Annotated in this window: 53 protein-coding genes, 1 tRNA gene and 1 other annotated feature (1 of these 55 only partly in view); of the genes, 25 read left to right on the forward strand and 29 right to left on the reverse strand. The window is 67.2% G+C overall.

The features are described 5' to 3' along the window. The first annotated feature begins 343 nt into the window (after nt 1-343). From J0J01_RS08315 to J0J01_RS08345, 7 genes are all read left to right on the forward strand, one after another. Nucleotides 344-1,159 carry a cytochrome c oxidase subunit II gene (locus J0J01_RS08315; protein ID WP_296379799.1) on the forward strand — a complete coding sequence of 272 codons (816 nt, stop codon included), beginning with the start codon at nt 344-346 and terminating at the stop codon, nt 1,157-1,159. A 64-nt stretch (nt 1,160-1,223) separates the two neighbouring features. Beyond that, nucleotides 1,224-2,984, forward strand: coding sequence for a cbb3-type cytochrome c oxidase subunit I (locus tag J0J01_RS08320; protein ID WP_296379800.1), 1,761 nt, complete (start codon nt 1,224-1,226; stop codon nt 2,982-2,984). A 13-nt stretch (nt 2,985-2,997) separates the two neighbouring features. Next, on the forward strand, nt 2,998-3,717 hold the full coding sequence (locus J0J01_RS08325; protein WP_296379801.1) for a cytochrome c oxidase subunit 3: 720 nt from the start codon (nt 2,998-3,000) through the stop codon (nt 3,715-3,717). Between the two features lie 9 nt (nt 3,718-3,726). After that, nucleotides 3,727-4,449, forward strand: coding sequence for a heme-copper oxidase subunit III family protein (locus J0J01_RS08330; protein WP_296379802.1), 723 nt, complete (start codon nt 3,727-3,729; stop codon nt 4,447-4,449). Nucleotides 4,450-4,458: 9 nt separating this feature from the next. Continuing rightward, nucleotides 4,459-4,794 (forward strand): cytochrome C oxidase subunit IV family protein, encoded by a 336-nt coding sequence (locus J0J01_RS08335; RefSeq protein ID WP_296379803.1) that lies wholly within the window; start codon nt 4,459-4,461, stop codon nt 4,792-4,794. Nucleotides 4,795-4,839: 45 nt separating this feature from the next. Continuing rightward, the gene (locus tag J0J01_RS08340; protein ID WP_296379804.1) at nt 4,840-5,799 is read left to right on the forward strand and encodes a heme o synthase; all 960 of its coding nucleotides are present in this window, start codon (nt 4,840-4,842) and stop codon (nt 5,797-5,799) included. Between the two features lie 1,086 nt (nt 5,800-6,885). Next, nucleotides 6,886-8,117 (forward strand): IS3 family transposase gene (locus J0J01_RS08345; RefSeq protein WP_296379805.1). Its coding sequence is split into 2 segments (ribosomal slippage): nt 6,886-7,174 and nt 7,174-8,117, totalling 1,233 coding nucleotides; the frame shifts between segments, so codons are not numbered across the junction. After that, nucleotides 7,170-7,286, forward strand: a sequence feature (AL1L pseudoknot). Its footprint overlaps the gene before it by 117 nt. Nucleotides 8,118-8,162: 45 nt before the next feature. Here J0J01_RS08345 and J0J01_RS08350 read toward each other — a convergent pair. From J0J01_RS08350 to J0J01_RS08360, 3 genes are all read right to left on the reverse strand, one after another. Then, nucleotides 8,163-8,663, reverse strand: a complete 501-nt coding sequence (locus tag J0J01_RS08350; RefSeq protein ID WP_296379806.1) for a c-type cytochrome — start codon at nt 8,661-8,663, stop codon at nt 8,163-8,165. 94 nt (nt 8,664-8,757) lie between these two features. Then, nucleotides 8,758-10,947, reverse strand: coding sequence for a cation-translocating P-type ATPase (locus J0J01_RS08355; RefSeq protein WP_296379807.1), 2,190 nt, complete (start codon nt 10,945-10,947; stop codon nt 8,758-8,760). After that, on the reverse strand, nt 10,941-11,300 hold the full coding sequence (locus J0J01_RS08360) for a metalloregulator ArsR/SmtB family transcription factor (protein WP_296379938.1): 360 nt from the start codon (nt 11,298-11,300) through the stop codon (nt 10,941-10,943). The genes J0J01_RS08355 and J0J01_RS08360 overlap by 7 nt, the downstream gene beginning before the upstream one ends. A gap of 200 nt (nt 11,301-11,500) precedes the next feature. Between J0J01_RS08360 and J0J01_RS08365 the strand changes: the two genes are divergently transcribed. The 5 genes from J0J01_RS08365 (at nt 11,501) to J0J01_RS08385 (ending at nt 15,628) form a co-directional block, all read left to right on the forward strand. Then, a complete protein-coding gene (locus J0J01_RS08365; RefSeq protein WP_296379808.1) occupies nt 11,501-11,728 on the forward strand; it encodes a heavy-metal-associated domain-containing protein in 228 nt (75 codons plus the stop codon). 1 nt (nt 11,729) lies between these two features. Further along, the gene (locus tag J0J01_RS08370) at nt 11,730-14,183 is read left to right on the forward strand and encodes a cation-translocating P-type ATPase (RefSeq protein WP_296379809.1); all 2,454 of its coding nucleotides are present in this window, start codon (nt 11,730-11,732) and stop codon (nt 14,181-14,183) included. Nucleotides 14,184-14,253: 70 nt separating this feature from the next. Continuing rightward, nucleotides 14,254-14,667 (forward strand): heavy metal-responsive transcriptional regulator, encoded by a 414-nt coding sequence (locus J0J01_RS08375; protein ID WP_296379810.1) that lies wholly within the window; start codon nt 14,254-14,256, stop codon nt 14,665-14,667. 3 nt (nt 14,668-14,670) lie between these two features. Next, the gene (locus tag J0J01_RS08380) at nt 14,671-14,931 is read left to right on the forward strand and encodes a thioredoxin family protein (protein ID WP_296379811.1); all 261 of its coding nucleotides are present in this window, start codon (nt 14,671-14,673) and stop codon (nt 14,929-14,931) included. A 1-nt stretch (nt 14,932) separates the two neighbouring features. After that, complete coding sequence (locus J0J01_RS08385; protein ID WP_296379812.1) at nt 14,933-15,628, forward strand: cytochrome c biogenesis protein CcdA; 696 nt, start codon at nt 14,933-14,935, stop codon at nt 15,626-15,628. Nucleotides 15,629-15,744: 116 nt separating this feature from the next. Here J0J01_RS08385 and J0J01_RS08390 read toward each other — a convergent pair. After that, nucleotides 15,745-15,821, reverse strand: a tRNA-Arg gene (locus J0J01_RS08390). Nucleotides 15,822-15,964: 143 nt separating this feature from the next. Here J0J01_RS08390 and J0J01_RS08395 point away from each other — a divergent pair. Genes J0J01_RS08395 through J0J01_RS08410 form a run of 4 tightly spaced genes read left to right on the forward strand, consistent with a single transcriptional unit; the run spans nt 15,965 to nt 18,821 of the window. Beyond that, nucleotides 15,965-16,393, forward strand: coding sequence for a DUF4864 domain-containing protein (locus tag J0J01_RS08395; protein WP_296379813.1), 429 nt, complete (start codon nt 15,965-15,967; stop codon nt 16,391-16,393). A gap of 8 nt (nt 16,394-16,401) precedes the next feature. Next, complete coding sequence (locus tag J0J01_RS08400) at nt 16,402-17,286, forward strand: DMT family transporter (protein WP_296379814.1); 885 nt, start codon at nt 16,402-16,404, stop codon at nt 17,284-17,286. A 29-nt stretch (nt 17,287-17,315) separates the two neighbouring features. Next, complete coding sequence (locus tag J0J01_RS08405) at nt 17,316-18,509, forward strand: molybdopterin-dependent oxidoreductase (protein ID WP_296379815.1); 1,194 nt, start codon at nt 17,316-17,318, stop codon at nt 18,507-18,509. 12 nt (nt 18,510-18,521) lie between these two features. After that, nucleotides 18,522-18,821: a cytochrome c gene (locus J0J01_RS08410; RefSeq protein WP_296379816.1), complete on the forward strand. Its 300-nt coding sequence runs from the start codon at nt 18,522-18,524 to the stop codon at nt 18,819-18,821. A 222-nt stretch (nt 18,822-19,043) separates the two neighbouring features. On the opposite strand, the gene J0J01_RS08415 is transcribed toward J0J01_RS08410, so the two are convergent. Next, nucleotides 19,044-19,889, reverse strand: a complete 846-nt coding sequence (locus J0J01_RS08415) for a GNAT family N-acetyltransferase (protein WP_296379817.1) — start codon at nt 19,887-19,889, stop codon at nt 19,044-19,046. A 222-nt stretch (nt 19,890-20,111) separates the two neighbouring features. On the opposite strand from J0J01_RS08415, the gene J0J01_RS08420 reads away from it, so the two are divergent. Then, entirely contained in the window at nt 20,112-21,419 is a 1,308-nt protein-coding gene (locus tag J0J01_RS08420; protein ID WP_296379818.1) for a GDSL-type esterase/lipase family protein, read from the forward strand. Nucleotides 21,420-21,556: 137 nt separating this feature from the next. Here the strand turns inward: J0J01_RS08420 and J0J01_RS08425 are convergent, their stop codons facing one another. Continuing rightward, nucleotides 21,557-22,900, reverse strand: a complete 1,344-nt coding sequence (locus J0J01_RS08425) for an LLM class flavin-dependent oxidoreductase (protein WP_296379819.1) — start codon at nt 22,898-22,900, stop codon at nt 21,557-21,559. A 227-nt stretch (nt 22,901-23,127) separates the two neighbouring features. Here J0J01_RS08425 and J0J01_RS08430 point away from each other — a divergent pair, with 227 nt between their 5' ends. Then, nucleotides 23,128-23,358, forward strand: a complete 231-nt coding sequence (locus tag J0J01_RS08430; RefSeq protein WP_296379820.1) for a hypothetical protein — start codon at nt 23,128-23,130, stop codon at nt 23,356-23,358. An 11-nt stretch (nt 23,359-23,369) separates the two neighbouring features. On the opposite strand, the gene J0J01_RS08435 is transcribed toward J0J01_RS08430, so the two are convergent. The 3 genes from J0J01_RS08435 to J0J01_RS08445 all read right to left on the reverse strand — a co-directional run bounded on the left by J0J01_RS08435 (nt 23,370) and on the right by J0J01_RS08445 (nt 25,915). After that, nucleotides 23,370-24,206 (reverse strand): urea carboxylase-associated family protein, encoded by an 837-nt coding sequence (locus J0J01_RS08435; protein WP_296379821.1) that lies wholly within the window; start codon nt 24,204-24,206, stop codon nt 23,370-23,372. A 117-nt stretch (nt 24,207-24,323) separates the two neighbouring features. Then, a complete protein-coding gene (locus J0J01_RS08440; protein WP_296379822.1) occupies nt 24,324-25,736 on the reverse strand; it encodes an amidase in 1,413 nt (470 codons plus the stop codon). After that, nucleotides 25,733-25,915, reverse strand: a complete 183-nt coding sequence (locus J0J01_RS08445) for a hypothetical protein (RefSeq protein ID WP_296379823.1) — start codon at nt 25,913-25,915, stop codon at nt 25,733-25,735. The genes J0J01_RS08440 and J0J01_RS08445 overlap by 4 nt, the downstream gene beginning before the upstream one ends. Before the next feature lie 8 nt (nt 25,916-25,923). Here J0J01_RS08445 and J0J01_RS08450 point away from each other — a divergent pair, with 8 nt between their 5' ends. Beyond that, nucleotides 25,924-26,193 (forward strand): hypothetical protein, encoded by a 270-nt coding sequence (locus tag J0J01_RS08450; protein ID WP_296379824.1) that lies wholly within the window; start codon nt 25,924-25,926, stop codon nt 26,191-26,193. 289 nt (nt 26,194-26,482) lie between these two features. Here J0J01_RS08450 and J0J01_RS08455 read toward each other — a convergent pair whose 3' ends face one another. Next, nucleotides 26,483-27,349 (reverse strand): sulfite exporter TauE/SafE family protein, encoded by an 867-nt coding sequence (locus tag J0J01_RS08455; protein WP_296379825.1) that lies wholly within the window; start codon nt 27,347-27,349, stop codon nt 26,483-26,485. A gap of 110 nt (nt 27,350-27,459) precedes the next feature. Here J0J01_RS08455 and J0J01_RS08460 point away from each other — a divergent pair, with 110 nt between their 5' ends. From J0J01_RS08460 to J0J01_RS08470, 3 genes are all read left to right on the forward strand, one after another. Continuing rightward, complete coding sequence (locus tag J0J01_RS08460) at nt 27,460-29,613, forward strand: cation:proton antiporter (RefSeq protein WP_296379826.1); 2,154 nt, start codon at nt 27,460-27,462, stop codon at nt 29,611-29,613. Between the two features lie 143 nt (nt 29,614-29,756). Then, nucleotides 29,757-30,644 carry a DUF5996 family protein gene (locus J0J01_RS08465; RefSeq protein WP_296379827.1) on the forward strand — a complete coding sequence of 296 codons (888 nt, stop codon included), beginning with the start codon at nt 29,757-29,759 and terminating at the stop codon, nt 30,642-30,644. Nucleotides 30,645-30,685: 41 nt separating this feature from the next. Continuing rightward, the gene (locus J0J01_RS08470) at nt 30,686-31,531 is read left to right on the forward strand and encodes a TauD/TfdA family dioxygenase (RefSeq protein ID WP_296379828.1); all 846 of its coding nucleotides are present in this window, start codon (nt 30,686-30,688) and stop codon (nt 31,529-31,531) included. On the opposite strand, the gene J0J01_RS08475 is transcribed toward J0J01_RS08470, so the two are convergent. Together J0J01_RS08475 and J0J01_RS08480 are read right to left on the reverse strand one after the other, a co-directional pair. Next, the gene (locus J0J01_RS08475; RefSeq protein ID WP_296379829.1) at nt 31,532-32,371 is read right to left on the reverse strand and encodes a 6-bladed beta-propeller; all 840 of its coding nucleotides are present in this window, start codon (nt 32,369-32,371) and stop codon (nt 31,532-31,534) included. After that, a complete protein-coding gene (locus J0J01_RS08480; protein ID WP_296379830.1) occupies nt 32,368-33,267 on the reverse strand; it encodes a LysR family transcriptional regulator in 900 nt (299 codons plus the stop codon). Before J0J01_RS08480 ends, J0J01_RS08475 begins: the two co-directional genes overlap by 4 nt. Before the next feature lie 97 nt (nt 33,268-33,364). Here J0J01_RS08480 and J0J01_RS08485 point away from each other — a divergent pair, with 97 nt between their 5' ends. Together J0J01_RS08485 and J0J01_RS08490 are read left to right on the forward strand one after the other, a co-directional pair. Continuing rightward, a complete protein-coding gene (locus J0J01_RS08485) occupies nt 33,365-34,246 on the forward strand; it encodes an aldo/keto reductase family oxidoreductase (protein ID WP_296379831.1) in 882 nt (293 codons plus the stop codon). Nucleotides 34,247-34,256: 10 nt separating this feature from the next. Then, on the forward strand, nt 34,257-34,907 hold the full coding sequence (locus J0J01_RS08490; RefSeq protein WP_296379832.1) for a glutathione S-transferase family protein: 651 nt from the start codon (nt 34,257-34,259) through the stop codon (nt 34,905-34,907). Here J0J01_RS08490 and J0J01_RS08495 read toward each other — a convergent pair. The 14 genes from J0J01_RS08495 to J0J01_RS08560 form a co-directional block, all read right to left on the reverse strand. Next, nucleotides 34,888-35,451, reverse strand: a complete 564-nt coding sequence (locus J0J01_RS08495) for a disulfide bond formation protein B (RefSeq protein WP_296379833.1) — start codon at nt 35,449-35,451, stop codon at nt 34,888-34,890. The genes J0J01_RS08490 and J0J01_RS08495 overlap by 20 nt on opposite strands. Nucleotides 35,452-35,453: 2 nt before the next feature. Beyond that, nucleotides 35,454-35,609 (reverse strand): DUF5993 family protein, encoded by a 156-nt coding sequence (locus tag J0J01_RS08500; protein WP_296379834.1) that lies wholly within the window; start codon nt 35,607-35,609, stop codon nt 35,454-35,456. 24 nt (nt 35,610-35,633) lie between these two features. After that, nucleotides 35,634-39,824, reverse strand: coding sequence for a translocation/assembly module TamB domain-containing protein (locus J0J01_RS08505; protein WP_296379835.1), 4,191 nt, complete (start codon nt 39,822-39,824; stop codon nt 35,634-35,636). Nucleotides 39,825-39,844: 20 nt separating this feature from the next. After that, on the reverse strand, nt 39,845-41,707 hold the full coding sequence (locus J0J01_RS08510) for an autotransporter assembly complex family protein (protein WP_296379836.1): 1,863 nt from the start codon (nt 41,705-41,707) through the stop codon (nt 39,845-39,847). 44 nt (nt 41,708-41,751) lie between these two features. Further along, a complete protein-coding gene (locus tag J0J01_RS08515) occupies nt 41,752-42,594 on the reverse strand; it encodes an ABC transporter permease (RefSeq protein WP_296379837.1) in 843 nt (280 codons plus the stop codon). A 10-nt stretch (nt 42,595-42,604) separates the two neighbouring features. Continuing rightward, complete coding sequence (locus tag J0J01_RS08520) at nt 42,605-43,552, reverse strand: ABC transporter permease (RefSeq protein ID WP_296379838.1); 948 nt, start codon at nt 43,550-43,552, stop codon at nt 42,605-42,607. Nucleotides 43,553-43,642: 90 nt separating this feature from the next. Further along, nucleotides 43,643-45,133 carry an ABC transporter substrate-binding protein gene (locus J0J01_RS08525; protein ID WP_296379839.1) on the reverse strand — a complete coding sequence of 497 codons (1,491 nt, stop codon included), beginning with the start codon at nt 45,131-45,133 and terminating at the stop codon, nt 43,643-43,645. Between the two features lie 30 nt (nt 45,134-45,163). Beyond that, nucleotides 45,164-46,189 (reverse strand): P1 family peptidase, encoded by a 1,026-nt coding sequence (locus J0J01_RS08530; RefSeq protein WP_296379840.1) that lies wholly within the window; start codon nt 46,187-46,189, stop codon nt 45,164-45,166. A 20-nt stretch (nt 46,190-46,209) separates the two neighbouring features. Then, nucleotides 46,210-47,400, reverse strand: coding sequence for a class I SAM-dependent rRNA methyltransferase (locus tag J0J01_RS08535; RefSeq protein ID WP_296379841.1), 1,191 nt, complete (start codon nt 47,398-47,400; stop codon nt 46,210-46,212). Between the two features lie 517 nt (nt 47,401-47,917). Further along, nucleotides 47,918-49,522: a gamma-glutamyltransferase gene (gene ggt / locus J0J01_RS08540; protein WP_296379842.1), complete on the reverse strand. Its 1,605-nt coding sequence runs from the start codon at nt 49,520-49,522 to the stop codon at nt 47,918-47,920. Further along, nucleotides 49,519-50,319, reverse strand: coding sequence for a methyltransferase domain-containing protein (locus J0J01_RS08545; protein ID WP_296379843.1), 801 nt, complete (start codon nt 50,317-50,319; stop codon nt 49,519-49,521). The genes ggt and J0J01_RS08545 overlap by 4 nt, the downstream gene beginning before the upstream one ends. A 2-nt stretch (nt 50,320-50,321) precedes the next feature. Continuing rightward, nucleotides 50,322-50,720 carry a carboxymuconolactone decarboxylase family protein gene (locus J0J01_RS08550; RefSeq protein WP_296379844.1) on the reverse strand — a complete coding sequence of 133 codons (399 nt, stop codon included), beginning with the start codon at nt 50,718-50,720 and terminating at the stop codon, nt 50,322-50,324. A 74-nt stretch (nt 50,721-50,794) separates the two neighbouring features. Then, nucleotides 50,795-51,520: an acetoacetyl-CoA reductase gene (gene phbB, locus J0J01_RS08555; protein ID WP_296379845.1), complete on the reverse strand. Its 726-nt coding sequence runs from the start codon at nt 51,518-51,520 to the stop codon at nt 50,795-50,797. Nucleotides 51,521-51,603: 83 nt separating this feature from the next. Further along, nucleotides 51,604-52,830 carry an MFS transporter gene (locus J0J01_RS08560; RefSeq protein ID WP_296379846.1) on the reverse strand — a complete coding sequence of 409 codons (1,227 nt, stop codon included), beginning with the start codon at nt 52,828-52,830 and terminating at the stop codon, nt 51,604-51,606. 89 nt (nt 52,831-52,919) lie between these two features. Between J0J01_RS08560 and J0J01_RS08565 the strand changes: the two genes are divergently transcribed. Further along, nucleotides 52,920-53,393 carry a nuclear transport factor 2 family protein gene (locus J0J01_RS08565; protein WP_296379847.1) on the forward strand — a complete coding sequence of 158 codons (474 nt, stop codon included), beginning with the start codon at nt 52,920-52,922 and terminating at the stop codon, nt 53,391-53,393. Between the two features lie 111 nt (nt 53,394-53,504). Here J0J01_RS08565 and J0J01_RS08570 read toward each other — a convergent pair whose 3' ends face one another. The 3 genes in view from J0J01_RS08570 to J0J01_RS08580 are tightly spaced (at most 43 nt apart) and all read right to left on the reverse strand, a layout consistent with a single transcriptional unit that may run on beyond the window. Continuing rightward, nucleotides 53,505-54,686 (reverse strand): acetyl-CoA C-acetyltransferase, encoded by a 1,182-nt coding sequence (locus tag J0J01_RS08570; RefSeq protein WP_296379848.1) that lies wholly within the window; start codon nt 54,684-54,686, stop codon nt 53,505-53,507. Nucleotides 54,687-54,722: 36 nt separating this feature from the next. Further along, complete coding sequence (locus J0J01_RS08575; RefSeq protein ID WP_296379849.1) at nt 54,723-55,874, reverse strand: acyltransferase family protein; 1,152 nt, start codon at nt 55,872-55,874, stop codon at nt 54,723-54,725. 43 nt (nt 55,875-55,917) lie between these two features. Beyond that, nucleotides 55,918-56,641: the 3' portion of a LytTR family DNA-binding domain-containing protein gene (locus J0J01_RS08580; protein WP_296379850.1), read on the reverse strand. 131 nt of this gene lie beyond the right edge of the window; 724 of the gene's 855 nt are visible here — the last part of the coding sequence; its start codon lies off the right edge, out of view; it ends in the stop codon at nt 55,918-55,920.

Here is a 56,641-nt window from a genome sequence, read left to right on the forward strand (position 1 = left end):
CTTTAAATTGACAACCACAGTAGGGGTACCGACAATATCCGGTAAGTGCAGGCTGAAGGCTTTGGTTGCCTTGAGGCTACGGTGGGAGTTGTGTCGCCGCTAACGCGCGATCGTCCCAGCGAACCAATGGTTCGACTATGGCGAAGTGGAAGCAACGGTTGAAGCCTTGGGGCGCGCTCCGGCGAGCAGGCGCCTTGCAGGGGGTGTTTGCCGACTCTGCTTTCATCGGCGCCGACCGCTTCAGGCCGCGGACCGGCCGGCCTGTCGAACTGTGGTGTGACTTTTATTTCAAGAAGAAACGCGTTTCCTGACACCGCAAGGTGCCGCCTGTGGCGAGGTTGGGATGCGTACTGCGGTCGCACTGGCTCTGATCGTGCTCGGCTCGGTGGTGTTCCACCTCCTGAGTCCGTGGTGGTGGACGCCGATCGCCTCCAACTGGGCCTATATCGACGACACCATTCTCATCACTTTCTGGATCACCGGCGTCGTCTTCGCTGCCGTCGTGTTGTTCATGGCTTATTGCGTTTTCCGGTTCCGGCATCGCGAGGGCAGCCGCGCCGCCTATCAGCCCGAGAGCACGAGGCTCGAATGGTGGCTCTCGATCGGCACGGGCATCGGCGTCGCGGCGATGCTTGCCCCCGGCCTCGTCGTTTGGCACCAGTTCGTCACGGTGCCGGACGACGCCGTCACGGTCGAGGTTGTCGGCCAGCAATGGCAGTGGAGCTACCGCTTGCCGGGCGCGGATGGCCGGCTCGGCGCATCCCACGTTGCCTATGTCAGCCCGGACAACCCGCTAGGCATCGATCCGAAGGATCCGCACGGGCAAGACGACGTCATCGTCCAGGGCGAGCCGCTTCACCTGGAGCTCGGCAAGCCGGTCAAGATCCTGCTGCGCTCCCTCGACGTCGTGCACGACTTCTACGTGCCCGAGTTCCGCGCCAAGATGGACATGATTCCCGGCACCGTCACCTACTACTGGTTCACACCAACGCGGGTTGGCACTTTCGAGGTGCTCTGCGCGGAGCTCTGCGGCACCGGCCACTCCCATATGCGCGGCAGTGTCGTGGTCGAACTGGAGAGCGAACACCGGACGTGGCTGCTGCAGCAAAAAAGCTTCGCTCAACTCCGAGCGCCGGTCAGGGCGGATGCGGGGAACTAACGATGGATACGAAATGAACCCCAGAACAGGAACCTTCAACTGACAGGAAATGGGAGACGTTCCCATGACCGATGACACGAGCAACGTTATCCAATCATTGTCGGTCGCCGAAGTCGCCGACGTCGAGCTCTATCACCCGAAGAGCTGGATCACGAAGTATGTCTTCTCCCAGGACGCGAAGATCATCGCCATTCAGTACTCCATAACGGCGCTGTCGATCGGCCTGGTGGCCCTCGTCATGTCCTGGCTGATGCGGCTGCAGCTCGGTTTTCCGGGACTGCTCTCCTTCATCGACGCGGATAGCTACTATCAGTTCATGACCATGCACGGGATGATCATGGTCATCTATCTTCTGACGGCCTTGTTCCTCGGGGGCTTCGGCAACTATCTCATCCCGCTGATGCTCGGCGCGCGGGATATGGTCTTCCCCTACGTGAACATGCTGAGCTACTGGGTCTACCTGCTCGCCGTGCTGGTTCTCGTCGCCAGCTTCTTCGTGCCGGGCGGACCGACGGGAGCGGGTTGGACCCTCTACCCGCCGCAGGCGATCCTCGCCACCACACCGGGCAAGCAATGGGGCATCATCGTGATGCTCGTGTCGTTGATGCTCTTCATCGTCGGCTTCACCATGGGTGGGCTGAACTATGTCGTAACCGTGCTGCAAGGGCGCACGAGGGGTATGACGCTCCTGCGCATGCCGCTCACGGTCTGGGGCATCTTCACGGCCACCGTCCTGGCGCTGCTCGCCTTCCCGGCACTCTTTGTCGGCAGCGTGATGATGCTGCTCGACCGGGTCATCGGCACGAGCTTCTTCATGCCGGCCATCGTGTCGATGGGCGAGCAACTGCCCTATGGGGGAGGGAGCCCGATCCTGTTCCAGCACCTGTTCTGGTTCTTCGGCCATCCCGAGGTCTATATCGTCGCGCTTCCTGCCTTCGGCATCATCTCCGACTTGATCAGCACCCACGCGCGGAAGAACATCTTCGGCTACCGCATGATGGTATGGGCGCTCGTGGCGATCGGCGCGCTGAGCTTCCTCGTCTGGGCGCACCACATGTATGTGAGCGGCATGCACCCCGCCTTCGGATATTTTTTCGCCACCACGACCCTGATCATCGCCATCCCCACCGCCATCAAGGTCTACAACTGGGTTCTCACGCTCTGGCGCGGCGACATCCACCTCACGGTGCCGATGCTGTACGCGCTCGCCTTCATCGTCACCTTCGTGAATGGCGGGCTCACCGGCCTGTTCCTCGGCAATGTCGTCGTCGATGTGCCTCTGTCCGACACGATGTTCGTCGTCGCTCATTTCCATATGGTGATGGGCATCGCGCCGATTTTCGCCATCTTCGGCGGGATCTACCATTGGTACCCGAAGGTCACGGGTCGGCTTCTCAGCGATACGCTCGGAAAGCTCCATTTCTGGGTCACATTCCTTGGGGCCTACGCGATCTTCTTCCCATTGCACTACGTAGGGCTGATGGGCGTGCCGCGCCGGTACTACGAAATGGGCGAGATGGCTTTTGTTCCGCCTTCTACCGCAACGCTGAATGCCTTCATCACGGTCGTCGCCTTGATCGTTGGCGCCGCCCAACTCGTCTTCGTGTTCAATCTCGTCAGGAGCCTCAGGAGAGGCCGCCCGGCCGGTGGCAACCCCTGGGGTGCGACCACGCTCGAATGGCAGACGCCGCAAACGCCGCCCGGGCATGGCAACTGGGGCAAGACCCTTCCGGTAGCGTATCGCTGGGCCTACGACTATAGCGTCCCTGGCGCCGCGCAGGATTTCCTGCCGCAGAACCAGCCGCCGGTGCCGCGGACCGCATGAGGAGACGTGCGCCATGGTCGTGACCGTCATCTTCATCGCCCTGATCGCGATTCTTGCCGGCTGGTGGCTGTCACGTCAGGGGCTGACCGCCAAGCCCTGGCTGGAGGTCGGGGTGAGCGGCGACGCGCGTGGCGCAGAACCATCGGTCCGCCCGACGGGGATCGGCCTTGGAGCCTTCCTCGTCGTCGCCGGCTCGTTGTTCTCGCTCCTCGTCAGCGCCTACTCCATGCGTAAGGGCATGGCGGATTGGCAGTCGCTGCCCATGCCGACCGTGCTGTGGTTCAGCACGGGCCTGCTGATCATGAGCAGCGTCTCCTTGCAGACGGCCGTGATCGCCGCCCGTCGGGGCGAGCATGACGCGATCAGATTCGGCCTGTTCGCCGCCGGTGCCGCCTCATTCGGCTTCCTTGCGGGGCAGTTGCTGGCATGGCGCGAACTCGCCGCCTCGGGCCGTTTCACGGCCGCCGACCCATCAATCGCCTTCTTCTATCTGCTCACCGCGCTCCATGGCCTGCACGTGTTGGGTGGGCTTGTTGCGCTATGCCGGACGACCATCAAGGCGGTTGTCCTCTCCGCGGCATGCACGCCGCGGGCGTTGGGCGCCCTCGCCCGCAGCGTGAAGCTCTGCGCCGTCTACTGGCACTTCCTGCTCCTGGTCTGGCTCGTCCTCTTCAGTTTCCTCATGCGCTGGACGGACGATCTCGTCGCGTTCTGTCGCGGATTGCTGACCTAAGAGGGATCGATGGTCGACCTGCCGCGAACCGACCCGGGAGCCGGCATCAGCCGCCCTGCCGGCTGGGAAGGGATCGTGGCGGACTGGTCATCCGACCAGCGGGCCTTCAAGAACGTCTCCTGGGGGAAGGCCATGATGTGGATCTTCCTCCTCAGCGACACATTCATCTTCTCCTGCTTCCTGCTGTCCTACATGACGGTCAGGATGTCGACCGTCGAACCCTGGCCCAATCCGAGCGAGGTCTTCGCGCTCAACATCGGCGGCCGCCACATCCCGCTGATCCTGATCGCCATCATGACCTTCATACTGATCAGTAGCAGCGGCACGATGGCGATGGCCGTCAACTTCGGCTATCGCCGTGACCGCCTGAGGACAGCGATCCTGATGCTGGCGACTGCGCTGCTCGGCGCGACTTTTGTCGGCATGCAGGCGTTCGAATGGTCGAAGCTGATCGCGGAAGGCGTTCGGCCGTGGGGGAATCCCTGGGGCGCCGCCCAGTTCGGCTCGAGCTTCTTCATGATCACGGGTTTCCATGGCACGCACGTCTCGATCGGTGTGATCTTTCTGATCATCATGGCCCGCAAGGCCTGGCGGGGCGACTTCGACCGGGAGCGCCGCGGCTTTTTTACGAGCCGGAAGGGAAACTACGAGGTCGTCGAGATCACGGGGCTCTACTGGCACTTCGTCGATCTCGTCTGGGTGTTCATTTTTGCGCTGTTCTATCTCTGGTGAGACGCCGACATGTCACAGGTGGCCCGCATCGAGGCGCAACAACATCATCCGATCAAGCTGTATCTGGTGGTGTGGGGATGGCTGTTCGTCCTGAGCACCTGCTCCTACCTGGTCGATTATTTCGGCCTTGTCGGCTATCTGCGCTGGGGGCTGATCCTGCTCTTTATGGTCCTGAAGGCCAGCCTGATCGTCGCGGTCTTCATGCACATGGCTTGGGAGCGCCTGGCGCTGCTCTACGCGATCATCGTCCCGCCGACGCTGGTCTTGGTCTTCGTCGGGATCATGGTCTTCGAATCGAACTATACGCTGTTCAGCCGGCTGGCCTTCTTCGTCGTCGGGCGATGACGGCCAAGGCGTATGTCTCGTTGCGATGCCAATCAGGAACAGGCGATGGAAAGCACCTCCTTTTTTGCCTCGAAGCAACGCCGCCGCCTGGCTGACTTCGTCACGTTGACGAAGCCCAGAGTGATGATGCTCGCCGTCTTCACCGCCATCGTCGGTTTGACCATTGCTCCCGGTGATCTCGCCCCGCTGAGCGCGTGCATTGCAGTCCTTGCCATTGCCGCGGGAGCCGGCGCCGCCGGCGTGCTCAACATGTGGTACGACGCCGACATCGACGCCCTCATGACACGCACCGCGAGTCGGCCTCTTCCCAGTGGCAGGGTTGGGCCGGGCGAAGCGCTTGCGTTCGGGCTTGTCCTTGCCGGTAGCAGCGTCGTCGTGCTTGCGCTCGCCACGAATCTGGTGGCGGCCGGGTTGCTCGCCTTCACGATCCTCTTCTACGTCGTGGTCTACACGGTGTGGCTGAAGCGGCGCACGCCGCACAACATCGTCATCGGCGGGGCCGCCGGCGCACTGCCGCCGGTGATCGGCTGGACCACAGCCACCGGCGATATCGCGCTCGAGTCGCTAGTGCTGTTCCTGATCGTGTTTCTGTGGACGCCGCCCCATTTCTGGGCACTGGCACTCAATCGCAGCGACGAATATGCGCGCGCGGGCGTACCCATGCTTCCGGTCGTCGCCGGCCGCAGGGCGACCAAGCGGCAGATCCTGCTCTACAGCCTTCTCTTGTTCCCGGCTTCGCTGCTGCCGTGCGGGCTGGGGCTTGCTGGTGCGCTCTATGGCGCGATCGCAGCCATCTGCGGCGCGCTCTTCGTTGGCATCGCGTTGCGGCTCAACAGAAGTCGCGAAGGCGACGCGCAGGTGGCCCAGCGCCTGTTCGTGTTCTCCATCGCCTATCTCTTCCTGCTGTTTGCCGCGCTCCTGTCCGACCACGGCGGAGGCCAGGCGCTGGCCGGCCTGTCATGTCCGGGCGCCTGCATCGGCTTCGCCACGGCAGGGGAGTGCTGACATGCCGCGGTGGCGCTTGGTCTGTCGCTCGGCTGTCATGCCCACTCAATGCACCTGCTGGGCCGCCCCGGTTGCCCCTGAGGGTCTCCCTAGGACCACGTTGAGCGAGCCTCGGGAGCACGTTGGGGGTTCATGGACGTTTTTGAGTCCGCATGTGAGCGACCGATCGCAGCACGGGCTCGCTGTCTTTCCCCCGGGTAGGGTGGCCGGTCGGCCCAATAGGCACGCGAGCGCCGCCGGGCCCATGCCTCCTCCACCCGCCAGCGATCGCAACCGGGCGCAGCGTAGGGCACAGCCGGAGGGAGAGGGAGCGAGCGTAAGGCGCGGCGCGAGCCGCTTCGACTTTGCCCAGGCCTAGGCGCACCCGCAGCGTACCTGGTCCGATCGCGCACAAGAGAGAAAGGCTGCACGGCGACAATCAAGGTGAGAACTGAGCGACAATCAGGATGAGAAAGCGCCGGTGAGGGTGGGTCGAAAGGAGGGCGTAGCCCGACCGGAGGCCCGCCCCCACCGGCGTCGCGTATGGCGGCCGGCCGAGGGTTGGACGAGGTATCGATCTGTCCTGAGTACGAGAGATCGACATCTCGCTGCGGCCCGATCGGATTCCGATCGGCGAGGTGCGTGGCGCGTTCATCTCAACGGTTGTGCGGAGGTCGCTGCCGCCAGGGCAACGGCGTGTCGTCTCGCCAGGAAGCACTCAAGCTCCGAGACGCGCTACTACGTCGGCCTCAATCCCGAGGATGCTCTGAGGCTGCCGACGAAGAACCTAACGATGCGCACGACGCGACACACTTGCATCACGCTGAACCATTCGCTGGCGTCCCGCGTGAGCCGATCCGTGCCATCACGGGCCACGAGCCCGACACGATCGACCAAGTCCTGAATTGCTACGCCGCTGTAACGTCCGACCAAGCTGCTGCGGCTCTCAATATCCGACTGGCCTACGAGGCCGAGGGGCGGAGCGCATGAGTCGCCCGTCTGAGCGCGTGCGACGGACTTCCCCTGTTCGTTCTCACTGCGGATCACAGCAGAAAGCTGAACCGGCCCGGGTTTGTCGGAGGCTCCAACTCCTGAGAAGGTGGAGCCATGACGAGCAAGACAACGAACAAGTTTTCGCCTGAGGTCCGCGACCGTGCGGTGCGGATGGTGCTGGATCACGAGCCTGAGCATGCGTCGCGGTGGGCGGCGATCGTCTCGATAGCGGGCAAGATAGGCTGCACGTCGCAGACGCTGAACGAGTGGGTGAAGAAGGCCGCGCGCGACGGCGGGCACAAGCCTGGCCTGACCGGCGACACGGCAGCCAGGCTCAAGGCGCTCGAGCGGGAGAACCGGGAGCTTCGCCAGGCCAATGAGATTTTGCGCAAGGCGAGCGCGTGTTTTGCCCAGGCGGAGCTCGACCGCCGACACAAGCCATGATCGCCTTCATCGACGATCACCGCGGGGCCTATGGGGTCGAGCCGATCTGCAGGGTGCTGCCGATCGCCCCCTCGACCTACTATGCGCATGCCGCCAAGCGCGCTGATCCGTCCAGATTGTCGCCGCGGGCGAGGCGGGATGACGCCTTGATTCCAGGGATTCGGCGGGTGTTCGAGGAGAACTTCGGGGTCTATGGCGTGCGCAAGGTCTGGCGGCAGCTGAAGCGTGAGGGCCACGACGTTGCCCGCTGCACGGTGGCACGGCTGATGCAAACCATTGGTTTGCAGGGCGTGATCCGCGGCAAGCCGGTCAGAACCACGATCAGTGACAAGGCGACGCCGTGTCCGTTGGACCACGTCAATCGGCAGTTCAAGGCGGAGCGCCCGAATGCGCTGTGGCTCTCCGACTTCACCTATGTGGCGAGTTGGGCGGGCTTCGTCTACGTCGCCTTCGTCATCGATGCATACGCGCGGCGGATCGTTGGCTGGCGTGCGTCACGAACGGCGCACGCGGGCTTCGTGCTCGACGCCCTGGAGCAGGCTCTGCATGACCGGCGGCCCCTCCATCGCGGCGGGCTCGTGCATCACAGCGACCGAGGCCGCCAATACGTCTCGATCAAATACACCGAACGCCTGGCCGAAGCCGGCATCGAGCCGTCGGTGGGCAGCGTCGGCGACAGCTACGACAATGCTCTGGCCGAGACCATCAACGGTCTCTACAAGGCCGAGGTCAGCCATCGGCGCGGGCCGTGGCGGTCGTTCGAAGCCGTCGAGTTCGCGACCTTGGAATGGGTCGATTGGTTCAACAATCGCCGGCTGCTGGAGCCCATCGGCAACATCCCGCCGGCCGAGGCCGAAGAGTACTACTACGCCATGCTGGACCAACCAGCCATGGCGGCGTGACTCAAAGCAAACAGCCTCCGGCAAACCCGGGGCGGTTCACACCCGTCACTGCAAATGTTGCGGACGAGCATCCATGCGGGCTCTCTTGGCCCGAATTTCGCGGGGCCAAGTGCTCGCGATAAACGCCAGGCTCGCGGCGATTTCGCTGTCGGTCAGGCGGTTCTCGAATGCCGGCATGTCGGTCTGATATCCAGGGGGATATGCTCGCGGCCCGTACTTCACTGTCCTGAAGAGTGCCTCGTAGGGATGTTCCCAGGTGTGACCAGACGCATCATGAGGGGGCGCTGGCAATCTCCCGCTCGGTAGTCGCTTTCGCCAATTTGGCTGGCCCTCCAGGGAGGCGCCGTGACAGCTCGCGCAAGCCTCCATGTAAATCCGCTTGCCGAGCTCGACTTGAGCGACATTCGTCGGATCAACGCGAAGGCCTTGGTTCCAATCGAACCCCAGGTAGAACGCAGCAACCGCAACGGACAAGAGGAGCGCGCCTGCAATCCATCCGACCGACCGGCTTCCAAGGGTAAAGGAAGAGATGTGCCAAGTTTTCACTGAATGTTAGTTCCTGCTGCGCCGGCGCGTCGCAGGCGATCCTGAGGAACTCATACTCGATCGCCAATTTCCTGCGTCTGACGGGACACGTTCCCTACGACCGGACGCTCGGTGCGCGATGGCGAGGCACGCCGGCAAAGCTCGTCGGCGCCCGCGGCGCAGGTTTCGTTGCCTCAGCGGCGGACGAAACCACCGTCCGGTCTCCCTTCGTGTGGCGCAGCAGGCGTGTCGAGTTTGCCAGGATGCCGAAATCCGGGCCTGACTGGGCTGCGGCCGCAAAGACCGGCGGCAGGAGCCCGAAAGCGGCGAGCGCGAGTCCCGTCAGGTTGTAGACCATAGTGAAACCAAGGTTCAGGCGGACAACGCGCATGGTACGCTTGGCAATACGGAAGACCTCGGGAACAAGTCGCCAGTCCTCGCGCATCAGGGCGATGTGAGCTGCCTCGATCGCGACCGGGCTGCCGGCGGCGCCCATGGCAATGCCGACATCGGCCTGCGCCAGCGCCGGCGCGTCGTTGACACCATCGCCCACCATCACGACGACCCGCCCTTCGGCCTGGTGCGCCTTAACGATCGCGATCTTGTCTTCGGGAAGCAAGTTGGCGCGGTAAGCGATGCCGAGCGTGCCGGCCAGAGCCGCGGCCGTGCGTTCGTTGTCGCCGGTCAACAGTTCGATGCGCACGATGCCGAGCGTCGTAAGTTCGGCCAGCGCGGCCGGGACTTCCGCGCGCATGACATCCCGCGCGGCCAGCATTCCAATCGCTGATTTATTGCGCGCAACGAATAGTAGCGTCTTGCCCTGAGCCTCGAACTTGGCTGCGATCGGTGGGATCGCATGTTCCGGCAGCATGCGCCGGCTGCCGACCGAAATGACCGCGCCGTCCGCTGCCCGCATGCACACGCCCTGGCCCGGCATCGCCTGGAACTCCCTTGGATCGCCGAGACGCAACGCTCGCGCCGTGGCGACTTCGCGCACGGCCGCGGCGAGCGGGTGTTCCGAATAGCGCTCCGCAGTCGCGGCGAGCTGTAGCAGGCCGTCACTGTCGAACGCCTCGTCGAGGGCCACCACGTCGGTGATGGCAGGCTTGCCGAGGGTGAGCGTGCCGGTCTTGTCGAGCAGCACGACGTCGGCCTTGGCCAACAGCTCCACATACTTGCTGCCCTTGATCAGCAGGCCGCGGCGCGCCGAGGCGCCGATCGAGGCGATCATCGCCACAGGCGTCGCCATGGCGAAGGAGCAGGAACAGGCAACCATCAGCACCGCAGCCGTCGCGAGCGGGTCGTGGCTCACCGCGAAGGTGAGGATGGCGATGGCGATGACGAATGGCAGGTACCAGGTCGCGAACCTGTCAGCGATCCGCTGCACCGGGGCCCTGTGGCGCTCGGCTTCCTCGACCATCCGGATGACCCGACCAAAGGTCGTGTCCGCGCCGACACCGGCTGCCCGCACCCGCATGCTTCCAAGGCGAGCGAAGCTGGCGGCGAAGACCCGGGACCCCGGCCCAGCCTCGACGGGCATCGACTCGCCGGTGATGGCGGCTTGGTCGACGGTCGCCTGACCGTCGAGCACCTCCCCATCGACCGGGATCTTCTCACCTGGTCGGACCACCACGATGTCGCCGACCTGCACCTGTGCGATCGGCACCTCTATCTCTGATCCGTCCCGCTCGATGCGCGCGGTCTCGGGCGCCATTGCGGTCAGGTCACGCACCGCGCGCCGCGCGCGTGTTGCCGTGTAGTGCTCGATCTGATCGGCGAGGCGCATGAAGAACACGACCAGCACAGCGGCGGCCCACTGCCCTGTGACAACCGCGGCAAGCATGCCGACGGTCATCAAGGTGTGCGACGTGATCCGACGCCGGAGCGCCGCGCGCATCACGTTGTGGAAGATCGGGTAGCCGCCGAGCACCACAACAGTGGTCCAGACTGGCCACGGAACGAAATCCTCCAGACGGTCGAGCAGGCCGAACCACTCGCCGAGGACGGCCAGAAGCACGACAATGCCAAGCACCAGGCCGAAGCCCCAAAGCAGGGTACTCGAGAGCCCGGCAAGGCGGTTGCTCGAGGTGCCCGCGTCGTCAGGAGTTGCATGACAAGCGCAAGCCTCATCGGCGCAAGCGGCAGCCGAAAGGCCGACGGGCAGCGTCTCCTGACAGCCACAGTCCGCGTCGGAGCCCATGGCCGGCTTCGGGCCAGGCGACGTAACGCCTGTGGAATAGCCGCAAGAGTCATTGCAGCACCCTTCGGCCGGCGCGGCGGATGTCGTCTCGGTGCGTTTCAGCATGGCTCCTCCTCGCCGCCGATCTGTGTGCAGGCGATGACACCGCGGGCGCGATCAGCCAGGAGTTCCTCGGAGAGACGAAGCAGCATCTCGACGCGCGGGTCGCTCAGGCTGTAGCGGACGAAGCGGCCCTCCTGCTCGCGCCGGACGAGGCCACAGTCATAGAGACACCCGAGGTGGTTGGAGACATTGGACTGAGCCAGGCCGGTCAACGCCACGATCTCACCGACGGCCAGGGCGCCCGAACGCAGTGCCTCCAAGATCGACAGGCGAGAAGGATCGGAGAGGCCGCGGCACAGCTTCGCCATCGTTTCGGCCTTCCGCCGCAGCGCGGTTGGCCGGGCATGTTCCGCCATCGGGGTGAAGGCGCGGGTGCGGCGGGTTTGTAAGGTCATATAAACATATTATCACTGAATGATATGATGTCCAATACCACTATCTGGGGACATTGCTCGGCACTCCGCAGTCGTGAAACACAACGCTTCTCCATTCCTCATTTGACCTTGGGGTTAACTCCAAGCGCTAACATCCGCTTGGTTCGATTGGGAGCGATCAGATGAAGACGGACACGTTGAAGATCGAGGGCATGCACTGCGGTGGCTGCGCCGAAACCATCAAGTCCTTGGTCGAGAAGCAGCCGGGTGTGCAGGCAGTCTCGGTTTCCTTCGACGAAAGTCGGGCCCGCATTCTCTACGACCCGAACACGACTCGCGAAGACCAGTTGGTTTCAGTGGTTCAGCAGCCGGGATTCCGCGTCGTCGGACGCGATTCCGAGGGAGGCTGACATGAGCATTGCAGAAAGCGTTTCGGCGCCATTCCGACCCTGGAGCGAGGAACCGGCAGGCCGACCGGATCGGCGGAAAATCCGCGCTCGCATCGGCGGCCTTCATTGCTCGCTCTGTACCGGCACCATCGAGAAGGCGCTTGGTCGAATGCCAGGAGTCGACAAGGTCGCGGTCAGCCTCACGCACGAGCAGGCGCTCGTCGAATACGATCCATCCATCGCGCGGCCCGAGCAGCTGCTGCAGACCTTGAAGGACATCGGCTACACGATCTCCGATCCGCGCAAGCTCAGGGCCTACGAGGAAGAGGAACGTGACCTGGTCCACGAGGCGCGGCGGTTTGTTCTTGCCGTCGTCCTTACGGTCGCGACGATTCCGATCATTGCCGATCCGACAGTAGGATGGATCGGCTTCCTGCCGGCGCTGGTCTGCCTCAGCCTCGGGGCCTTTGTGTTTTTCGTCCTCCGGTCGACGGGCTTGTGGGCGGCGGTCGGCGCGGCAGCAGGTCTCGCGGTCATGGCCCTCTCACTGCTCTATCTCAATCTCGCAGGACATCTGACCTCGGTCGCGCCCTGGCTCGCCGGCGCTCTTGCTCTGGTCCTCGTCTTCGGCGTGGGCCAGCACATCCTGCGCATGGCTTTCCAAGCCTTGCGGCGTGGCATCCTCAATCAACACGTCCTGCTCGAGATCGGTGCTTTTGCCGGCATCGCCGGCGGTATCATCGGCCTGCTCCTGGACAGGCCTGACTATCCGACTGCCGCGTTCTTTTCGGTGTCGGTCATGGTCGGCACCTACCACATTTTCTCGGAGTGGCTGTCGCTGATCGTCAAGACCCGCAGCTCGCAGGCCGTGAAACGGCTGCTCGACCTTCGGCCCGCGACCGCCCGCGTCGTCCGCGACGGCCAGGAGCTCGAAGTTCCGATTGAGGAGGTAAAAATTGGCGACCATGTGCGCATCCGCCCCGGCGAGCGCATTCCGACCGACGGCGTTGTCGTAAGCGGTTACTCGGGGGTCGATCAGTCACTGGTGACCGGCGAGTCTCTTCCGGTCGAAAGGCGAGAGGGTGATCCTGTCATCGGCGGCTCGATCAACGGCAGCGGCACGCTGCTGGTGAAGACAACGGCCGTAGGCGAAGGCAGCTTCCTCCAGCATGTCATCCGCCATGTCGAGGACGCGCGGGCGCTGAAACCCGGAATCCTCCATCTGGTGGATCGTGTGTTGCGCATTTACACGCCGACCGTCCTGATCGTTGCAGCCTTGGCTGTCGTCGGCTGGCTGATCGGCTCATGGCTGAGCACCGGCCACGCCGACGTGGAGCGTGCCGTCTTTGCCGGTTTGAGTGTCTTGGTCATGGGCTACCCCTGCGCCGTCGGCATCTCGGCACCGCTGTCCATTGTTCGCGGCGCAGGCCAGGCAGCAGAGCGTGGCGTCCTCATGCGGACGGGCGAGGCCTTCCAGGGCTTTCGCCTCGTCGAGAAGATCGTCCTCGACAAGACGGGAACCCTGACCGAGGGGCGCCCCACGGTGCGAGAAATCGAAGCGCTGGCGGGACAAGAGCACGAGCTTCTCGCTGTAGCCGCCGCGGCGGAAACCCGATCAGAGCATCCGCTCGCCCAGGCACTTGTCAAAGCAGCCTTTGAGCGTTCGATCACGCCGCCGGATGTGGAGGCCTTCGAAGCATTCCCCGGACGAGGTGTCATCGCGCGCATTGGCGACGCGGAGGTGATCGTTGGTAGCCCCCGATTCATGTCGGAGCGGAATGTCGCCCTCGGCACCCTTGAGGAGAAGACTGGGGCCCTCGAAGCAGCCGGCCGCACTGTTATCGCCGTAGCGAAAGAGGGGCGGTTGCTGGGCATCGTCGCCGTGGGCGACACGGTTCGGCCGGACGCCGCTTCGGCGGTCGCGACCCTGTGCAAGGCTGGCCTCTCGACAGTTCTTGTCACGGGCGACAACGAGCGGGCGGCACGACGCATTGGCAGGGAGGTCGGCATAGACGACGTGCATGCCGGCGTTCTGCCACAGGACAAGGCCGCGATCGTGCGCCGGCTGCAGGCCGATGCCCGCGTGGCAATGGTCGGCGACGGCATAAATGATGCCCCTGCCTTGATGCAAGCCGATATCGGCATTGCCATGGGCGGCGGCACCGATATCGCTTTGGAGTCGGCGGACATCATCATCCTATCCAACCGACTGAGTGCTCTCTCCGAAGCGCGGGACATCAGCAGCCGGAGCTATCGCAAGATGGTTCAGAACGTCGTCCTGGCCTTCATGTTCAATGGTGGTGGTATCCCGCTTGCCGCGACCGGCCTTATCCACCCGATCTGGGCCATGGTCGCGATGGCGGTGAGCGTCACCGCCATCTTCATCAACTCGCTCTGGGGCAATCCACGGCTATTTTTCGAGGCGATCGGCAGCGTCGGGCGGCCCATTGCCGCCGCCTTGCCGCAGGGTGCGTGAATCCGGCGACCTCAGTGGGCTTTGACCTTGGGGTATACTCCAAGGTCTAGACTCGCCCAGGAGGTCGGGAATGTTGACGATCGGCAAGCTCGCAGCACTCGCAGAAATCAGCGCCGACACCCTGCGCTACTACGAGGAGGAAGCCCTGATTTCGCCCGCAACCAGGAGTGCAAGCGGCTATCGCCTCTATGACCAGGACTCCGTGAAGCGCATTCGGTTCATCAAGCAAGCGCAGCAGTGCGGCTTCACCTTGGCTGAGATACGGGACCTTCTGACACTCCGTACCAGCGATCGCGCGTGCTGCGACGATGTACGCAACCAAGCGATCGAGAAGAAGCTTCAGCTCGAACACAAGATCAAGGCCATGACATCGATGTCCAAAGCGCTTGACCGGCTGATCGCCGATTGCACCCGCAAGGGGCGTCCAGTGGCTGAATGTACGATCCTGGCGGCCTTGGAGCAGACAATGGAAAATGCGCACTGACGGATGAAGGTCGAGCTGTTCCATGCCCCAGGCTGCAGCAAGTGCGCGGCGGCACGAGAGGACCTGAAGGCCACTGCGATGGCGGCGCGACCGGACGTCGAATGGTGCGAGATCAATGTGCTCGACGAGATGGACCATGCCGTCGAGCGGGGCGTGCTTTCCTTGCCGGCCATGGTGATCGACGGCGAGCTTGTCTTTTCGGCCTTGCCGAGTCCGCAGCAGTTGCGCGCCGCACTTCTACGCCGAACTGTTTCTGGGAGTTGAGATGGAGCCGGAGGCTCTTCAGCAGGCAGTCGCCCAGGCCGGTTTGGCGGCGATCGGGGTGGGATTCCTGGCTGGCCTTCTCTTCAGCTTCAATCCTGTGGCGATGGCCTCTATCCCCGTGTCGCTCGCGTACGTGACGAAAGCCCGCGAGAAGAAGCAGGCCATCCTCTTTGGAACGATGTTTATCGTTGGCATGCTGCTCGTTCACGCCGCTATGGGCTTTGTGGCAGGGCTTGGTGGCGGATGGGTGGCGGCGCTGCTGGGGCGCGAGTGGGGACTCGTGCTTGGGCCATTTCTCATTGTGCTTGGTCTGATGTGGGCGGGCTGGCTGCGCCTGCCACTGCCGGCGTTTGCGCTGAAAGCGAGTCGGCCTTCAGCGGTCTGGAGTGCCTTTGTTCTTGGTGCAATATTTTCCATTGCGATCTGCCCGATTTGCACCCCTGCACTCGTTGTCCTTCTTGGGGCGACCGTGGGATTGGCGTCTCCTTGGCTTGGCGCGCTGCTCTTGCTCGCCTTCGCGGTCGGACGCGCCCTCCCGGTGGCCATAGGCGCGATCAGCATCGGTTGGCTCGAGAATTTGCGCGGCCTGGATAGATATCGGCGTCTATTCGAGACTGCCGGTGGTGTTACCCTCGTCTTGTCGGGCCTCTACATGCTCAATGCGTACTTCTTCTGGCTACCCGCCTTGGCCGGATGAATCGCGCGTGACGGCGCCGCCACCTCAGCATGTATCGAGACTGGTGAGAGAGTAGTGGTAATGCAGGCTCAGGCGTTGCCGGGCCGAGCCTGGCGAGAGCCTAAGCGTTGAAAGAATGGCGCGCCCGAAGAGATTCGAACTCCTAACCTTCTGATCCGTAGTCAGATGCTCTATCCAGTTGAGCTACGGGCGCGCAGGCCGCCGCCCCGCGAGGGGGTCGGCGAAGGCGCGCAACCTAATGAAATTGCCCCGGCGATGCAAGGCCGGGGACGTGCTGGAATTTCGGCCCAATTTCCGTTCTCGCAGGCTGCGAACGGGCGTTAAGCTCCCCGTCCCATGGTGGCCCGCCTGCTCGCCCTGCTGCTCCTGGCCCTGGCCGTCGTTCCGGCGGCGGCCCAGGATGCCGCGCTGTCGGATGCCGACCGGGCGGCGATCCGCGACGTGATCGGCCGCCAGGTCGAGGCCTTCCGCCGCGACGACGGCGACGCCGCCTTCGGCTTCGCCTCGCCCAGCATCCAGCGGATGTTCGGCAGCGCCGACATCTTCATGGACATGGTGCGGCAGGGCTACCAGCCGGTCTATCGGCCCAGGGTCTTCGACTTCCGCGAGATTGTCGACCTGCACGGCCAGCCGGCGCAGAAGGTCCATGTCGTCGGCCCCGACGGCCGGCCGGTCACCGCCTTCTACCCGATGACGCAACTGCCCGACGGCAGCTGGCGCATCGACGGCTGCTTCCTCCAGGCGCCGGACGAGCACCAGGCGTAGCCCCCTTCGTGCGCAAGGTCTCCTTCAAGGTGCTGGCGCTGCTGGCGGCGCTGACGCTCGTCTGGGGCACCAACTGGCCCCTGTTCCACATCGCGCTGCAGGAGCTGCCGGTCGCCACTTTCCGCACCGGCGTGCTCAGCATGGCGCTCGTGGTGCTCGGGCTGGTGATGCGCCTGCGCGGCGAATCGTTCACGGTCCCTGCGGGCCGCTGGCCGCCCCTGATCCTCGCCTCGCTGATGAACCTGATCATCTGGAACATCGCGACCTCGCTCGCCGTGCTCCACATCCCGTCGGGTCACGCCTCGGTGCTGGCCTACACCATGCCGCTGTGGGTCGCGCTGCTGGGCTTCGTGGTCTATCGCCAGCCGCTCAACGGCCGGCTGCTGGCGGCGATCGCGATCGGCGCGGTCGCCGTGATCGCGCTGATGATCCCGAACTTCAGGAGCTATGCGAGCGCGCCGCAGGGCCTGTTCTGGGGCCTGTTCGCGGGCTTCTGCTGGGCGATCGGCACCTTCGTGGTCAAGCGCACGACCTGGCCGGGCATGGGCCTGTCGCTGACCTTCTGGCAGGTCGCGATCGGCTGGCCGCCGATGGCGCTGGGCATGGTCGTGCTCGACGGCTGGCCGCAGCACATGCCCTCGACCGCGGCCCTCGCCGCGACGCTCTACACCGGTGCGGTGCCGATGGCGCTCGGCACCGCGACCTGGTTCGCCCTGGTCAAGATCCTACCGACCCAGGTCGCGGCGCTGTCGTCGATCGCCATCCCGATCGTCGCCGTCATCAGCGGCGTGCTGGTTCTTCACGAACCTTTGTCCGCCCTGCAGGCCGTCGCGATCGGCTCGACGGTGATCTCTCTGTGGCTGGCACTGGTCCCGCGCCGAAGCGTTGGCTAGAATCGGCATAACGGTTCGGGAGGAACGATGTGATCCACAGACGCACGCTCATGACGGCGTCGAGCGCGCTGGCGCTTGGCGCGAGCCCGCTCAGGGCGCTGGCCGACACCATCAAGCTGCCGTTCGAGAACGGCGAGCGGCCGATCGTGAAGTATCCGCAGAAGCGGCCGATGATCGGCCTGACCCAGCGGCCGCCGCAGCTCGAGACGCCGTTCTCGGTGTTCAACGAAGGCGTCCTCACGCCGAATGACGCGTTCTTCGTGCGCTATCACCTGGCGAACATCCCGTTCGACGACATCGATCCCGACACCTGGACGATCGAGATCAAGGGCGCGGTCGACAAGCCGCTGAAGCTCAAGCTCGCGGACCTCAAGCGCCTGCCCGCGATCGACCTGGTCGCGGTCAACCAGTGCTCGGGCAACAGCCGCGGCTTCTCCGAGCCGCGCGTCGCCGGCGGCCAGCTCGCCAACGGCGCGATGGGCAATGCGCGCTGGCACGGCGTGCCGCTCAAGGCGGTGCTCGACCAGGCCGGCGTCAAGGCCGGCGCCAAGCAGGTTGCCTATGAGGGCTTCGACGGGCCGGTGATCGACAAGACGCCGAAGTTCGTCAAGGCGCTCGACATCGACCACGCGCGCGACGGCGAAGTGATGATCGCCTGGCAGATGAACGGCGCCGACCTGCCGGTGCTGAACGGCTTCCCGGTGCGCATGATCGTGCCGGGCTGGTACGGCACCTACTGGATGAAGCACCTCAACGAGGTCACCGTCCTCGACAAAGAATACGACGGCTTCTGGATGAAGGGCGCCTATCGCATCCCCGACACCGAGAACGCCATGATCGAGCCCGGCACGGCGCCCAAGGCGACGGTGCCGATCAACCGCTTCAACGTCCGCTCCTTCATCACCAGCGTCGCCGACGGCACCAGCGTGAAGGCTGGCCAGACGACGCTCAAGGGCATCGCCTTCGACGGCGGCAGCGGCATCAAGGCGGTCGACGTCTCGGCCGATGACGGCAAGAGCTGGGTGGCGGCCAAGCTCGGCCAGGATCTCGGCAAGTACTCGTTCCGCGAATGGACCCTTCCGGTCACGCTGGCGGCCGGCGCGCACGCGCTGAAGGTCCGCGCCACCGCCAACGACGGCAAGGTGCAGCCGGACAAGCCCGGCTGGAACCCGCCCGGCTACATGCGCAACGTGATCGAATCGGTCCGCGTGACGGCGGCGTAAGGGAGCAGCACGATGAAACGTTTCGCCTTCCTTCTGCTGGTCGCCATCGCGCTGCCGGTCTCCGCCAAGCCGATCAACTTCGCGCTGCCGGACGAGACCGCGCAGTTCAAGCCCGGCCCCAACCTCGAGGTCGTGCAGGGCAATTGCGGCGCCTGCCATTCGGCCGACTACGTCCAGACCCAGCCGATCGGCCCGAAGTTCAAGAAGGACTTCTGGCAGGCCGAGGTCATCAAGATGATCAAGGTCTACGGCGCACCGATCGACGAGAAGGACGTGCCGGCGATCGTCGATTACCTGGCGACGACCTACTGATCCACCGGGGGTGCGCCCCTCCGAAGGCGCGTCGTCTCGACTCGCGCGGCCGCGGGACTCCGGACGAAACCGGCTGGCGCCCGGACGCCTCCGATGCCGATTCCATAAGGGTTTTCCGCGAGAATCCGGAATCCGGCCCCACCCCCCGGGCCGGACGCTTGCGGACGCGCCGGACGCGCCGGACAAGAAACTGCAATTAGTTTCCCTCGGAGGCGCGTCAGGTTACCCGAATTCCAGGCTCGTCACGCCGAACAGCCCCGCTCGATCGATCGCCGGATCGGGTCCGGTGTACATGCGCGCCGTCTCGAAGGCGGGCTTCAGCCCGAGCTGCTCGGCGAGCCGGATGCCCGGCGCGTTGAAGTCCGGCATGTCGACGGCGACCGGCCGGCCGGGAATCGCCGCCGCCAGCTCGCCGATCAGCGCCGCCGCCAACTCCGGCGACGCGGCATAGAGCGGCCCGATGCGCGAGGCCGTCACGGCCGCGCGTGTCACGCCGAAGCCCACGATCTCGCCGTCCTTCAGCGCGACCCGCGCCGTGCGCTCCGGCGCGGTGATCCACGGCGCCAGGAAGCTGTCGCGCGGCTCGGGGAAGAAGCGCCGGTCGTAGGCCGCGAGCTTGTCGAACGGCAGGCTGCGCGCATCGACGATACCGATGCCGGCCGGCATCGGCGCCGCGGCAGGCATGCCTTCATGGCGGGCGTTGTTCCAGGCGAGGCGATAGCCCGACTTGCGGTAGTTGGCCTGCTGCGCCGGCACGCCGTCCAATCCGACATTGCGGCCGTCGAGCCGCTTCATGCCGGCGTTCCAGATCTCGATGCCGTAGCCCCTCCCGCGCACCACCGGCCGCGCGATGTAGCAGCCGAGAAAGCCGAAACCCGCGCCGTAGCGCACGACCGAGATGCAGGCCACCGGCTCGCCCTCGAGCCGGCCCATCAGGAAAGCGCCGGGATCGGCGGCGTGGAAGGCGATCCAGTCGGTGTTGGCGGGGTTCCAGCCTTCGTCCTTCGCCCAGCCCATGATGCGCAGGACATCGTCGGCGCTCGCCGTGGCGATCTCGAAGCCGGACATGTCGTTTCCCCCTCCCCGTGGCGGCGCACCTTACCGAGCGGGCCGAGTCCGGAAAACGCTGCAAAAGAGCTTGCTCGGCTTGAGCGCCTGCCCCGGCGGCGAGAAGATTGGAGACCCATCGCGGCTGAAGGCGCGGTCACGGATTTCACCACCCCGCCCTCGATTGCACGGCCTGCGCCGGGCGCTCAGACTCCGATCGACGAGGTCATTTCGGAGAACGTCATGAGGCGCCCGGCTCTCTGCGTTGCGTTCCTGATCGCGTTCGCGGCAGCCCCCGTCCAGGCGCAGCAATGGGTGGCGAGCTGGACCGGCGCGGCGCACGGCCCCTATCCGATCGGCAATCCGACGGCGCAGCCCGAGCTCAAGTTCGCCTTTCCGATTCCCGTGCAGGGCGCGCGGGACCAGACGTTCCGCCTGATCGTGAAGCCCGGCATCTGGGGGCCGCAGACCCGCATCCGGCTGTCCAATGTCTTCGGTCTGAAACCGGTCAATTTCGACGACGTCTTCGTCGGCCTGCAGGAAAGCGGCAGCGCCGTCGTGCCGGGCACCAACGCGCCGGTGCTGTTCAAGGGCAGGAAAAGCATCAGCATCATGCCCGGCGACAGGGTCATGAGCGATCCCGTCCCGCTGCCTTTCGTGAAACTGGGCGATCCGATGCTGAGCGGCCGCAAGCTCAGCGTCAGCTTCCATGTCGTGGGCGACAGCGGGCCAATGACCTGGCACGCCAAGGCGCTGCAGACCTCTTATGTCAGCCCGCCCGGCAGCGGCTCGAAGGGCGCCGGCGAGGGCGAGGCCGCGTTCCCCTTCTCGTCCACCTCCTGGTATTTCCTCGACGCGCTCGAGATGTTCGTTCGCGCCGGCACCAAGGTGATCGTGGCGTTCGGCGATTCGATCACCGACGGCACCGGCACCACGCTCAACGGCGACGACCGCTGGACCGACGTGCTGTCGCGCCGCCTGCATGCCGTCTATGGCGATGCCTTCGTCGTCGTGAACCAGGGCATCGGGGGCAACCGCGTCGCGGGGCCGGCGCCTGCCGACTACGCCGCCAGGCCGATCCCCGGCGGGCCGGCCGCGATCGCGCGGCTCGACCGGGACATCATCAGCCTGCCGGGCGTGGCGTCGGTGATCTGGCTCGAAGGCATCAACGACTTCGGCGCCGCCGACACTTCGGTCGACGCGGTGATCGCCGGCTACAAGCAGGGCGTTGCGCACATCCGCAAGAAGATCCCAGGGGTGAAGATCTTCGCCGCGACGCTCACGACGGCGCTGAACAGCACGCCGACCCACGGCCGGCCGGAGGTCGAGGCCAAGCGCCAGGCGCTGAACGACGTGCTGCGCGAGAGCAAGGACTTCGACGGCGTGATCGATTTCGATGCGGCGACGCTCGACGCCGCGACCGGCGAGCTGAAAGCGCCGTACCAGCCCAGCTCCTCGATCGGCGGGCCGGGCGACAAGCTCCATCCCAACCGCGCCGGCTATGCGGCGATGGGCTACGCCATCGACTTGAAGATGATCACGGGGAGATAACCCTCCCCATTCTGATGGGGAGGTGCCGCGTCAGACGCGGGCGGAGGGGTCATGAGCCACAACATGACTGCGGCCCATGACCCCTCCGTCGGCGCAGACGCCGACACCTCCCCCGATGACGGGAGAGGGTTTGCCTCCTATTCCGCGGCCTTCGCCGTCGCGGAAAAGAATCGATTGTCGGGCCGCGGCAGGCCGAGATTCTCGCGCAGCGTCCTGCCCTCGTACTCGGTGCGGAACAGGCCGCGCCGCTGCAGCTCGGGCACGACCTTGTCGACGAAGTCGTCGAGCCCGCCCGGCAGGTAGGGAAACATCACGTTGAAGCCGTCGGACGCACCGGTTTCGAGCCACTCCTGCATCTGGTCGGCGATCATCGCCGGCGTGCCGAGCATGCCGAGCCCGCCGTAGCCGCCGAGGCGTCCGGCGATCTGCCGAACCGTCAGCCCCTCGCGCCTGGCCAGCGCCATGACCCGCTCGCGCCCGCTCTTGCTCTGGTTGGTCTCGGGCAGCTCGGGCAACGGGCCGTCGGGATCGAACTTGCGCGCATCGACGCCGGCCGCGATCGAGAGGGCGGCGATGCCGCTGTCGTAGCTCACCAGGCTGTCGAGCCGGGCGCGCTTCTCCTTCGCCTCGTCGAGCGACTCGCCGATCACCACGAAGGCGCCGGGCAGGATCTTGATGTGGTCGGGGTTGCGGCCGGCCCGGGCGGCGCGCTCCTTCACGTCCTTGTAGAACTCGCGCGCGCCGGCGATCGGCCCGCCGGCGGCGAACACCATCTCGGCGGTCTCCGCCGCGAGCTGGCGGCCCGCGTCCGACGCGCCGGCCTGCACGATCACCGGCCAGCCCTGGACGGGCCGCGCAATGTTGAGCGGGCCCTTCACCTTCAGGTACTTGCCGTTGTGGTTCAGCACATGGAGCTTGGCGGGATCGAAATAGACGCCGGAGTCGACGTCGCGGACGAAGGCGTCGTCGGCCCACGAATCCCACAGGCCGGTGACGACGTCGTAATACTCGCGCGCCCGCGCATAGCGCTCGTCGTGCGCCATCTGGTCGTCCATGCCGAAGTTCTGCGCGGCGTCGGGATTGGACGTCGTCACGATGTTCCAGCCGGCACGGCCGTTCGAGAGATGGTCGAGCGAGGCGAAGCGGCGGGCGATGGTGTAGGCCGGCTCGAAGGTGGTCGAGGCGGTGGCGATCAGGCCGAGATGCTCGGTGTGCTGCGCCAGCGCCGGCAGCAAGGTCAGCGGATCGAACGAGGTGACGGTGGCCGAGCGCTTCAGCGCCTCCATCGGCATGTTCAGCACCGCCAGGTGATCGGCCATGAAGAAGGCGTCGAACTTGCCGCGCTCCAGCGTCTGGGCGTACTGCACCAGCGCCTTGAAGTTGAAGTTGGCATCCGGCGTGCCGCCGGGATAGCGCCAGGCCGCGGTATGGATGCTGACCGGCCGCATGAAGGCGCCGAGGCGGAGTTGCTTCTTGCTCATGATGCCTATCTTGCCTCTGCCCCGGTGCCCGGCAAGGTGGCTCGGGCGAGAAGAGTTCATTCGTCCGATAAGGCTCCTCGGGTCATCCCGAGTGCAGCGAGCGCTCCTTGTCGCCCGTCAACATCGACCTTGCACACGGCGCAGCGGTTGACCAAGCTTCCCCGCCTTCAACCCCGAGTGTCGCAATGAAGTCTCTTGTGGCTGCTTTCAAGGCTCTGAAGAGCGTAATGACCGGCCAAGTCGTCGGTCAGATGGATTCGCTCGCCAACAACGGCGTGACGGTAATGTCCGTGCGACTTAAGAAGGACAGGAACACCTACTACGTGGTTCTCGCGCAGCTCAGCTCGGGAAATTCGCAATACGTCTCGTTTACCACTGAGGAATTTGGACAGTTCGTGGATTCAGTGAACGTCGTCCGCGAGTCGCTTAATCAGCATATTGCCGAAGCAAGTTCGTAGGGCTCACCGCTCTACCAGTTAGGTTTCTCCAGCCTCATGCCATGCGCGCCCTTGTAGGTCGGCGATTCGGGTGATTTCCAGCCCTCGAGCAGCACCGGATCGAGGGCCCAGACCTCGACGCCGAGCGGCCGGCAGACGTCGATCGGGTCGCGCGCGTCGGGCCCCCACAGCGGCACCGACAGGTCGCCGCCGGGGCAGGTCGACAGCGCGCAGAGAAGATCGATCTCGGCAAAGAACTCGATGTGGTCGCCTTTGCTCGCCGGGCTGGCGCGCATGAAATACTTGTCGGCGCGGTTGAGGCCGGTGCACTGGAAGATGTTCAGCACGTCGTGCACGTCGAATTCGGTCAGGCCGTACGGCGCCACCGCGCGCACCAGGTTGGAATGGCAGTGGAAGTCGAAATCCTCGCCAGTCAGCATGCGATTGACGTAGGGGTCGCAGCGCGTGCCCAGCAGGTCGTGGATGCGGCCGCCAAACTCGTCGATGCCGTAGTCCTTGAGGCTGTCCGAGGTGATGGTCGCGATCGGCCGCAGGAAAGGGAGCGTCGACCACAGCCGGTCGAACACCGAGACGTGCGCCGCCTGGAGCTGGCGGGTGCGCGAGGCCCATAGCCGCTCGCGCGGATTGTGCCGGTTCCAGAGGTTGAGATCGCCGACCTGCGGCCCCTCGGGCGTGACGATGCGGAAGACATGGCCGGCCGGCACCGTCCACGCCCGGCCGCTGCGGATCGGGAGGATGAAGGACTCGACCAGCGTGCGCCCGCCGCTCTCCGCAACGCGCCGGTAGAACGCCTTGTCGACGGTCAGTGCGGGTGTGGTCGATTGATAGGCGGGTGGGTGGTCTTTCATGGGCCTGTCATCCTGCGCGACACGAGCGTCATCCCGAGCGTAGCGAGGGATCTATGCTCACGGCCTATAGATCCCTCGCTGCGCTCGGGATGACACGAACGCGCAGGCGCGCTCGTGTCAAATCGGCGGGTGCTTCTTGTCCATGCCGGACGCCTGCTCCCAGGCGCGGGCGACGCGGTACAGCATCGCCTCGTCGAAGAAGCGGCCGACGAACTGCACCGACAGCGGCATCCCGCCGGACGACAGGCCCGCCATCATCGCGATCGCCGGATGGCCGGTGACGTTGAACGGCGTGCGCGCCTGGCGCGGATAGGTGCGCTCGACCTCGGCCGGCTGGTCGATGCGGCAGGCCGGGTCCATCGAGCTCGCGCACAAGAGCACGTCGACCTCGGCGAGCGCTGCGTTGACCGCGGCGATCATCTCGAGCCGCCGCTTGTTGGCCAATACGTAGTCGCCGGCGCCGAAGAAGGCGCCCGGCATCAGCCGCCGCCGCGCCAGCTTGCCATAGTCGCCCGGCCGCTTCTGCAGCCAGTCGCGATGGATCGACCACGCCTCGCTCTGCAGGATCACGCGATTGACCGCGCCGAACTCGACCAGCGACGGCAGCCGGATGTCGCGCACGTCGGCGCCCAGCATCTGCAGCGTGCGCATGACGTGCTCCAGCCCGGCCGTCACCTCCGGCTCGGCCGGCATGTCGACCTCGTGGAAATGGCGCACGAAGCCGATGCGCAGGCCCCTGGCGCCGCGATCGAGCGCGGCGCGGTAGCGGCCGTGCGGCGCCACCGTGCTGCCGGGATCGAGCGGATCGTGGCCGGCGATCGCCTCCAGCATCAGCGCATTGTCCTCGACCGTGCGGGTCATCGGCCCGACGTGATCGAGGGTAAAGGAGAGCGGGAACACGCCGCGCCGCGAGACCAGGCCGTAGGTCGCCTTCAGGCCGACGATGCCGCAGCAGCTCGCCGGATTGCGCACGCTGCCGCCGGTGTCGGTGCCGAGTGCCATCGGGAACAGGCCGGCCGCGACACCCGAGCCCGAGCCGGACGACGAGCCGCCGGGATGATGGCCGGGGTTCCACGGATTGCGCGCCGGCGGCCACGGCAGGTCGAAGCTCGGCCCGCCGATCGCGAACTCGTGCGTCGACAGCTTGCCGACCACGATCGCGCCGGCCGCACGCAGCTTGCCGACGCAGACCGCGTCCGCCGTCGCCAGGCTGTCCTGCAGGATCTTCGAATGGCAGGTCGTCGGCAGGCCCGCGACATCGATGATGTCCTTGATGCCGACCGGCACGCCGTGCAGCGGTCCGCGCAGGCGGCCGTTCGCGGCCTCGGCCTCCGCGGCGTGCGCGGCCTCGAGCGCGCTCTCGGCATCGAGCCGGATGAAGGCGTTGAGCGTCGGATCGAGTTTTTCGATGCGCGCGAGATGCGCCTTCATCAGCTCGACCGGCGACAGCTGCTTGTGGGCGATGGCGTGCGCGGCCGCCGTCGCCGTCATGTAGTGCAGGCCCCGGTCTGCCTCGGCGCCGACGTTCATAGCCCGTCTCCCGGCTTCATCGCGGGCCATGGCTCGGCGCGCGGGTCCTCCGGCGCCTTGATCCTCGCCACCACCGTCGCCGCCTGGTCGGCGGCCGCGGCGACGTCGTCGGGAAATTCCGCCAGCGCCTTGTCGAGGCCGGCCCGGCGGGCCAATGCGTGCATCAGTTCCTTGTCCATCGCCATCCTTGCACCTTTTCGCCGTTGCCGAAGGTCAGCATGAATCGCGCCACACCGTCCACGGCCTCGAGCCGGATGATTCGAGTTCGACTGAGAGCTGCTCCCTGTTGATGTCTGCTCGCCCGAAAATTTCTTTTTCGGTTGGCGTAAAATTTTCCGTGGCCGAGCCCGCGATTTGCGGGGAAAAACGCGCCCCGCGCATCGACGGCCCCGATTTCGCGCTCGCGGGCGACGTCATTATGGGCAATGGAACAGCCGATTCGCCTGCGTTTGCCTAACGATGCGCGGGTTCCATGCCCATAATAGGTGTTGCAGGCGCCCTGGTGCACAGTGGCGCGCATGATGATGCGCCATGTTACGACCACTCCCGAAGCGGCCGCCCGCTGCCTGCGCGCGGCCTTGCCGGGCCTCTGGATAGAGTGTTTTTCAGGGGGGTGGGGGTGTCGGTGGATTCGTGGACTCCAGGCCGAAAATGCTGATGCCATCGGCATCGAACCGGTCCACACAAGAGTGGACTCTTGTGGACTCTTGGCGTCCGGGCGGGCAGGCCGGCCCGCCGGACGGAGCTCAGCCCGTTACGCGCCGCCGCGCGGCCTGTCTCGCGGTGAAGAAGAGATAGAGCAGCCAGACGTCGATCGCGATGGTCGCCGCCATGAAACCGTAGGCTTCCGGGCTCGGCACCAGGCCGAGCTCGATCAGCACCCGCGACAGGCCGAAGCCGACGACCCAGGCATCGAAGCTCATGCAGATCCGCCGGAAGGTCTCGGCGTCGAGGCGCCGGATGGCGAAGGCGCCGAGCGGGATGCCGATCAGCGTGGCGCCGACCAGCACCGGCAACAGCGCCTGGCTTTCGCCGATGAACAGGCCGAGGTGCCAGTAGACGACCGCCGTCACGCTCGATTCGACGACGCGGACCAGCGCCAGGCCGCCGCGGAACTCGTCCTTCACCAGGCCCTGGTTGTTGAACAGGATGGCGAGCGGCGGGCCCGAGATGGTGGTGAGCGAATACAGCACGCCGAGCGCGCCGCCGAACGGCAGGCCGACCGCCCAGGTCGACCGGATCGGTCGCCGCAAGCCGGCGGCCTGCATCAGGATCAGCGGCAGGATGACGGCGTAGGTCACGAGCTTGACCCATCCGGGTTGCAGCGATGCCAGCAGCAGCGCGCCCAGCCCGATGCCGGGCAGCAAGCCGACCAGGATCGGCAACACCCGCTTCCAGACCGCCGGCACGCCCTTGCGGTTGATCACCAGGACATAGAGGTTGATCAGCACCTCGACCGCGACGACCGCGGGGTTGAGGACGCGATTGGAATAGAAGACCAGCGCCAGCGGCACGGTCAGCGAGGAGAATCCGTAGCCCAGCGCGCCGTTCACGAAGGCCGCGAACAGGGCGATGCCCGCGACGACGACCAGCGCGGTGTCCAGCGGAGGCATATTACGAAACTCCTCGCATCCCTTTCGCCCCTTGGCCGTTATGGAAGGTCAGCACGAATCGCGCCGAACCGTCCATGACGTTCGGCCGATCCAAACCTTGGGGAGTTGACGTGGCTGCCGACCATACGCTGGCGATCTTCGCCGCGCAGTTGATCCTGCTCCTTCTGGTCGGCCGCCTGCTCGGCGAGGGCATGAACCGGATCGGCCAGCCCGCCCTGTTCGGCCAGTTGCTGGCCGGCGTGCTGCTGGGGCCGTCGGTGTTCGGCCTGCTGTTGCCGGAATGGCGTGCCGTGGTCTTCCCCGACGACAAGACGCTCAAGACCATGATCGATGCGGTATCGCAGATCGGCATCCTGCTGCTGCTGCTGCTGACCGGCATGGAGACCAACCTCGCGCTGGTCAATCGCCGGCGGCGGGCGGTGATCTCGTCCTCGCTGTCGGGCATCGCCGTGCCGTTCGCCTGCGGCGTGGCGCTGGCCTATGCGCTGCCCGGCGACGTCGTGCCAATGCACGACAATCCGCTGGTGACGGCGCTGTTCCTCGGCACGGCGCTCGCCATCTCCTCGGTCAAGATCGTGGCGATGACCCTGATGGATATCGGCGTGATCCGCCGCGACATCGGCCAGCTGATCCTCGCCACCGCGATCCTCGACGACACCGTGGCGTGGATCATCATCGCCGTGATCTCGGGCATCGCCATCCACGGCACCGTCGACCTCCAGGGTATCGGCGCGAGCCTGGCCGGCACGTTCCTGTTCCTCGCCTTCTGCCTCACCCTCGGCCGCCGGCTGGTGGCGCGGCTGATCGTCTGGGTGAACGACCACATGACCATCGAGGTGCCGGTGATCACCGCCATCCTGGTGGTGATGCTGACGCTCGCGCTCACCACCGAGCTGATCGGCGTGCACACCGCGCTCGGCGCCTTCGTCGCCGGCATCCTGGTCGGCCAGTCGCCGATCCTGACCGAGCACATCGAGAACGAGCTGCGCGGCTTCATCTTCGCCTTCTTCGCGCCGGTGTTCTTCGCCGTCGCCGGCCTCGGCATGGACCTGCGCACCCTGATGGACCCGACGCTGCTGCTGTTCACGGTCGCGGTGATCCTGGTGGCGAGCCTCGGCAAGTTCGGCGGCGCGCTGATCGGCGGCCGGCTGGGCGGCCTCAGCACGATGGAATCGCTGGCGCTGGCGACCGGCCTCAACGCCCGCGGCTCGACCGAGGTGATCATCGCCAGCATCGGCCTCGCCATGGGCGCCTTGAGCAAGGAACTCTACACCATGATCGTGGCCATGGCGGTGGTCACCACCATGATCATGCCGCCGATGCTGCGCTGGGTGATGGCGCGCGTGCCCTTGGGCGAGGAGGAGGCCAGGCGCCTCGACACGGAGGAGGCCGAGCTGGCGCAGAGCCTGCCCAAGATGGAGCGCGCGCTGGTCTATGTCGACGACAGCCCCAACGGCCGGCTGGCCGCGCGATTGGCCGGCCTGTTCGCCGCCCGCCAGCAGGTGCTGACGACGGTGCTGGACGCCAACGGCAAGGACGGCAAGAAGGGCGCGGACGACAAGGAGAAGGCCGAAGAAGGCGGCGGCAACAGCGAGCATCTCGCCGAAGCCGCGCGCGCCGGCGCCGGCGCCGAGCCGTCGAAGTCCGCCGAGGCCCTCGTGACGACGCGGTCCGGCGCGCACGACGATGCCCTGCAGCGCGAGATCGGCCGTGGCTACGACATCGTGTTCGTCGGGCTCGAGCGGCCGCTCGACCCGGTGTCGCGCGCCTTCGAGCAGCGGCTGCAGGACCTGGTCAACCGGTTCGAGGGGCCGGTGGCGATCGCGCTCAACGGCGCCGGCGCGGCCGGGCCGGCCGACGTGCCGCTCGACATCCTGCTGCCGACCAGCGGCACCGCCGATTCGCGCCTCGCCGCCGAGATCGCGCTGGCGCTGGCCCATGCCAGCACCGGCACCGTGTCGGCGCTGCACGTCTTCGAGCCGCAGGCGGACACCGCGATGCTGCGCGGCCGCGCGCGGCGGCCCGGCATCTCGCTGCTGGTCGACGCGCATCGGCTGGGCAAGCGCAGCGGCGTGCCGGTCAAGGGTCTGACCGCCACCAACCCCAAGCCCGAGATCGAGATCCGCCGGGCGCTGCGCGGCGGCCGCTTCGACCTCGCAGTGTTCGGCACCTCGCTGCGCCAGGGCGAGACCAAGTTCCTCGGGCCGCGCACCGCCGCGCTGCTGAGCGGCATGCGCACGCCGGCGCTGGTGATCGCGCGCTGACGGCGCACCGGTCCGGCGGGCGTGATACGCTTCGCTCCCGGCCACAGGGGAGAGCGTAACGCCATGTCCAGCAGGTTCACGCGGGACGAGCCGCAGCTCGGCGAGGGCTTCCGCATGCTCAACGCCTCGGCCGGCGCCAGCCGATGAGCGACGCCTGGCCCGCCCTGCCCTACGACGCCTGGCGCGCGACCTGCACCACGCTGCATATGTGGACGCAGATCGTCGGCAAGGTGCGGCTCGCGCTGGCGCCGCACGTCAATCACTGGTGGCAGGTACCGCTCTATGTCGGCGCCCGCGGCCTGACGACGACGGCGATCCCGTACGGCGACAGCAGTTTCGAGATGGAGTTCGACTTCATCGACCACGTGCTGGCGATCCGCACCTGCGACGGCGAGAGCAGGATCGTGAAGCTCGAGCCCAAGTCGGTGGCCGCCTTCCATGCCGAGGTCATGGCGGCGCTGGAATCGCTCGGCCTCGCGGTCCGGATCTGGACCGTGCCGCAGGAGGTCGACGATCCGATCCCGTTCGACAAGGACACCGTGCACGCCGCCTACGAGCGCGAGCCGGTCGAGCGCTTCTGGCGCGTGACGCGCTCGGTCGATGCGGTGCTGAAGCAGTTCCGCGGCGGCTTCGTCGGCAAGGTGAGCCCGGTGCATTTCTTCTGGGGCAGCTTCGATCTCTGCGTCACCCGCTTCTCCGGCCGCCGCGCACCGCCGATGCCCAAGGCCGACAAGGTCACGCAGGAAGCCTACTCCCACGAGGTCATCAGCGTCGGCTGGTGGCCGGGCGATCCGACCACGTCCAACCCCGCCTTCTACGCCTACGCCTCGCCCGAGCCCGCCGGCTTCGGCGACGCCAGGGTCCTGCCGGCCGCCGCGTTCTACGACAGGGACGCCGGCCAGTTCCGCCTGAAGTACGAGGATGTGCGCACCGCCGCCTCACCGCGCCAGGCGCTGCTCGACTTCTGCCAGAGCACCTACGAGGCGGCGGCGACCCGCGCCAACTGGACCCGCGCCGAGCTCGAGCGCTAGCATCGGCCCCTAACAAGAATGACGAAAAAGAAGGGGACGTCATGAGGAACAGTCGGATCGAGGTGCGGCCCATCTCCGGCGCCGGCGGCGCGGAGATCTTCGGCGTCGATGTCGCAATCGACCTCGATGACGGCACGGTCGGCGAGATCCGCGACGCGCTGAACGAGCACTGCGTCGTGTTCTTCCGCGACCAGGAGATCGACGTGGCGCAGCACAAGGCCTTCGCGCGCCGCTTCGGCCCGATCTTCGTTCATCCCAACTTCGCCACCATCAACGAGGACCCGGAAGTGGTGATGGTCCGCCGCGAGCCGGGCGACACGTCCTATGTCGGCGAGCTCTGGCACACCGACACCACCATGGTCGCCGAGCCGCCGATGGGCGCGATCCTCTACGGCATCGACGTGCCGGCGTACGGCGGCGACACCATGTTCGCCAACCAGTACCTGGCCTACGACGCGCTGTCGCCGACCATGAAGAAGCTGCTGGACGGCCTGCGTGCGGTGCACAGCGACATCGGCACGGCGGGGCCGCATCTCGGCAAGAACCAGGGGCGCTCGACCAAGTATCGCGACGACGAGGGCTGGCGCGAGACGCGCAACCTCCATCCGATCGTGCGCAGCCATCCCGAGACCGGGCGCAAGTGCCTGTTCGTCAACGCCTCCTACACCGTCGGCATCGAGGGCATGACCGCGGCCGAGGGCAAGGCGCTGCTCGACTTCCTCCTGGAGCACGGCAACCGGCCGGAATTCACCTTCCGCTTCCGCTGGCAGAAGGGCTCGATCGCCTTCTGGGACAATCGCAGCACCAAGCACATCGCGCTGGGCGACACCGGGCCGTTCCGCCGCCTGATGCGCCGGGTCCAGATCGGCGGCGGCGTCCCGGTCTGATCAGCCCAGCCGCTCGAGCCTGGTCACTTCCTGCGGCGGCAGCTCTGACAGATAGAGGTTGCCGTCGGCGTCGCCCGACAGGCCGTGCGCGCCGTTGATCGCACCGCGGCAGCGGCCGATCAGCGTGCCGTCGAGCGTCAACAGGCTGATGCGCGGGATCTGGTCGGTCACGAAGACGAGGTCGCGGTCGTCGATCCAGATCTGCATCGGGTGATAGAAGTCGCCCCATTCGGCGAGGAAGTTGCCCTCGCGGTCGAAGATCTGCACCCGGTTGTTCTCGCGGTCGGCGACGAGCACGCGGTCGAGCTTGTCGACGGCGATGGCGTGCGGCGTGGTGAAGGCGCCCGGCCCACTGCCGCGGCCGCCCCAGGTCCGGATCAGGCTGCCGTCCGAGGCGAAACGGTGGACGCTGGAATTGCCGTAGCCGTCCGCGACGAAGATCTCGCCGTCCGTCGTCTCGGCCGCCGCGGTCGGATGGTTGAACGGTGCATCGAGCGAGGGCCAGTGACGCCGGCCCAGCGCCTTCACGACCTGGCCGTCCCTGTCGAAGCGCAGCACCTGATGGGCGTCGCGGTCGGCCACCAGCATGCCGCCGTCCGGCGTCGCGTTGATGTAGTGCGGCTCGGCCAGAGAGCCCTCCCCCCAGCTGCCGATCTCGCGGCCGTCGCGGTCGAACACCACGACCGGCTGGTCGGTGCCGCGCTGCGCCACGTGCACGCGGCCCTCGCCGTCGACCATCAGGTCCGACAGGAAGCCGAAGCCCTTCTTCGGCCGCGCCCATTTGCGCTGGATGGCGTAGCGGCGGTCGCCGAGGATGACGGTGTAGCGTTCGTCGCTCATGGGTGCGCCTTGACGAAGTCGATGAAGGCCCGCAGCGGCGCCGGTACGAGGCGCCGGCCGGGATAATACAGGAAGGGGCCCGAGAAGCTCTGCCACCACGGATCGAGGATCGGCTCGAGCGCCCCGCTCCGCAGGAGGGGGCGCAGCCAGTCCTCGAACAGATGGACGACGCCGGTGCCGGCAATTGCCGCCTCGACCGCGAGATCGGCCGCGCCGCCGATGCCGACCAGCAGCGGGCCGGTCGGATCGACCCGCACGACCTCGCCGTCGCGCTCGAACTCCCACGGCGGCATCGCGCCGCTGGCGAAGCGGCCGCGCATACAGGCATGCTGGAGCAGCTCGCGCGGACGCTGCGGCCGGCCGCGCCGGTCGAGGTAGGCGGGCGCGGCCGCCGTCGCGAAGCGCTGGGTGCGCGGACCGATCGGCACGGCGATCATGTCCTGCTCCAGCCGCTCGTCGTAACGGATGCCGGCATCGCAGCCGGCGGCCAGCACGTCGACGAAGCTTTCGTCCGCCATCACTTCCAGCCGGATCTCGGGATAGGCAGCGAGAAACCTGGGAACGATCGTCGGCAGGACCAGCCGCGCGGCGCTCATCGGGACGTTGAGCCGGAGCGTGCCGGCCGGCCGGTCGCGATAGCCGTTCACGACGTCGAGCGCCGCCCGCACCTCGCCCATCGCCGGGCCCAGCCGTTCGAGCAGGCGGGCGCCGGCTACTGTCGGCACGACACTGCGCGTGGTGCGATGGAGCAGCCGGACTCCCAACTGGGTCTCCAGCCGCCGGACCGCCTCGCTCAGCCCCGAGGCGCTGATCCCGCTGGCCCGTGCCCCGTCGCGGAAGCCACCGGCCTGCGCCACCGCCAGAAAGCCATTCAGATCGCCAAGGTCGGCCGTCATTGTTCGACTCCCCGCACAACCTGTTCTGATCCTGCCGGATTATCGCACGACGGTCGAAGGCCTAGATGGGAAGCGTTCTCAGGAAAAGGAGAGCGTCATGTCCAGCATCGACAAATCCAGCACCTTCAAACTCGGCAGCCGCACCGTGAAGCGCCTCGGCTACGGCGCCATGCAGCTTGCCGGGCCCGGCGTCTTCGGCCCGCCCAAGGATCCCGACGCCGCCCGCGCGGTGCTGCGCGCCGCCGTCGCGGCCGGCGTCAACCACATCGACACCAGCGACTATTACGGCCCGCACGTCACCAACCGGCTCATCCGCGAGGCGCTGCATCCCTATCCCGACGACCTGGTCATCGTGACCAAGGTCGGTGCCCGTCGCGGCGACGATGGCGCGTGGCTGCCCGCCTTCACGCCCGCGGAGCTGGTCCAGCAGGTCCACGACAACCTGCGCAACCTCGGCCGCGACGCGATCGACGTCGTCAACCTGCGCAGCATGTTCGGCCATATGGAGCCGGGCGAAGGCTCGCTCGAGCCGCAGGTGACTGCGCTTGCCGAGCTGCAGCACCAGGGCCTGGTGCGCCATATCGGCGTCAGCAGTGTCACCCGCACGCAGCTCGCCGAGGCTCGGCGCCTCTGCCCGATCGTCTGCGTGCAGAACCATTACAACGTGGCGCATCGCAACGGCGACGCGCTGATCGACGGGCTGGCGCGCGACGGCATCGCCTATGTGCCGTTCTTCCCGCTCGGCGGCTTCACGCCCTTGCAGTCATCGACCCTGTCCGACGTCGCGCAGCGGCTGGGCGTCACGCCGATGCAGACGGCGCTCGCGTGGCTGCTGCGCCGGTCACCGAACGTGCTGCTGATCCCCGGCACTTCATCCGTTGCGCATCTGCGGGAGAACCTCGCCGTTGCCGACCTTCACCTACCGCAGGACGCAATGGCCGCGCTGGACGGCATCGCGGCACCCGCTGGCGCGCGATAAGCTCGCCGTCATGACCGATCCCGATCGCCTCGTGCTGCACGGCAGCTTTACCTCAAGCTCCAGCTACAAGCCGATGCTGTTCCTGGTGCTGAGCGGGCTGCCCTTCTCCTTCCGCACCGTCAATCTCAAGAACGGCGTGCAGAAGCAGCCGGCGCACCTGGCGATCAACCGCTACGGCCAGGTGCCGGTGCTGCAGCATCGCGGCCTGACCCTGGTGATGTCGAACGTGATCCTCGACCATCTCGCGCGGACGACCGGCAAGTTCGAGGCCGACACTGAGCAGGACCGCATCCATTGCCGCGAATGGCTGAGCTGGGAGAACGACGCCATCACCAACGTCGCGCGAGTCCGCCACTTCGCCCGCTTCCGGCCCGACGTGCCGCAGCAGATCGTCGACTATTTCCGGCCGGGCGCCGAGGCGGCGCTCGACTTCATCGACAAGGCGCTGGAGGGTCGGCAGTGGCTGGTCGGCGACCGGTGCACGATCGCCGATCTCGGTTGCTTCGGCCGCATGGTGTTCATGGCCGAGGGCGGCATGAACCTCGACAAGCGGCCGCACGCGGCGGCGTGGCGCGAGCGCATCATGGCCATGCCGGGCTTCGCCTTGCCCTACGACCTGATCCCGAAGAAGGACACCGAGTTCACGGCGCGAGGCGCGTGAGCAGCCAGTAGCCGGTCGGATTGTCCGGGCACTCGATCGGCCCGCACAGCGCGAAGCTCGCGGCGGCATTGGCGAGCGTCACCAGGATCAGCAGCCACGCCGCGAGCCGCGCCGCGCCGCCCATCGGCAGCGCATGCCGGCCCTCGCGCCGATTCTCCGGCTCGCGGCCGGACAGCAGCAGCAGGATGGCGACGCCGACGATGGTCGCGAGGAAGAACACGAACGTCCAGGTGTAGAGGTGCAGGCCGAGGAACGGCGGCCCGTAGCCCGGGTCATCCGGCACGATGTGCAACAGCACCTGCCGCCCCGCCACCGCCAGGCCGAACAGCGCCGACAGCAGGATGACGCCGTAATGCGCCGGCTGCGAGCCGTAGCGCAGGTTGAGCAGGAAACCGAAGCCGCACAGCACGAAGGCGACGCGCTGCAGCAGGCAGAGCGGGCACGGCAGCTCGTGCTGGGCGAACTGCAGCACGAAGGCGGCCAGCAGCACGCCCGCGATCGCCATCGCGCCCACCCAGTTGCCGAAGCGGACCAGGACCGGCATGGCTAGAACGACAGCTTCAGCGGGTCGGTCATGTGATGCACCAGCCACGCCACCGACAGGATGAAGGAGAGGCCGAACAGCCCGCCGGCAATGCCGCGCCGCCCGCCGAGCGCGGCCATCATGGCGATGGCGACCAGGAGGAAGATCAGGGCAGTCACGGTGTTAGCGTACCGCCATCGCGCTCAATAGTCCCATTCCATCTTCACGCCGACGCGGCCGTTGGAATCGGCGCCGATGTCGCCCTCGATCTTGGTGTTCTTCAAGACCTCCCATTCGACCACGCCACGGCTGGAATCGGCCGAGGCGCCCTGGCGCGCGCCGACATAGACGCCAGGTGCCACGTAACGGCCGCCCTCGACCGAGGTGGTGGTGCCTTGGTTGCTACCGGAACCGCTGCCGCCCGAGTTGACCGAGAGCGTGTCGAGGCCCAGCCCACCGCGCAGCCTGGCCATGAAGCCGCCGCCCACCGGCTGCTTGCCGGTCAGCTCGGCCAGCGCCTGGGCGGCGCTCAGCAGCTCCATCGGGCTGAGGCTGGAGGACGGCTTGCCGAACAGCAGCAACGCCATCGCCTCGTCCTGCGGCAGCTGCGGCGAGGAGGTGATCTCGATCTTGGGCGCGCGCGAGGAGCCGGTGATGTCGACCTCGATGGTCGTACCCTGCACGTTGGTGGTGGCGGCGAAGTCGAGCAAGGGATCGATGGTCGTGGCGGTCATCAGCGAGACGTTGCCGCGCTTGAAGGCCAGGCGATGGCCCAGCAGGTTGAAGTCGCCGCGCCGCAGCGTGAGGCCGCCCTGCACCGCCGGCGCACCGGGATCGCCAGTGACGCTGAACTGGCCGCCGAGCTCGGCATCGAGGCCGCGGCCGCGCACGAACACCGCCTGCGGCGCCTTCACGTCCAGCGCCAGGCGCACGCCGTTGTTGGCCGGCTGCCGGCTGACCGGCGTCGGCGGCGCCTTGGCCGGCGCGTTGGCGGGATCCGGCGCGCCGGTGCGGTTGATCTCCGTCACCGGAATGGTCGGAAAGCTGGCGGCCTGCGAGGCGGCGATCGACAGCTCGGCGCGATCGATGGTGACCGGGCCCGCGACGTCGAAGCCGGTGAGGCTCGAGCCGGTGATCTTGATGTCGCTCGACACCGTGGCGACGAGGTCGGGCCGGCTGACCAGCAGCGCCTGGCGGCTCGCCACGGCCAGTTCGACCGGGAGACCTTGCGCCGGATCGAGCCGCACGTTGCCGGTGACATTGATCTCGCCGCTGCGCGCGGTCTGGAAGCGCAGGCGCTGGATCTGCAGGGTCTCACCCTGCAGCGCGATCAGCCCGTCGCCGCCGGTGAGCTTCATCCCGGCATCCGGCATCGACATGGTCGCGTTGTTGAGCGCGATCGTGCCCGAGCCGGTGATGGTGTTGCCGATAGTGAGGTTGAGGTCGGGGCGCAGGGTGCCGGTGACGTTGCGCACGCTGAGGCCGAGCGCCGGCGAGAACGGCGCGAGATCGATCGCCCCGTTGATCGAGACCTGGAACTGCGGCGGCGCCTTGCCTTGCGGGACCGCGCCGTTGCCCTTGATGGTGACGTTGGTGTTGCCGCCGGCCGACAGCCGGGCATCGAGCGAGGCGCGCTGGTCGGCCATCGCGGCCGTCCCCTGCAACGCCAATGCCGGCAGCAGCGCCGTCTCCGGCCGCTTCACGCGAATGCCGGTCGCCGAATAGCTCGCCTGCAGGCGCGGATTGGCCAGCGCGCCGCTGACCTGCGCCTTGCCCGAGAGCATGCCCTCCACGCCGCTGCCCGGTGCGAAGTTGTCGACCAGGCCGAGCGGCAGGCCGGCGATGTCGACCGTGAGGTTGCTGGCCGCCGGATCGACCACGCCGGCCACGCGCACCGTGCCGCCGCCCAGCCGCAGCGCCGTCGGGTCGATGGTGACGCGCGAGCCCGCGATGACGGCCTTGGTCTGACCGGCGAGGCCGATGGGAATGCCCCGGTAGCGGCCGTCGAAGCGCTGCAGGGCGACCCTGATCTCGTCGGGCGACGGCTCGATGCGGGCGGCGACAGAGGCGTTGGTGGCGGCGCCATTCACCGTCGCGGTGGCGTCGAACGCCTTCCTGTCGCCCTTCACCGTCAGCGTCGCGCGGTTGAGGTCGGCGATGCCGCCCAGGCCGTCGGCCTTGAGCGAGGCATCCGCCACGGCCAAGCCCATCGGATCGGTGACCGTGGCGTCGAGCTGCAGGGTGCGCACGCCGGTCGTGCCGCTGCCCAGCCGGTCGCCGCGCAAGGTGACCGTGACCTTGCCGGCGTCGTTCGGCTCGGTCGCGATGTCGAGATCGATCGCGCCGGCGAGCGGCGTGCCGAGCAGCGGCGCGAGATCCTCGAGCCTGGCGAACTTCAGCTGCCCGCGGCCGGTCGCGCCCTTGGGCGTCACCGCGAGCTCGGTGACGTCGATCACCGCGCTCGCCCAATGGCCCTGGAAGGTCGGCACGGCGATGCCGCCGTCGGCGTTGCGCGCGAAGCGGCCGTCGAGCGTCAGCGGCTGGTTGGCGAGATCGCCCTCGGCCTTGATCCGGCCGCGCACCGCCTCGCCTTCCAGCGCGGTGTCGAGCATCACCCTGAGCTTCTTCGACGCGATGCCGTTGCGGCTCAAGTCTGCGAGATCGACGGTGAATTGCAAGTCGCCGCCGGTCGGCGTCATCATCACCTTGCCCGTTGCATCGGCCGAACCGCCGATATCCTCCTGCAACGCGCCGAGCTTCGGTAGCTTCAGTGTCATGTCGATCGCGCCGGTGCGCTCGCGGCCAGTGCCCGACATCTCGAAGGTGAAGCCGGGGCTCGCCATCGCCACCTTGTCGAGCCGCCATGCCTGGTCCTGGCGCAGCGTCGCGCCCCCGCTCAGCTTCAGCTGCTCCTGCAGCAGGCCCGGCGGCACTCCTTCCAGGGTGAGCCGATCGAGGTTGCCCTGCCACTCGATCCGCTGGCGGGTCTTGTCATGCGCCGCGGTCAGTTCGATATGGCCGCGCCCGCCGATCGACATGTTGGCGAGCTTGGAGAAGGCCCCGAAGTCGTCGATGTCGACCGTGAACTTGCCGTCGGCCGCCTCGGTCGCCGGCAGGAAGCTGCCGCTGCCGTTCACGTTGGCCAGCGCCGTCGCGAGATCGAGACCGTCGATGGTGAGCTTGCCGTCCCGCGCGAGGCCGACCTTTGCCGATATCGTCACCGGCCCCGGGGGCAGCGCCTGCTCGGGCGGCAGCGGCAGGACGACGTCGTCCGCATTGCCCTTGAGCGTCGCGGTGACCTGCGGCTTGCCCGAGAATCCGGAGCCCGTCGCCTGCACGTCGAGCTTGAGGTTGCGCCACCGCGCCCCGGCCGCGAGATCGCTCAACGGGCCCGAATCGCCGCTACTGAGCGTGGCGGTCGCGTCGAGCTTGTCGGCCTTGGTGTCGAAGCGGCCGGTGGCATCGAGCGCGGCTGGCCCGACCTTGAGCGCGCTCTGCTTGACCACCAGCAGGCCTGCATCGTCGAACGACAGATCGGCCGTCAGGGTCGCGGGCGCGCGCAGCAGGCGCGCGATCGGGCTGTCGGGCAGGCCGGGGCCGACGACGCTCAAGTTCGCCGAGATCACGGTGGCATTGCCCTCGCGTTGCCAGCGGATGCCGCCATTGGATGTGACGGCGTCGCCGGCGCCCGAGACCAGATCGGCCGTGCCCTGGTTGCGGTCGCCCTTGGCGATCAGCTTCAGCGACATCTGCTCGAGGTCGGGCCGGCCGATCAGCGCTGCGACCACGCCGCCCTTGGTCGATTCCTCGGCGGTGATCGTGCCATCGACCGAGAAGCGGTCGAGGCTGAAGCCGAGATCGACCGCGAGCTTCGCCGTCGGACCATCGGTGCGGTTCATCTCGAGCTTGAAGTGGCTCGCGCCGCCATCCGCGGTCAGCAGGCCCGAGCCGGCGAGCTTCCAGTGCGAATCGACGCCGCCCAGTGCCGCGCCGACACGCAGGTCGTCGACCGAGAGCGCGCCGAGATCGACGCCGACCGGGATGCCGAACTTGGACGACGAGGCGGATGTCGTCGGCGTTTCCTCACGGGGCAGCGGTGGCCTCACCGCGTCGATCTTCGCCGCCTTCACCTCCTCGACCCGCACCCGGCCGCTCAGCAGCGACCAGAACGACCAACGCACCTGCGTATCGTCGAGCGAGAGCCAGACGCCGTCCTTGTCGCGCAATTCGATGCGTTCGACGCGCACGTCGGTCGGGATGAAGCCGCCGATTCCCTTCACCGAGAGGTCGCTCGACGACACCAGGCTCGCGAGCGTGCGCAGGCCAGGCGGCGTCTGAAGCACGAAGAACGCCGCCACCAGCAGGACGACCAGGCCGCCCAGGGTCCACGCCATGAAACGAAGGAAGCGGCGCATCAGAAGGCCTGCCCAATGCTGACATAGACGCCGAACGGGGCATCGCCGTCGCGCTTGTTCAGCGGGACGCCGACATCGAGCCGCGCCGGGCCGAAGCTGGTGTAGTAACGCACGCCCGCGCCGGCGCCGAGCCGCGGCGCGAACTGCGAGAAGTTGGGCATCGTGTCGGTATAAGAGCTGCCGGCATCGACGAACAGCACGGCGCCCCACGACTCGCCGATGCGCTGGCGGAACTCGATGCTGCCCTCGACCAGGCTGGCGCCGCCCAGCGGGTTGTTGAAGGCGTCGCGCGGGCCCGCGCTCTGGTAGGCGAAGCCCCGCACGGAGCCGCCGCCGCCGGCATAGAACAGCTTGTCGAACGGGATGCTGGCGTTGGTGCCGCCGGGAATCGTGCCGAAGGCGGCGCGGCCGGCGAGCACCGAGCGGCCGTCACCGCTTATATTGACGTAAGCCGTGCCGACCAGCTTCAGGATGCCGAAAATGTCGCCGCTGTGAGTCATGTCGGCATAGGGCGCGGCGTTCAAGGTGAGGCGGAAGCCTTCGGTCGGGTCGACATCGCTGTTGGCCCGGTTGTAGATCACCTGCGCCGGCAGGCCTATCAGGCTGTAGTAACCCCAGATGCCGTAGCGCTGGATCTGCGAGACCTCGCCGCTCAGCCCGGCCCTGAACCGCCATTGCGGATTGAGGATCTGGTCGATGCCGACCAGCAGCGTCACCGCCTTGCGGTGATAGGCGTCGAAGATCTCGTTGACCGCGGCGGCGTTGGCCACCGCGTCCTGCTGCTTCGTCAGCCAGTCGGGCTTGCGGAAGTCGATCTTGATGCCGTAGCCGAGCTCCGCCGGGATGGCGCCCTGGCCGATATGGTTGACCTCGGCCGACAGCTTCAGGCTCTCGGCCTCGCCGAACAGGTTGCGATGCATCCAGTAGCCGTTGACGCCAAAGCCGCGCTGGGTCTCGTAGCTGGCGCCGAAGCCGATGGTGCGCGGCACGCGATCGGTGAGCTCGACGTCGAACGGCAGCTCGCCACGCCCGTCCAGCGCCGCGCCGGGCTTGATGCGCACCGAGTTGAACGTGCCGAGCGAGGTCAGCCGGTCGCGCAGGGCGTTGACCTTGGCCGGCGAATAGGGATCGCCCTGCTCGAACGGCACGCGCTTCTGCAGGTAGGTCGTGTCGACCTTCTCGGTGCCCGAGAAGCGGACGCGGCCCATGCGCGTCGGCGGGCCGGAGTCGAGGGTGAAGGTGACGTGCGCCTCGCGCGTGGCGTGGTCGATCAGCACCTCGCGATGGGTGACGGCGGCGAGCGCGTAGCCACGGCCGCGGATCTGGCCGAGGATCTGGTCCTCGGTGGCGAGGATCAGCGCGGCGTCGGCCGGCTTGCCGGGCCCGATCGAGAGCTTGCTGCGGTCGAGGCCGGGGTAGCCGACGATGTCGGGTGGGCCCTGGAGCGCGAGATCGACCACGCGGTAGACCGGGCCGGTCGCGACGTCGATGGTGAAGGCGACCTTGTCGGACTCGGGCTTCTGCTCGATGGCGTCCAGGGCGGCGGGTTCGTCGACCGGCTGACCGACGACGGTGGCCGTCACCCGGGCGTCGTAATAGCCCTTCGAGCGCAGCGCGGTGGCGACGCGGGCGCGGCGGGTCTGGGCGCCCTGCAGCAGCGCCAGGCTGTCGCCGGTGAGCGGCTGGTCCTTGTCGAGCTCCTTGGTGAGTTTGCGCAGCTCCTCCGCCATGCCCTCGTCCCCGACGATGTTCAGGGTCACCTCTCCGGTGCGCGCGAAGGCGATCGCCGTCGTCAGCATGATCGCCGCCAGGGCGGCCAGCAGATGGCGGAGCCATCGTTGGTGGGGTCTCGGGCTGGCCATGAGCAGCAGTAGCAGATTAACGCCGGAATGCGCGTTAAGATGCGCTAACCGACACGCATCAGGCGCAATCTCGGGTCGAGCAAATCGCGCAACCCGTCGCCCAGCATGTTGAGCCCGAGAACAGCCAGCGCCACGGCAAGACCCGGCCACAAGGCAAGCTCCGGCGCCTGGAAGATGTACGTCTGCGCATCCCGCAACATACGGCCCCAGGACGGCACCGGCGGCTGGGCGCCGAGCCCCAGGTAAGATAGGCCAGCTTCGGCCAGGATCGCCACCGCGAACTGGATGGTCGCCTGGACGATCAGCACGCTCATGATGTTGGGCAGGACGTGCCGCAGCGTGATGCCGATCGGCCCGCGGCCCATCGCCGTCGCAGCCCGCACGAAGTCGCGGCTCCACATCGCCAGCGACGCGCCTCGGGTGACGCGGGCGAACACCGGGATGTTGAAGATGGCAATCGCCAGGATGGCGTTGCGCGCGCTCGCCCCCAGCACCGAGGTGATCAGGATCGCGATCAGCACCGCCGGAAAGGCGAAGATCAGGTCCGAGGTGCGCGACAGGGCCTCGTCGACCCAGCCGCCGCGCGCTGCCGCCCAGGCGCCGAGCGTCACGCCGACGGTCATGCCCAGCACGACGGCGATCAGGCCGACGGTGATCGAGGTCTGGGCGCCGACCATGATGCGCGACAGCACATCGCGGCCGAGATGGTCGGTGCCGAGCCAGTGCTCGGGCGACGACGGCCGGAGCTTGAAGCGCATCGCGAGCTCGTCGACCGGGTACGGCGTCCAGAAGACCGAAACCAGCGCGGTGCCAACGAACAGCAGCAGCAGCACGGCGCCGATCTGGAAGCCGACATGGCGGCGGGCGCGGGCCAGGAAGGCGCTCATGCCGCCACGCTCATGACGCCACCCGGGGCCGCGGGTCGAGCACCACGTAGGCGAGATCGACCAAGAGGTTCACGACCAGCACCAGGATGGTGAACAGGATCACCACGTTCTTGATCACGATCAGGTCGCGGTTGTTGATCGAGTCGTACACGAGCTGCCCCACGCCGGGCAGGCGGAAGACGCTTTCGATGATCACTGCGCCCGCGATCAGGAAGCCCGCGATCAGCCCGGCCACCGTCGTCACCGGGATCAGCGCATTGCGCAGCGCATGCCGGAACAGGACGGTGCTCTCCGGCGCACCCTTGGCGCGCGCGGTGCGGACATAGTCCTCGCGCAACGTGTCGAGCATGGCCGAGCGCGTGACGCGGGTGAGGATCGCGATCTCGCCCAGCGACAGTGACAGCGCCGGCAGGACCAGGGCGTAGATCGAGCCCGCGGGGTCCTGGCGCCAGCCGGGGAAGCCGCCGGCCGGGAAGATCCGCCAGGTCACGGCGAAGGCCAGCACCAGCACGATGCCGAACCAGAAATTGGGAATCGAGATGCCGATCTGAGTGAAGCCCATGACGCCCCAATCGCCGGCGGTGCCGTGCGTCCAGGCGGCGAACACGCCAAGCGGGATGGCGACCAGCAGCGCCCAGGAGAGCGCCAGCGCGCCGAGCGGCAAGGTCACCGCCAGCCTGTCGCCGATCAGCCTGGCGACCGACGTGCCGTAGGCGTGGCTGTTGCCGAGATCGAAGCTCAGCAGCCCGCCGATCCAGTGCAGGTAGCGCACCGTCAGCGGCTGGTCGAAACCGTACTGCGCGCGCACGGCCGCCAGTGTGTCGGGCCGCGCGTCGGTGCCCAGCATCACCAGCGCCGGATCGCCCGGCAGCACCTCGACGACGGCGAAGACGACGACCGTCGCCAGCACCAGCGTGACCAGGGCGGCGGCGAGGCGGCGGGAGAGGAAGTCGAGCATCAGAGTGTCATCCCGAGCGAAGCGAGGGATCTATGCGGATCCGCATAGATCCCTCGCTTCGCTCGGGATGACAGCTTGCCGGGATGGCGGCTACTTCCAATGCACACCCGAGAAATCGGCCGAAGGAGACGGATCGTTCTCCCACATGCCGGCCAGCTCCTTCTTCCAGACGCCGATCTTGGCGAGCTGGTAGAGAAAGCCGTTCACGGCGTCGCGCGCGATGATGCGCTGGCAATCCTTCAGGAGCTCGTCGCGCTTGGTGAAGTCGGTGGCCGCCACCACCTCGCGCCACCTGGCCTTGAACGTCGCCGAATCGTAGTTCCAGTAGTAGCCGTCGCGGGCATAGCGATCGAGGTCGTTAGCCTCGGTATGGGCTACCACCGTGAGATCGTAGTTCTTCTCCTTGAACACCTCGGAGAGCCACTGCGGCCATTGGAGCTGGGTGATCGACACCTTGATGCCGATCTTGCCGAGCTGGCTCACCAGCACCTCGCCGGCGCGCTGCGCGTAGCCGACCGGCGGCAGCTTCAGGGTGGCCTCGAAGCCGTTGGGATAGCCCGCTTCGGCGAGCAGCGCCTTGCCCTTGGCGATGTCGAAGGGATAGGTCTTCGTAAGGTCGATATAGGCTTTGTTGTGCGGCGGGAAATGGCTGCCGATCGGCGTGCCGAAGCCCGATTCGGCGTCGATCAGCTCGGCGCGGTTGAGGGCATGGGCCATCGCCTGGCGCACCTTGAGATTGTCGAACGGCTTCTTGCCGTTGTTGGTCGCCATGATGACCTCGCCCTCGGTCGTGCCGACGACCACGGCGAAGCGGTTGTCCTTCTTCAGGCGGTCGACCAGCTCGGGCGCCTGGAATCCCGGGAAGGTGTCGACGTCGCCGGCCAGCAGCGCGCTCACCTGCGCCGACGGATCCTTCACGACCTTGAACACGATGGTCTTGAGCTTGATGTCGCCGAGGTCGCGGTAGCCGGCGAAGCGCTCGATGGCGATCGAATCGCCTTCCTTGCGCTCCTTGAAGGCGAACGGCCCGGTGCCGACCGGCTTCTTGTCGTTGGTCGCGGCCGACTTGGGATGCATGATGCCGGCGTCGCCCAGCGACAGGTTGTAGAGCAGGTAGGAGTTGGGCGACTTCAGCGTGACCTTGACGGTCGTCGGATCGACCGCCTCGACCTTCTCGATGTCGGTGTAGAGCGACTTCGCCGGCACCGTCGAATCGGCGGCGAACAGCCGGTCGACCGAGAACTTCACGACCGCGGCGTCGAGCGCCTCACCGTCATGGAACTTCACGCCGGAGCGCAGCTTGAAGACGTACTCCTTGCCATCCTCGGAGATCTTCCAGCTTTCGGCCAGGCCCGGCTTGATCTCGCCGTTGCGGTCGATGCGGCCCAGGCTCTCGAAGATCGAGGGACAGGCGATGCTGCGGATCGCCGCCGCCGCGTTCTTGGTTGGATCCAACACCGGCGGCTCGAGCGACATGCCGATCACCAGCCGGTCCTTGGCCTGCGCCCAGGCCTCGGGGCCGAGCGCCGGCAGCAGCGCGAACGCGCCAACGCCCATCAGATGGCGGCGTGAAATGCTCAAGGGACCCTCCTCAGTCGTGGCCGCAGCTTATCAGCGGCCGAACACGTCCCGCCAGCCGCGCGCGGCACCCAGCGAGGCCGCGCGATAGACGCCGCGCGCCACCGCGCGGGCGAGGCAATCCGCAGCCAACGTGCCGAGCTCGCCCAGGGCCAACGGATCCTTGCCGAGATCGTGCATACCGGTGGCGACGGCGAACACTGTGTCGCCGTCCTGCGGCGTGTGCACCGGGCGGATCGAGCGGGCGAGCCCATCCTGCGCCATCATCGCCAGCCGCTGGGCCGCCCCCTTGTCGAGCCGAGCGTTGGTCGCCACCACCGCGATGGTGGTGTTGGCGCGCGGATCGCTGCGCGCCTGGTCGGCCAAATCGTGCGTGACGTCGGCGCGGTTGTGCGAAACATCGAGCGCCACTTTTCGGTTGGGCGGGGGCAGGCCGCCGAACTCATCGCCCTGCTCGAGCGCCCAGGCCCAGAACTGCGGCAGGCCGGCCATGGTCGTGTAGCCGCGCGCATTCACCGCCACCAGCGCGCCGACCTGCAGGCCGGTGCTCGGATCGACCGCCGAGGCCGAGCCCAGCCCGCCCTTGAGATCGCCCGCCTTGGCACCCATGCCCGCACCGGCATTGCCCAGCGCGAAATCGCGCGCGGCAGCGCCGGTCGCCTGGTAAGCGAGCTCGCGATAGGGCGGCCAGTCCCAGCCCTTGTCGCCACCGTTCAGCAGGTCGAACAGGATCGCGGTCGGCACGATCGGCACCACCACGCCGCCAACCGCGACGCCGCGGCCGTGCTCGCGCAGCCAGCGCATGGTGCCGTCGCCGGCGCTGAGCCCGAAGGCCGAGCCGCCGCTCAAGCAGATCGCATCGACGCGATCGACCGTGCAGGCGGGATCGAGCAGGTCGGTCTCGCGGGTGCCGGGCGCGCCGCCGCGGACATCGACCGAGGCGACGAACGGCCGCTCGCCCAGCACGACGCTGACGCCCGAGCGCAGGCGCGCATCGTCGGCATTGCCGACCAGCAGGCCGTCGACATCGGTGATCAGGTTGCGCGGGCCGGGTTTCATGTCAATCGCGTTGCATGTTGTCAGTCGAGCTGGAGCGTCAGCGCCTTGAGGTAGGCCGTCTCCGGCAGGTTGGGATGCACCGGATGATCGAGCGCCGCGCCGGAGCTGCGCAGGATGCGGCCGGTGCGCTCGGCGTCGCGCAGGCCGCGCTTCACCTGGTCGGCGAAGACCGGCGGATCGACCAGATGCGAGCACGACGCCACGAACAAGAAGCCGCCGCGCGCCACCAGCGGAGCCGCCAGCCGCACCAGCTTGCGATAGCCCTGCGCGCCGGTCTTGAGATCCTTGCGGCTCTTCACGAAGGCCGGCGGGTCGCAGATCACGACATCGAACTTGCGCGCATGCGTGCCGCCCAGCTTCTCCAGCGCCTCGAAGGCCTCGGCCTTGTCGAACGACACGACCTTGTCGACGCCGTTCAGCTTGGCCGCCTGCTTGGCCGCATCGAGCGCTGCCGCCGAGCGGTCGATGCAGGTGACCGCCTTCGCCCCTTCCTTCGCCGCAAGAACGCCGAAGCCGCCGCTATAGCTGTAGACGTCGAGCACGGTCGCGTCCCTGGCCAGTCCCGCCATGAAGCGGCGATTGTCGCGCTGGTCGTAGAACCAGCCGGTCTTCTGCCCCTCCGACAGGTCGGCGACGAACTTCGCGCCGTTCTCGATCAGCTCGATCGGCTCGCCATTGCCCTTGGCGACGGTGACCTCGCGTTTCAGCCCCTCGAGCTCGCGCACCGGCGAATCGTTCTTGAGCACGATGGTCTTGGGCGACAGCTCGGCCTCGAGCGCCTCCAGCAGCACCGGCGTCAGAGCATCCATGCCGGCCGAATTGAGCTGCACCACCAGCGCGTCTCCGAAGCGGTCGACGATCACGCCCGGCAGGCCGTCGGCCTCGGCATGGATCAGCCGGTAGTACGGCACGCCGATCAGCCGGTCGCGCAGCGCCGCCGCATTGGCGATGCGCCGGCCGAGGAACAGCGCATCGACGGTCGCCTCGGGATTGGTGGTCAAAAGCCGCGCGGCGATCAGTGAATGCGGGTTGAAGGTGACGAGGCCCAGCGCCTCTCCGCTCGGGGCGCGCAAATAGGCGAGCGAGCCGGGCGGGATCGCCTTGGTCTCGGCGTCCATCAGGATCTCGTTGGAAAATGCCCACGGATGCCCAGCCCGCACCCGGCGGTCCTCGCCGGAGCGCAGCAGGACGCTCGGCAGCTTCTTGGCCACGGCTACTCTACCCTTCGCAGATAAGGCGTCTTTTCATTGTCCCGTCTCACGGAAATTTCTCCAGCTGTTTTGTCTGACTGAGGGGCGATGGCACATATCATCATCGCGCGCCCAACACCTAAGGCTTGTCCATTTCCGACCATTTTCGACCATTTATCTCCATTTTCACCGTTTTCGTGCGGTGCAGGAAATGGCGACATCGATCAGGCGCGATGCCACCGCGGACTCCGGCACACGGATTTCTGAATCGAACATGAAAGCTCCCGTCTGCATGGAGGCAGGCAACATAACCGCACCGACGCGCTGAACCTATTAGGGGCAATGGCCCGGCGAAAAAGCCGCCATTTCCGGGCCTCGAATCGCGTTCCATTGCCCAGAATGAGAGTGCTGGGAGGCGGCATGCCGTGCCGCTCATGCGCGATTATCGCGCAGTGCTCAGGAACCTCATCAACGGCGGCGGCGCATTTTCTTTCGCCACAAAAGAAAAAGAGAGGCACGGAGTGCCGCGCTTCGCGCCCTACTCGCCTTTGGCGACGCCGTCGCGCCGCGGATCGGCGCCGCCTTCCCAGCCATCGCCCCCTGGCCTCGTGACCCGGCGGATGGCGGTCAGACCGCCTTCATGCCGGCGGACTTGTACTTGATGGCCGAGCTTGCGCAAGGCGTCCGCCTGGGCGGGCAGGTCGCCCTTGTCCTCGAGCTCGGTCGGGCCGTTCATGTTGGCGACCCGCGGCAGGTCGAGCGCGGCCTGGGGGCCGAGGTTCCAGTCGAGCATGGCGATCAGCGCCTGGAAGGTGTCGCCGATGATGCGCTGGCCGCCGGCCGAGCCGACCGACAGCACCAGCTTGCGGTCCTGGTCGAGCACGAAGGTCGGCGACATCGACGAGCGCGGCCGCTTGCCGGGCTCCACCCGATTGGCGACCGGCTTCCCATTGCGCTCGGGCACCGGCGAGAAATCGGTCAGCTCGTTGTTGAGGATGAAGCCACCCGCCATCATGTGCGCGCCGAACGGTCCCTCGACGGTGGTGGTGAAGGCGACCGCGTTGCCGGCGCGGTCGACGATGGTCATGTGGCTGGTGCCGTGCTCGACATAGCCCGGATCGACCGGCTCATGGCCGCCCATGCTGCGGTCCTCGGAGATCAGCTTGCGCCGTTCGGCAATGTAGCCGGGCGAGACGAGCTGCTTGGTTGGGACCGCCGTGAAGGCCGGGTCGGCGACGTACCGCGCGCGATCGGCGAAGGCGAGCCGCCCGGCCTCGGCGATGAGGTGCAGGGAACGCAGGTTGTTGGGCCTGTCCTGGCGCAGGTCGAACGGCTCGAGCAGGCCCAGCATCTGCAGCATCGCGATGCCGCCCGACGAGGGCGGCGGCATGCCGCAGACGATCCAGACGCGATACGGCCCGCACAACGCCTCCCGCTTGATCGGCTTGTACGCCGCGAGGTCGCTCACCGCGAGCGTGCCCGGCCGCACATTGCCGCGGACATGCGCTGCCATCTCCTCGGCGATCGGTCCTTCCTGCAACACCTGCGATCCTTCCGACGCGATGCGCTGCATCGTGTCGGCCAGCGCCGGGTTGGCGACCGTATTGTCGGGCCCGATCGAGAACATCGCCCGCATGGCCGGCGATCGCTCGAACGAGAGGGCGAGCCGCGGCGGCATGGGGAAGCCCTTGCGCGCAGTGGCGATCGACGTCGTGAACAGATCGGCCCACGGCAGCTTGCCGTGCTCCTTGTGCGTCATCTCGAGCAACGCGACGGCGCCGGGCACGCCGACCGACAGGCCCGAGGCCTGCGCCTCGGGATAGGGCAGCGGGCGGCCGTCGCGCAGGAACATCGTCGCCGTGGCGCCGGCCGGCGCGGTCTCGCGGCCGTCGTAGACCGTGATGCCGCGCGTCTCGGCGTCGTAGTAGAGCAGGAAGCCGCCGCCGCCGACGCCCGAGGCCTGCGGCTCGACCACGCCCAGCATCATCTGCACCGCCACCGCGGCATCGACCGCCGTGCCGCCGCGGCGCAGCGCGTCGAGACCGACTTCGACCGCCAGCGGGTGAGCCGCGGCGACCATCTGTTGCGGTTCCGCGTGCGCAAGCGCCGGCAAGAGCAGGGCGAGCGCGAGCAGCCGCTTCATGCGCGGCGGACCACGATGAACAGGCGGCGGAACGGGAACAGGGTGATGCCGTCGGCGCGTGTCGGATAGGCTTTGGCGATCAGCGCCGCGTAGGTGTCGTAGAACTGTGTGCGCTCCGGCTCCTGCAGCGCTTCGAGGAACGGGCGCAGGCCGGTGCTCGCGGTGTACTGCGCCACCGGACCCTTGCCGGTCAGCGCCTGCTGGTAGATCGTCTCCCAGACTTCGAGGTCCGACGAGAGCGGCTTCAGCACGTCGAAATAGCGCGACGGCTCCTCGACCCGCGCAATGCCGCCGATGCCCTTGAGCTTGTCGGCCCACGGGCCGGATCGCGCGGCCTCGTGCATCAGCGCGTGGCTCGGCGCCTCATGATTGCGCGGCATCTGGATCGCGAGCTGGCCGCCCGGGGGCAGCAGCTTGATCAGGCCGGGGAACATGTCGATATGGCCGGGCAGCCACTGGTAGGCGGCATTGCTGTAGAGGATCGCGGGCGGCGCATCGGGCTTGAACTGCGCGAGGTCGCCTTTGGCGAACGTCACGCGCGGATCGGCGGTCTGGCTGCGCGCCTTCGCCAGCATCTGCTCGGAGGAATCGATGCCGACCACCGGCGCGCCGGGGAAGCGCTCGCCGAGGATGCGGCTGATGTTGCCGGCGCCGCAGCCGAGATCGTAGATCGCGTGGCCCGCTCGCGCGGCGTTGGCCGGATCGAGCCGGCCCATCAGGTCGAGCGCCGGCCGCATGCGGGCGTCGGCGAACTTGAGGTAGAGGTTGGCATCCCAGACGGTCGAAGCGAGCGCCACGATCAAGCCTCCTCGAACGCCGTGTCGACCGGCACGCGATAGGCCGTGGCGATCTTGTTGCCCTTCAGGGCGGCCAGCACCACTTTCATGAACTCCTCGTGCATCGCGTCGGTCATGCCCTTCCTGCGCGCCATCGTGCCGTGCGAGGCGATGCAATAGTCGCACTGATTGGCGATCGAGACGGCGAGATAAACTAATTCCTTGGTGAGCGGATCGAGGGCGCCCGGTGCGAACGCCTCTTTCATCTCGGCGGCGAACTGCTCCATCACCGGGGGATGGCGCGCCAGCGCCTTCCAGACATTGTTGATGCCAGCGGGATCGATGCCGCGGTTGGCCGCGATCCCCTCGACGACGGCCTTGGCGCGGGGCGCCATGTCCTTGTACTCGATAAGCTTCGACATTGGTGCTCTCCACCCCCTCCCTGCCTCCCTCACGCGGATTCCGCGTGGGGAGGTGGCCCGAAGGGCCGGAGGGGTCAGTACATGTGCTGGCCGCCGTTGATCGACAGCGTCGAGCCGGTGATGAAGCCGGCATCGTCGGCGATCAGGAACAGCACGCCGCGGGCGATCTCGTCGGCCTTGCCGAGCCGGCCGACCGGGATCTTGGCGACGATCTTCTCCAGCACCTGCGCCGGCACTGCCGACACCATGTCGGTGTCGGTGTAGCCCGGCGCGATGGCGTTGACGGTGATGCCCTTGGCCGCGCCTTCCTGCGCCAGCGCCTTGGTGAAGCCGTGGATGCCCGACTTGGCGGCGGCGTAGTTGACCTGGCCGTACTGGCCGCCCTGGCCGTTGATCGAGCCGATATTGACGATGCGGCCGAAGCCGCGGGTGTTCATGCCGTCCCACACCGCCTTGCTGACGTTGAAGCAGGAGCCGAGGTTGGTATCGATCACCGCCTGCCACATCGCGCGGTCGAGCCGGCGCATGGTCGAATCCCGGGTGATGCCGGCGTTGTTCACGACGATGTCGATCGGTCCGAGCTCACCCTCGATCTTGGCGATCGCCGCCTTGACCGCGTCGAAGTCGGAGACGTCGAACCTGTAGACCGGGATGCCGGTCTCCTCTTTGAAGGCCGCGGCGGCCACGTCGTTGCCGGCGTAGTTGGCGGCCACCTGGTAACCGCGCAGCTTCAGCATCTTGGATATGGCGGCGCCGATCCCGCGCGTGCCGCCGGTCACCAATGCAACTCGTCCTGCCATGTGAGCCTCCCTGACTGCTTGGGAGACCAGCTTAGTTACCCCCACCCCTGGGGATCAACACGATGTGGAACGCGGGGACGGCCTCAGTCGCTGGCCATCTCCGGCTGGCGCGCCAGGCTGACAGCTCGTGACAGCAGGATGACGAACATCTGCAGGCCGAAGCCCACGACGGCGGCGTACAGGCAGGCCTCGGCGCCCCACACCCCGCCGATCAGCGCGCCCAGACCGGCGCCGAGCGGGCGCGCGGCATAGGCGAGGATGTTGATGGCGCTGACCCGGCCGAGCAGCCGCGGCGGCGTCACCGACTGGCGCAGCGTGGTCGTGCTGATCACCCACAGGATCGGGCCCGCCCCCAGCAGGAAGAAGCCGAGGCCGGCGAGGATCGGCATCGGGAACACCGAGGTGAGCGCGATCACCGCCGAGGCGACGAATCCCGTCACCGGTCCCAGCCCGATCACCGTGCCGAACGGCAGCCAGCGCATGACGCGGGTGGCGGCGAGCGCGCCGACCAGCATGCCGACGCCGTACATCGCGAGCGTCGTGCCGACGCCGCTGGCCGACAGGCCGAGATGGTGCACGGCATAGGGCACGAACACGGCGAGGATCACGAACCACGCGGTGTTGAAGATGAACTGGGTGAAGAAGACCGGCCGCAGCAGGTCGTGGCGGAAGACGAAGGCCAGGCCTTCGCGGATCTCCTGCAGCGGATGACGGCGACGGCTGGTGTCGCGCGCCGGCTCCTTGAGCCGCGCCAGCAGCACGACCGCGACCACCGACAGTGCCGCGGCGATGCCGAAGGCCGGACCGGCACCGCTCCAGCCGACCAGCAGGCCGCCCAGCGCGGGCCCCGCGACGAAAGCCGCGGTGCGCGCGAGCTCGATGCGCGCGTTGGCGGCGGGCAGCGCCGCGGGCGCGACCAGCGACGGCACCAGGGCCGGCGCCGCGACGCTGTAGACGACGGTGCCGCAGACCGCGACGAAGCCCAGGAAGCCGAGCAGCGGCAGGGTGATCCAGCCAGCGACGATCAGCACGAGGGTCACCAGCAACGCCATCGCGCGCAGCGCCTCGGCGCCGGCCATCAATACGCGGCGCGACAAACGGTCGGCCAGCAGGCCGGCGGGAATCGCGAACAGCACGAACGGCAGGGTCAATGCGGTCTGCAGCAGGCCGGTCTCGGCCTCGCCGGCGCCCAGCAGCAGCACGGCGACGATCGGCGCGGCGGCGAGCGCGATCTGCTCGGCCGACTGCGCGGCCAGATTGGACCAGGCGAGGCGATTGAAGGTCGGGGGCAGCTTTTGGTGTTCGGTCATCGGGGGTTCCTGAACGTTGGGCCGGGAACCTAGGAAGTCCGATCCGGACGTTCTATCCGCGCCCGGCCGCGCATTGCTACGATCGCCCCGTGACCGACACCCCGCGTCCGCCGCTGCCGCCCTTCACCGCGGAGACCGCCGCGCAGAAGGCGCGCGCCGCCGAGGATGCCTGGAACAGCCGCGATCCGGCGAAGGTGGCACTCGCCTACACATCCTACAGCGTGTGGCGCAATCGCGCCGAGTTCTTCCACGGCCGCGAGGCGATCCAGGCGTTCCTGACCCGCAAATGGGCGAAGGAGCTCGACTACCGGCTGATCAAGGAGCTGTGGGCCTTCGCCGGCAACCGCATCGCCGTGCGCTTCGCCTACGAATGGCACGACGATTCGGGCAACTGGTTCCGCGCCTACGGCAACGAGAACTGGGAATTCGCCGACAACGGCCTGATGCGCCGCCGCATCGCCTCGATCAACGACCTGCCGATCGCCGCGGCCGACCGCAAGTTCCGCTGGCCGCTGGGCGCGCGGCCAGAGGAACATCCGGGGCTTAGCGATTTAGGTCTTTAGCCGTTCTTGTCTTTTTCTGCACGGCGTGGGTGGGCGTTTTCGCGCAAAGCGCGAAAAGCGCCGACTCGCACATGTGAATGCGCTGCCGCCCACCGGCGCATCGGAATGCGCCTAATCCCGCTGGACGCACATGGCGATGCCCATGCCACCGCCGATGCACAGCGTCGCCAGGCCCTTCTTGGCGTCGCGCTTCTGCATCTCGAACAGCAAGGTGGTGAGCACGCGCGCGCCCGAGGCGCCGATCGGATGGCCGAGCGCGATCGCGCCGCCATTGACGTTGAGCTTATCGGGATCGAGGCCGAGCTGCTTGCCGACCGCGACCGCCTGCGCCGCGAACGCCTCGTTGGCCTCGACCAGATCGAGGTCCTTGACCGTCCAGCCGGCCTTCTTGAGCGCCGCCTGCGAGGCGGTGACCGGACCGATGCCCATGATCGCCGGATCGACGCCGGTGGTCGCCCACGACACGATCCTGGCGAGCGGCTTGATGCCGCGCTTCTTGGCTTCGTCGGCGGTCATCAGCACCATCGCCGCGGCGCCGTCATTGATGCCCGAGGCGTTGCCGGCGGTGACCGAGCCGCCTTCCTTGGTGAAGGCGGGCCGGAGCTTGGCCAGCGTCTCGACCGTGGTGCCGTGGCGCGGGAACTCGTCGGTGTCGACCACGACGTCGCCCTTGCGAGTCTTGATGGTGACCGGGACGATCTCATCCTTGAAGCGGCCGCTCTTCTGCGCCGCCTCGGCCTTGTTCTGCGACGAGGCGGCGAAGGCGTCCTGCTCGGCGCGGGTGATCTGGTACTTCTGCGCCACATTCTCGGCGGTGTTGCCCATGTGGTAGCCGTGGAAGGCGTCCCACAGCCCGTCCTTGAGCATGGTGTCGAGCATCTTGAACTCGCCCATCTTGGTGCCGTCGCGCATGTGCGCGGCGTGCGGCGCCTGGCTCATGCTCTCCTGGCCGCCGACCACCATGATGTTGGCGTCGCCGTTGCGGATCGCCTGCCAGCCGAAGGCGACGGCGCGCAGGCCCGAGCCGCAGAGCTGGTTGATGCCGAGCGCGGTCTTGTCGACCGGGATGCCGGCATTGACCGCCGCCTGGCGCGCCGGGTTCTGGCCCTGCGCCGCGGTCAGGATCTGGCCCATGATGACTTCGTCGACTTCCTCGGGCTTGACCTTGGCCCGGTCGAGCGCGCCCTGGATCGCGACCTTGCCGAGGTCATGGGCGGGGACGCTGCCCAAGGCGCCGTTGAAGGAGCCGATGGCGGTGCGCGCCGCACTGGCGATGACGATTTCGGTAGTCATGAGATTCTCCTCTAGGCAGCCGCCCTGTGGGCGATTTTATAGGGCCGCCGGCGAGCCGGGCAAGGCTGCGGCGCGCGGCACCAAGGGCTTCATGCCGAACAGCGGCCGCACCCACGGCCAGGGCCGCACGCCCCATGCGTAGATCATCCAGGTAACGCCGAACGTCGCCAGCACGGTCAGCAGATAGCCGGGCAACGCCGGCACGTGGAAGACCAGCAGCCCGTAGACCGCGGCGACCGTGACGGTCTGATGAAGCATGTAGAAGGGATAGAGCGCCTCGGTCGCCTGCACGAGAAACGGCGGCCGCCGCGTCAGGTAGCGACTGCCCAGCCCGATGAAGGCGAACAGCCAGACGATCATGTTGAGCGCCAGCAAGGGTGCATAGACCGGCAGGCCGAACAGGCGCACGTGCTCATTGGGCATCCTGTGGAAGATCACGACGTCGAGCGCCGTGAAGGTCGCGCAGCCCACCGCCACCGCCAGCCAGCACTGGCGCCGCAGCAGCGCCAGTATCGGCGGCGTGTTGAACACGAAGTCGCCGTAGAGCATCAGCAGCGCGGCCAGCGAGAGGCCATACCAGTCGCCGATCAGGTACTGGGCATTGCGCGAGATCGGGCCCAATACCAGCATCGCGACCGCCAGCGGCGCGGCCATCAGCCAGTGCATCTGCGTCCTCGCCATCGTCCGCGCGAGCCAGTCCTGGGCCGCGCGGCCCGCCGGCGTGCGCATTGCCAGGAAGAGCGGCAGCAGCACGAAGCTCAGCACCAGGATGTAGCCGATGAACCACAGATGGACCCAGGCGAGGTTGCCGCGGTCATAGGCATGCGGCAGCCATTGCAGGAAGGAGCCGGCGAACTGGCCGTTGTACCGGCGCTCCAGGTAGATCTGCGGCGGCACGATCACGAGGACGCCGAAGACCAGCGGCAGCGCCAGGCGGCGCAGGCGGTCGATCATGAACCCGACCGCGCCGTGGCTGGCGAGCGACAGCCCGATTGCGCCGCCGGCGATCATGTAGATCATCGGGATGCGCCAGCGGTTGGTGAACCGCATGATCTCGGCGAGCCAGGGCAGCGTGTCGGTGCTGTTGAGATGCCAGCCCCAGCCGCTCCACGCGAAGGCGGCGTGGTAGAGGATCAGCAGGCCAAACGCGGCGACGCGCAGCCAATCCAGATCGGCACGACGATCCATCACCCCGCCCCCCGCGAGGCCCGGCGTCATTTCCTTACACCCCTCAACTCCGAACGGTGACCAAGGCCTCGAAGCGCTGTCGATAGCGCCGACTCAGGTTTACCTCTGCGCCGTCGTGAAGGCGAATGCGCCAATCGCCGCTCACCCACGGTGTCACTTCCGCGACGCGCGCGATGTTCACAAGGTGTGACTTGTGGACCCGCACGAACCGCTTGGGATCGAGCTCGCTCTCCAGGCGGCTGAGCGACGAGCGGATCTCGAAGGTGTCGCCGCCGACATGCAGGATGGCGTAGTTGCCCGAGGCCTCGATCCAGTCGATGTCGGCGACCTCGACCAGGATCTCGCTGCCGCCGCGCTTGCGCACGGCGAAGCGCTCGGGCGTCGCCACAGGCGCAGGCTCGGGCACAGCTACGGTCGCCGGCGTCTTGCGCAGCAGATAGTTCAGCGCGACCACGCCGGTGGTCAGCATGAGATAGGTCACGAGATCCTTGGCGAATTCGTACTGCAGGCGATCCAGCGTGAGCGGGAAGCTGTAGGACACGCCGACGATGGCATTGAACCAAAGCAGCCGGAGCGCCGCCATGCCGCCAGTATGCAGCAGGCTGAACGGCACCACCGCCGCGACATGGATCGCGAGGTTGCGGCGGTCGGCGAGCGGCCAGCGGCGATGCAGCCAGTACAGCGCGAACAACAGCGCCATGACCATGAGATGGCTGGTGATCTCGTCGACCAGCACGCGGCCCCAGGTGACGACGTGGCCGCGGCGC

It is taken from the genome of Reyranella sp. (assembly GCF_017305915.1).
Classification (GTDB): domain Bacteria; phylum Pseudomonadota; class Alphaproteobacteria; order Reyranellales; family Reyranellaceae; genus Reyranella.

Coding starts and splice junctions, on each gene's coding strand:
- J0J01_RS08315 (WP_296379799.1), top strand. CDS start 344: ATGCGTACTGCGGTCGCACTGGCTCTGATCGTGCTCGGCTCGGTGGTG.
- J0J01_RS08320 (WP_296379800.1), top strand. CDS start 1,224: ATGACCGATGACACGAGCAACGTTATCCAATCATTGTCGGTCGCCGAA.
- J0J01_RS08325 (WP_296379801.1), top strand. CDS start 2,998: ATGGTCGTGACCGTCATCTTCATCGCCCTGATCGCGATTCTTGCCGGC.
- J0J01_RS08330 (WP_296379802.1), top strand. CDS start 3,727: ATGGTCGACCTGCCGCGAACCGACCCGGGAGCCGGCATCAGCCGCCCT.
- J0J01_RS08335 (WP_296379803.1), top strand. CDS start 4,459: ATGTCACAGGTGGCCCGCATCGAGGCGCAACAACATCATCCGATCAAG.
- J0J01_RS08340 (WP_296379804.1), top strand. CDS start 4,840: ATGGAAAGCACCTCCTTTTTTGCCTCGAAGCAACGCCGCCGCCTGGCT.
- J0J01_RS08355 (WP_296379807.1), bottom strand. CDS start 10,947: ATGCTGAAACGCACCGAGACGACATCCGCCGCGCCGGCCGAAGGGTGC.
- J0J01_RS08360 (WP_296379938.1), bottom strand. CDS start 11,300: ATGGCGGAACATGCCCGGCCAACCGCGCTGCGGCGGAAGGCCGAAACG.
- J0J01_RS08365 (WP_296379808.1), top strand. CDS start 11,501: ATGAAGACGGACACGTTGAAGATCGAGGGCATGCACTGCGGTGGCTGC.
- J0J01_RS08370 (WP_296379809.1), top strand. CDS start 11,730: ATGAGCATTGCAGAAAGCGTTTCGGCGCCATTCCGACCCTGGAGCGAG.
- J0J01_RS08375 (WP_296379810.1), top strand. CDS start 14,254: ATGTTGACGATCGGCAAGCTCGCAGCACTCGCAGAAATCAGCGCCGAC.
- J0J01_RS08380 (WP_296379811.1), top strand. CDS start 14,671: ATGAAGGTCGAGCTGTTCCATGCCCCAGGCTGCAGCAAGTGCGCGGCG.
- J0J01_RS08385 (WP_296379812.1), top strand. CDS start 14,933: ATGGAGCCGGAGGCTCTTCAGCAGGCAGTCGCCCAGGCCGGTTTGGCG.
- J0J01_RS08395 (WP_296379813.1), top strand. CDS start 15,965: ATGGTGGCCCGCCTGCTCGCCCTGCTGCTCCTGGCCCTGGCCGTCGTT.
- J0J01_RS08410 (WP_296379816.1), top strand. CDS start 18,522: ATGAAACGTTTCGCCTTCCTTCTGCTGGTCGCCATCGCGCTGCCGGTC.
- J0J01_RS08415 (WP_296379817.1), bottom strand. CDS start 19,889: ATGTCCGGCTTCGAGATCGCCACGGCGAGCGCCGACGATGTCCTGCGC.
- J0J01_RS08420 (WP_296379818.1), top strand. CDS start 20,112: ATGAGGCGCCCGGCTCTCTGCGTTGCGTTCCTGATCGCGTTCGCGGCA.
- J0J01_RS08425 (WP_296379819.1), bottom strand. CDS start 22,900: ATGAGCAAGAAGCAACTCCGCCTCGGCGCCTTCATGCGGCCGGTCAGC.
- J0J01_RS08430 (WP_296379820.1), top strand. CDS start 23,128: ATGACCGGCCAAGTCGTCGGTCAGATGGATTCGCTCGCCAACAACGGC.
- J0J01_RS08435 (WP_296379821.1), bottom strand. CDS start 24,206: ATGAAAGACCACCCACCCGCCTATCAATCGACCACACCCGCACTGACC.
- J0J01_RS08440 (WP_296379822.1), bottom strand. CDS start 25,736: ATGAACGTCGGCGCCGAGGCAGACCGGGGCCTGCACTACATGACGGCG.
- J0J01_RS08445 (WP_296379823.1), bottom strand. CDS start 25,915: ATGGACAAGGAACTGATGCACGCATTGGCCCGCCGGGCCGGCCTCGAC.
- J0J01_RS08455 (WP_296379825.1), bottom strand. CDS start 27,349: ATGCCTCCGCTGGACACCGCGCTGGTCGTCGTCGCGGGCATCGCCCTG.
- J0J01_RS08465 (WP_296379827.1), top strand. CDS start 29,757: ATGAGCGACGCCTGGCCCGCCCTGCCCTACGACGCCTGGCGCGCGACC.
- J0J01_RS08470 (WP_296379828.1), top strand. CDS start 30,686: ATGAGGAACAGTCGGATCGAGGTGCGGCCCATCTCCGGCGCCGGCGGC.
- J0J01_RS08475 (WP_296379829.1), bottom strand. CDS start 32,371: ATGAGCGACGAACGCTACACCGTCATCCTCGGCGACCGCCGCTACGCC.
- J0J01_RS08480 (WP_296379830.1), bottom strand. CDS start 33,267: ATGACGGCCGACCTTGGCGATCTGAATGGCTTTCTGGCGGTGGCGCAG.
- J0J01_RS08485 (WP_296379831.1), top strand. CDS start 33,365: ATGTCCAGCATCGACAAATCCAGCACCTTCAAACTCGGCAGCCGCACC.
- J0J01_RS08490 (WP_296379832.1), top strand. CDS start 34,257: ATGACCGATCCCGATCGCCTCGTGCTGCACGGCAGCTTTACCTCAAGC.
- J0J01_RS08495 (WP_296379833.1), bottom strand. CDS start 35,451: ATGCCGGTCCTGGTCCGCTTCGGCAACTGGGTGGGCGCGATGGCGATC.
- J0J01_RS08505 (WP_296379835.1), bottom strand. CDS start 39,824: ATGGCGTGGACCCTGGGCGGCCTGGTCGTCCTGCTGGTGGCGGCGTTC.
- J0J01_RS08510 (WP_296379836.1), bottom strand. CDS start 41,707: ATGGCCAGCCCGAGACCCCACCAACGATGGCTCCGCCATCTGCTGGCC.
- J0J01_RS08515 (WP_296379837.1), bottom strand. CDS start 42,594: ATGAGCGCCTTCCTGGCCCGCGCCCGCCGCCATGTCGGCTTCCAGATC.
- J0J01_RS08520 (WP_296379838.1), bottom strand. CDS start 43,552: ATGCTCGACTTCCTCTCCCGCCGCCTCGCCGCCGCCCTGGTCACGCTG.
- J0J01_RS08530 (WP_296379840.1), bottom strand. CDS start 46,189: ATGAAACCCGGCCCGCGCAACCTGATCACCGATGTCGACGGCCTGCTG.
- ggt (WP_296379842.1), bottom strand. CDS start 49,522: ATGAAGCGGCTGCTCGCGCTCGCCCTGCTCTTGCCGGCGCTTGCGCAC.
- J0J01_RS08550 (WP_296379844.1), bottom strand. CDS start 50,720: ATGTCGAAGCTTATCGAGTACAAGGACATGGCGCCCCGCGCCAAGGCC.
- phbB (WP_296379845.1), bottom strand. CDS start 51,520: ATGGCAGGACGAGTTGCATTGGTGACCGGCGGCACGCGCGGGATCGGC.
- J0J01_RS08560 (WP_296379846.1), bottom strand. CDS start 52,830: ATGACCGAACACCAAAAGCTGCCCCCGACCTTCAATCGCCTCGCCTGG.
- J0J01_RS08570 (WP_296379848.1), bottom strand. CDS start 54,686: ATGACTACCGAAATCGTCATCGCCAGTGCGGCGCGCACCGCCATCGGC.
- J0J01_RS08575 (WP_296379849.1), bottom strand. CDS start 55,874: ATGGATCGTCGTGCCGATCTGGATTGGCTGCGCGTCGCCGCGTTTGGC.